The sequence below is a fragment of the Streptomyces sp. NBC_00569 genome, assembly GCF_036345255.1.
Classification (GTDB): Bacteria; Actinomycetota; Actinomycetes; order Streptomycetales; family Streptomycetaceae; genus Streptomyces.
This window is the reverse complement of the sequence record NZ_CP107783.1, coordinates 6697677-6754590: the sequence shown is the minus strand read 5'-3', so window position 1 is coordinate 6754590 and position 56914 is coordinate 6697677. Positions and strand designations below refer to the sequence as shown.

The window sequence follows — 56914 nt, the reverse complement described above, 5'->3', positions numbered from 1 at the left end:
GACCTGGACCCGGCCGAGATCGTGCACGTGAACGCGCACGCGACCTCGACTCCGGCCGGTGACGTGGCCGAGCTCAAGGCGCTGCGCAAGGTCTTCGGCGACGACACCGACCACATGGCGGTCTCCGCCACCAAGTCGATGACGGGCCACCTCCTCGGCGGCGCCGGCGGTATCGAGTCGGTCGCGTCGGTGCTCGCGCTGTACCACCGGGTGGCTCCGCCGACGATCAACGTCGAGAACCTCGACCCGGAGGCGGAGGCCGCCGCCGACATCGTCCGCGGTGAGGCTCGCAAGCTGCCCGTCGAGGGCCGCATCGCCGCGCTGAACGACTCGTTCGGCTTCGGCGGACACAACGTCGTGCTGGCGTTCCGCTCGGTCTGACCCCCGCGTACACGTAGTGGCCGAAGGGGCCCCCACCATCACGGTGGGGGCCCCTTCGGCCACTACGAGAACCACTACATCCGAACGCCTCACACCACCTGGTGCAGCCACCGCACCGGGGCGCCCTCGCCCGCGTAGCGGAAGGATTCCAGTTCGTCGTCCCAGGGCTTGCCGAGGAGTTTGGCGAGTTCGGCCTCCAGGTCCGTCTCACCGCCCTTGGAGCGGGCGAGCGCGGCGCGCAGCCGGTCCTCGGGGATGAGGATGTCGCCGTGGATGCCGGTGACGGCGTGGAAGATGCCCAGTTCGGGGGTGGCGCTGTAGCGCTCGCCCTCGGCCGTCGCGCAGGGTTCGGCCGTCACCTCGAAGCGCAGGAGCTGCCAGCCGCGCAGCGCGGACGCCAGTTTGGAGGCGGTGCCCGCCTCACCGCGCCAGGAGAACTCGGATCTCCACGTTCCCGGCGCCGCCGGCTGGCGGATCCAGTCGAGGCTGATGCGCGCGCCGAGCACGCCCGCGACTGCCCATTCGACGTGCGGGCACAGCGCGCGCGGTGCGGAGTGCACGTACAGAACTCCACGTGTCGTCACCGGGACCTCCAGTGTGGGACGAGGTTCGCCTTCCCCGGCGGCCTCGCGCCCGTGCCGAGCAGTTTTCCCCAAAGACCAGTTGAACCAGGGGAACCAGGAAAAAAGGGACAGATGTGACGTGATGTAATTTAGCGGAAGCTGCACTGCGGGGTATCACCGGGGCGGCCGACCGCCCTGTCTCTGCCGTGACAACAGTGGCCGGGGCGCCACGGGGCGAGGCTACCGTGTGGCGGCGCAAGGAGTGTGACGTACCGTCGGTCCCGGTGCCCTCAAACGCCGACGTTTCACCCGCGGGGACTCAACCGCGGCGAGGTGCACGGCGTCACGTTCGACGACAGAGGCGCCGGCAGCGGCCAGAAGCGGTGAGAGGACAACGGGATGCGGATCCGAAGCCACCGGTCAGCTGCCGTCCAGGCCGCCGTCGCCGGTGTGACGGCGGTTCTGCTCGGTGCCGCGGGCCTCGCCGCGTGCGACGCGATCGGCGGTAACTCCCCGGGGCCGAGGGGCAGTACGGCCGGTACGAAGCCGTCCCCGAAGCCCACCCCCGCGTGGGACACGAGCCCGCGCTCCATTGCCGCCGTGGGCGACTCCATCACGCGGGGCTTCGACGCCTGCTCGGTCCTCACGGACTGCCCGGAGGTGTCGTGGGCGACCGGTTCCGATGCCGGAGTGCGCAGTCTCGCGGTCCGGCTCCTCGGAAAGGACCGAGCGGCCACGCACAGTTGGAACTACGCGCGCACAGGCGCCCGGATGGCTGACCTTCCCGCGCAGATGGAGCAGGCGGCCGCGGTGTCGCCGGGCCTGGTGACGGTGATGGCGGGGGCCAACGACGCGTGCCGGCCGACACCCGCCTCGATGACCCCGGTCGACGCGTTCCGCGCCGACTTCGAGGACGCGATGCGCACGCTGCGGCGCGAGGTGCCCAAGGCACAGGTGTATGTGTCGAGCGTGCCGGACCTCAAGCGCCTGTGGTCGGCGGGCCGGACGAACCCGCTGGGCAAGCAGGTGTGGAAGCTCGGCATCTGCTCGTCGATGCTGGCCGACCCGGACGACCTCGCCGCGGCGGCGACACGGCGCCGGGCGTCGGTGCAGGACCGGGTGGTGGCGTACAACGAGGTGCTCCAGGAGGTGTGCGCGAAGGACCGGCGGTGCCGGTACGACGGCGGGGCGGTCTTCGACTACAGGTTCGACGGGCGGCAGCTGAGTCACTGGGACTGGTTCCACCCCAGCAAGGACGGCCAGTCCCGGCTCGCGGCGATGGCGTACCGCCGGGTGACGGCGAAGGAGCCGATCACCTGAGCCGGGTGCTCCCGGGCGTAGGGTCTCGATCATGCGCAGCGAACTCTTCGGCACGCTCCCCGACGGCATGCCCGTCCACCGCTGGACCCTCGAACGCGACGGGATGCGGGTGCGCATCCTGACGTACGGCGGGATCGTCCAGTCGGCCGAGGTTCCCGACCGGGCCGGTGCCACGGCGGATGTGGCTCTCGGGTTTCCCTCACTGGACGAGTATCTCGCCCATCCGGGCCCTTTCCTCGGCGCGCTGGTCGGCCGGTACGCGAACCGGATCGCGGGCGGCCGCTTCCCGCTCGACGGCCGGATCTACCACCTGGCGCAGAACAACGGGACGAACGCCCTGCACGGCGGCGAGCGCGGCTTCGACAAGCGCGTGTGGGACGCGGACCCGCTGGAGCACGGTGTGCGCCTGCACCGGGTGAGCCCGCACGGCGAGGAGGGCTTCCCGGGGCGCATGGAGGTCTCGGCGACGTACACGCTCGACGAGGGCGGGGCGCTGCGGATCGCGTACGAGGCGGTGGCCGATGCGCCGACCGTCGTGAACCTGACGAACCACTCGTACTGGAATCTGGGCGGCGCGGACTCGGGTGACGCGGCGGGCGGGCACGAGGTGCGGATCGCGGCCTCTCGGTTCACCGCGGCGGACGGGGATCTGATCCCGACCGGGGAGTTCACCGAGGTCGCGGGGACGGCCTTCGACTTCCGGGAGCCGCGGAAGCCGGGGCTCGGCCACGACCGCAACTACGTGCTCGACAAGGGGGTCACCGAGGCGCCGGTGGAGGTCGCCGAGCTGCACGACCCGGCGTCGGGGCGGACGCTGTCCGTCGCGACGACCGAGCCGGGGCTCCAGCTGTACACAGCCGACCACTTCGACGAGACCCTGCCGTTCGCGCCCGGCGCCGGGATCGCCCTGGAGACCCAGCACTTCCCGGACTCCCCCAACCGGCCCCGGTTCCCGTCGACGGAACTGAGGCCGGGTCAGGTGTTCCGTTCGGAGACGGTGTACGGGTTCGGCACCCGCGCCTGAACCGCCGGAGCCGGAGCCGGAGCCGGAAGCGAAACCAACACCGGCAGTGAAAGTGCGCCAGGACTTCCGACGGCCCGCGGAACGCCGGCAAGACGGGGTCGGGATCCGGGGCCGTCAGGGCGGGAGCGCCCGCCCCGCCCACGGCGAGATGGTCGTGTCAGGTGCGCCCGCGCGCCATCGCGTCCCGCGCGCTCACCGCCCGCAGCGTCGGCGGCCGGAACCCGTACCCCCACCAGCCCTGGCACCTGCACCTGCACCAGCACCTGCACCAGCACCAGCACCAGCACCAGCACCAGCACCAGCACCAGCCTCGCCCCACCCTGCCCCGCCCCGCCCCGGCGAGTCCGCTCAGATCTTGATCATCGCGCTCACGCGGCGGTCCGCGACCGAGCGGCCCGCCTCGACCTCGTACGCACCCGGCTGGTGGACCCACGCGCCGGCGTTCTCGTCCCAGATCTCGAAGGCGCGGCGCGCCAGCGGGACGGTGACCTCGACGCTCTCGCCGGGTGCCGCCTCGACGCCCGCGAAGCCGGCCAGCCAGCGGGCCGGACGGGCGGGGTCGGCCTGTTCGGGCGCCAGATAGACCTGGACCACCTCGCGACCGGGCCGCTCTCCGGAGTTGCGCACGCGGACCACGGCCGTCGCGCCCCCGTCCCGTACCTCGATCGCCTCGTACGTCCAGTCGGTGTAGCCGAGGCCGTGGCCGAAGGCGTACGACGGTGTGGCGCCCGACCGCTCCCAGGCGCGGTAGCCGATGAACACGCCCTCGGTGTAGGCCAGCCGGCCGTCGGTGGGGGCGACCTCGGTGACGGGTGCGTCATCGAACGTGCCCCAGGTGGTGGGCAGCCGGCCGCCGGGCTCCTCGGCTCCGGTGAGGACGTCGGCGAGGGCGTCGCCGCCCTCCTGGCCGGGGAACCAGCTCAGGAGCACGGCCGCGACGTCCTCGCGCCACGGGAGTTCCACCGGGGAGCCGGAGTTCACGACCACGACGGTGTTCGGGTTGGCGGCGGCGACGGCGCGCACGAGGTCGTCCTGGCGGCCCGGCAGGCGCAGGTCCTTGCGGTCGAAGCCCTCGGACTCGACGCGTTCGGTGGTGGCCACCACGACGACCGCGGTGTCGGCGGAGCGCGCGGCCTCGACGGCCTCGGCGATCAGCTCGTCGGGGTCGCGCTGCGGCTCGCGGTGGACCAGCGAGAACGCGATGGCCTGGAGCGGGGCGTCCTCGGGCTTGAAGACGACGTAGCGCAGGGACACGTCGACGGGTTCGCCGGAGACGAGGTCGACCTCCCCACGGCCGACGGGGCTGCCGAAGAACGCCGCGAACGGGTCGGCGGCGGAGGCGAGCGGCTGCTCCCCGTCGAAGAGGACCTGTCCGGCGACGGTTAGGGTGAAGCCGCCGATGCCCTGGGTGCCGAAGGTGTGCGGCCCGGAGGCGCGCGGAGTGAAGGTGCCGGTGAACTCGACGGTGTGCAGGGTGTCGTGGGTGACTCCGTCGGGCAGGTCGGCGCCGATCCACTGGATGCGGCCGCCGGGCACGGAGGCGGTGCCGATGAGGTCGCCGGCGGCGTCCAGGCAGCGGGCGCGCAGCTCGAACCCGGCGTCCGCGGCGGCGAGTTCCTCGTTCGGGTCGGCGCCGATCGCGTAGGTGACCGTGCCCTCGGGGAGCGCTGCGGTCAGTCCGTCGAGCGGGGAGACGACGTGGGCGGGGAAGACGGTGGCGGAGCCGCCGCCGAGGACGCGGGCGTCGCGTGCGGCGGCGCCGATGAGGGCGACGCTGCCGCCCGGACGCAGCGGTAGCGCACCGGAGTTGCGTACGAGGACGAAGGCGCGGCGCGCGATCTCGCGGGCGAGTGCCTCGCCGTCGATCTCGGCGGGGGTCTCGGTGACCACGGGCTCGGCGCCTTCGAGGATGCCGACGCGGGCGGCGAGGCGCAGCACGTTGCGCACGGCCTCGTCGACGGTGGACTCCTCGACCTCTCCGGCACGGACGGCGGCGGCGAGCGCGGGCCCGTACACCGTCTCCGGGCCGGGCATGGCCACGTCGAGGCCGCCGTCGATGTCGCCGGTGGTGGAGCGGGCGGCCATCCAGTCGGAGACGTTGAAGCCGTCGAAGCCCCATTCGCCGCGGAGCACCTCGTTCACGAGGTAGCGGTGTTCGGTCATCGTCGTGCCGTTGACCGTGTTGTAGGCGGTCATGATGCCCCACGGGTGCGCGTTCTCGACGATCGCCTCGAAGGGGGCGAGGTAGAGCTCGCGCAGGGCGCGGGCGCTGACCACGTTGTCCACGGTGAAGCGGTCGGTCTCGGCGTCGTTGGCGACGAAGTGCTTGACGGTGGTGCCGACTCCGCCGGACTGCACGCCGCGCACGTAGCCGGTGCCGATCGCGCCGGTCAGGTACGGGTCCTCGCTGTACGCCTCGAAGTGCCGGCCTCCGACGGGCGTGCGGTGCAGGTTGACGGTCGGGGCGAGCAGCACGTGCACGCCCTTGCGCCGGGCCTCCTGAGCGAGCAACCGCCCTGCCCTGCAGGCGAGTTCGGGGTCCCAGGCGGCGGCGAGCGCGGTCGGTGACGGAAGGGCGATCGAGGGGTCGTCCGCGGTCCAGCGGATACCGCGGACGCCGATCGGGCCGTCCGACATCACGAGGGACGCGAGGCCGATGCCGGGCACAGCGGGCAGGGACCACATGTCCTGCCCGGCGAGGAGGCCCGCCTTGGTGTCGAGGTCGAGCTTGCCGAGTGCGGCCTCGACGACCGCCTCTCGTGCCTGGTCCTGCTGGGTGTCCGCCATGACGGCGCCTCCTCGTTGAAGTCCGGCCCTTGCCCGTCATCCTGCACCCGTTACCTGTAGATCGGTAGGTTTCGTTATCTCGCCGTTATGAACGATGTCGTACGGTGACGGCATGGGTACGAGAACCGCCAGGAGCGAGGAACGGCGCGCGGAGATCCTCCGTGCCGCCCTGGAGGTGATCGCCGAGCGCGGGTACCGCGGCGCGACACTGGGGGCGGTGGCCGAGCGCGTCGGGCTCACGCAGCAGGGGCTGCTGCACTACTTCCGCACCAAGGAAGCACTGCTCGTCGCGGTCCTCGAGGAGCGCGACCAGTGGGATGCGGTGCCGGACAGCCGGTGGCGCCTCGACCTGCTCGCCTCGCTGGTCGAGTACAACGCGATGCGTCCCGGCATCGTGCAGACGTTCTCCGCGCTGCTCGGCGAGAGCGTCACGGAGGACCACCCGGCACGGCCCTACTTCACACAGCGGTACGGGAACGTGCGGGAGAGCATGGCCGCGGTGCTGCGCACCGAGTACGGGGAGCGGCTGCCCGGCGGCCTCACACCCGAGCGGGCGGCGCCGCTGCTCGTGGCGGTGATGGACGGGCTGCAGTACCAGTGGCTGCTGGACCCCGAGTCGGTGGACATGGCGGGCGCGTTCCGCGACTTCCTGGCGCTCGTCGAAGGCGACCCGGGTGACAAGGGCGACGCGGACCCCGGGTGAACTCCCTTGTGCGCGGCGGCTACTGCTGCCAGACCACCGCGAGCGTCTTGCTCACCGCGCACACCAGGACGTAGGCGATGGCCCAGCCGACGGCCCCTGCCAGCAGGAGCGCGGCCGCGCCCGCCCCGAACCACACCAGCTCGAAGGCGACCCGGCCCGCGCCCCGCGTCTTGTACGACGCCTTCTGGGACCCGAACAGCGCCCACAGCGTGATCATCACGGCGATGACCCCGAGGCCGAGCAGCCAGGCGAGCGGGGCCGAGACGTCACGGGTGAACCCCCAGCGCCCGACGGCCCCGAGGGCGGCCAGTTCGATCAGGAAGAGCACACCCAGGTTCGCCGTCTTCATGGACGCAGTATGACCCGGCCTACCGCTCGCGGATACGGGTGACGGCTCGCGCGATGTCCTCGTGGGCGAGCGACGGGTCCGCGGCCGCCTCCTTGAAGTGACCCAACACGGCTTCCATCGCGGGGAGTTCGGTGGTCTCGGTGGCCAGGGCGATGTCCTTGACGGCGAGGTCCGAGCCGAAGTGCACGCCCTGGGCGAAGGCGCGGGCGACGGCTCCGCCGAGGGGACCCGCGGCGAGGGCGCCCTTCGCCACGTCCTCGGGCAGGCCGAGCGCGTCCGCGAGCGCCATGGCCTCGGCGACCAGGCCGACGCCGCCGATGACGGCGGTGTTGACGACGAGTTTGAGTGCGGCGCCGGAGCCGGGCGCGCCGGTGCGGGTGACCGTACCGAGGTGGGCGAGTACGCCTTCGATCCGGTCCGCGTCGCCGCCCGCGAGGATGCCGAGCTCGCCCGACTCGGCCTTGTCGGTGCTGCCCATGACCGGGGCGTCGACGAGGGTCACCCCGTCACCGAGGCGCGCCGCCAGCTGTCGTACGGCCTCGGGCCCGATGGTCGACATCTCCGCCCAGCAGGTGCCGGGCCGCAGCTCGGGCACGATGGCGTCGGCGACCTCGGACACGGCGTCCGGGGTGGCGAGCATCGTGATGACCACATCCGCGTCGCGCACGGCGTCGGCGGGGCTGTCGGCGAGCACGGCGCCACGTTCGACGAGTGGTGCGGCTTTCGCCGGGGTGCGGTTCCAGACGGTCAGCGGGTGTCCTGCGTCGAGGAGATGGCGGGCCATGGGCGCGCCCATGTGACCGAGGCCGAGGAAGGCGATCTTTTCCATGCTCCGACGCTAGCCCGTGTCCGCGGCTCCCGGCGTCAGTGCGTGGCCGGTTCCCCGGGCTCGTGTGCCGGTTCCGGGGTCGACTCGCCGAGCAGGTCCCGGGCCATCAGGGTCGCGCCCGCCACCGCTCCCGGCATCAGGAACACCGCGACGACCGGCACCAGGAACGCGACCGCGAGCGGCGTGCCGAAGCCCCAGGCGAGGCCCTTGCGGGAGCGCAACAGGGCGAGCCGCTCGCGGAGTTCGACGCTGCGGCGCTGGAGCGCGACCGCGGCGAGTTCCTCCGTGAGGAAGAAGCCGGTGACGAAGAAGCCGATCACCGGGACGACGGTCTGGCCGACGAACGGGACGAACCCGAGGGCGAAGAGCAGGATGCCCCAGAGCGCGGCGCGCACGAGGACCCGCAGGCTGTCACGGGCGGAGACCCACAGTTCACGCCAGAGCGGGAGGCCCGACTCGGGGGCGTGGCCGCCCTCGGCGAGGTCGACCTTCTCCGACAGGGACTCGTAGAAGGGCTGACCGATCAGGAGGGTGACGGCGGTGAAGGCGATGACGGCCAGCAGCAGGACGAGGGCGAAGAGCACGGCGGTCAGGAAGCCGCGGAACAAGCCGGCCCACGGCGACGTCCAGTCGTCGGCGAAGGGGGTCGCCCAGGTGACGAAGTCGTCGCCCCACAGGGCCAGGCCGATCAGCGCGGCCGCGTACAGGACGAGGGTGATCAGGCCGGGCAGGAGCCCCATGCCGAACTGCTTGCCGTGCTGGGAGACCCAGCGCTGGCCCTTCATCAAGTAGCCGAAGCCCGCACCGAGATCACGCATGGACACCACCCTAGGGGACCGGCCCGCACCCCTTGCGCGGGGTACGGGCCGGGACCGGGTCGCATCGGTCACACGGAGAGCGTGACCGTGATGTTGCCGCGGGTGGCCTTGGAGTACGGGCACACCTGGTGGGCCTTCTCGATCAGGGACTTGGCGGTGGCCTCGTCCACGTTCGGGATCTTGGCGGCGATCTCGACGATGAGGCCGAAGCCCTCGTCGTTCTTGCCGATGCCCACGTGCGCGGTGACGGTCGAGCCGGAGATGTCGGCGTTCTCCTGGCGGGCGACCACGGCGAGCGCGCCCTGGAAGCAGGCGCTGTAGCCGGCGGCGAACAGCTGCTCCGGGTTGGTGCCGGCGCCGCTGCCGCCCTGCTCCTTGGGCGGGTTCACGACGACGTCGAGCTTGCCGTCGTCCGTGGAGACGCGGCCGTCACGGCCGTTCTCCGCGGTGGCCACGGCGGTGTAGACGACGTCCGACTGCTGGATGGGCATCCCGTACTCCCTCATTCGATCCGGTAGGCGGAAAGAGATTATCGAATCCCGGAAGAAACGAGGGTGACCGGGGTCACTCACCCAGCTTGACGACCATCTTTCCGATGTTGTCGCCACGCAGAACCCCGAGGAACGCCTCCAGGTTGTTCTCGATGCCCTCGACGACGGTCTCGCGGTACTTGAGCTCGCCGGAGCGGATCCAGGCGCCGACCTGCTGCACGAACTGCGGCTGGAGGTCGTAGTGGTCGCCGACGAGGAAGCCCTCGATGCGGCCACGGGTCTGGATCAGACGGGCCAGGTTGCGCGGGCCGGGGGCGGCCTCGGTGTTGTTGTAGACCGAGATCGCGCCGCAGATCGCGATGCGCCCGTCCCGGTTGAGCTGGCCGATCGCCGCTTCGAGGTGGTCGCCGCCGACGTTGTCGAAGTAGACGTCGATGCCGTCGGGGGCCGCCTGCTTGAGCTGCTCGAAGACGGAGCCGTCCTTGTAGTTGAACGCCGCGTCGAAGCCGTACTCCTCGATGAGCAGCTTGACCTTCTCGGCCGAGCCGGCCGAACCGACGACGCGGCCGGCGCCGAGGAGCTTGGCGATCTGGCCGACCTGGCTGCCGACGGCACCGGCCGCGCCGGAGACGAAGACCGTGTCGCCCTCCTTGAAGGAGAGGGTGCGCAGAAGACCCGCGTACGCGGTCAGGCCCGTCATACCGAGGACACCGAGGTACGCCGACAGGGGCGCGGCCTCCGGGTCGACCTTCACGGCCTGCTTGGCGTCGAACGTGGCGTACTCGCGCCAGCCGTTGAAGTGCAGCACGTGGTCACCGACGGCCACACCCTCGTCGTTCGAGGCGACGACCACGCCGACCGCGCCGCCCTGCATCGCCTTGCCGAGCTCGTACGGGGCGACGTACGACTTGGCGGCGCTCATGCGGCCGCGCATGTACGGGTCCACGGACACATACAGGTTCTTGACGAGCACCTGGCCGGGGCCGGGCTGGGGGACCTCCACCTCGGCGAGCTGGAAGTCCTCGGGCTTGGGCCAGCCGACCGGGCGGCTGGTCAGGTGCCACTCGCGGCTGGTGGCGGGGATCTGGGGGGTGTCGACAGACATGGCGGGGCGCCTCCTGATTGCTTCACTTACTGAAACAACCATGCTCCTCGATATTTCATAGTGTCAAGTAAATGGGTACTCTGGAGTACATGGCCGCAAGCAGCTCCGCCCCGAAACCCGTGACAACCGATCCCGCAACAGCCGACCCGGTGACCGCCGACCTGGTCGACCTGATCGGCACGCTGGTCTCACGTCACTACAAGGAGTACGAGCAGGCCGCCGGGGGCCAGGGGCTCACCACGGCGCAGGCGCGGGTCCTCGACCTGCTCTCCCGCGAGCCGATGCCCATGCGGCGCATAGCCCAGCAGGTGAACTGCGAGCCGTCGAACATCACCGGGCTCGTCGACCGCCTGGAAGCGCGCGGCCTCGTCGAGCGCCGCCCCGACCCGGCCGACCGGCGCGTGAAACTGGCCGCGCCGACGGAAGAGGGCGTACGGATGGCGCGCGGTGTGCAGGGGAACCTGGGCTTCGCTCGCGGCGCCATCGCCTCGCTGACCGGCGAGGAGCGGGACGCGCTGCGCAGGCTCCTCGCCAAGATGATGGACGGCGACACCACGGCCTGACGCCGGCCGTGGCTCACGGCGACAAACCGTGGCATCCGTCAGGAGAACGGCGGCGGTCGCAAGGCACGACCCTCAGGTGCACCACCACAGGAAGCGGTCGCACGTCTTCGTCGGGGCGGGCTGCGGCGGGGGCGGTGTCGTGGAGGGTCCGGGCGCGGGCGTGCCGGGGCCGGCCGGGGTGTCCGGGGTCGGGGTGGCGGCGGGCACCGAGGTGGCGCGCCCTCCGGTCCCCTCCTCCGTCTCCCCCGCCTTCTTGTCCTTGTCGCCCTTCGCGTCCTTGGACTCCGACGCGGACGGGGAGGGGGACGCCGAGGCGTTCGACGCCTGCGGGTCCGCCTCGGCCGTGGCGGCGCCGGTCGGGGTGGCGGCCGCCGAGGACGCCGCGGCCTCCGCCTCCTGGTCGGCGGCCTCCTCGGCCGACGTGGACGAGCCCCGCCCGTCGCCGTCCGCCGACGACTCGGTGCCGAGTTCCGCGAAGCTGAGGCCGCCCGCGGCGAGGGCGAGCCCCGCGGCGGCGATCACGATCTTGTTGCGCCGGCGCCGGTGGGCCCTGCGGGCGCCGCGCCCACGGCGTTCCCTGCGGGAGCGGCGGGTGTGCGTGGGTTCGTCGGCGTAGGAGGCGTCGGCGTTCTCGGCCGACTCCTGCGCCGCGAGCGCCTCCGCGTGCTCGCGGCAGGCTTCGGCGGGCGTGCCGCACCCAGGGCAGGCGAGGGCGCCGTTGAGGTGCCTTCGGCACGGGTGGCAGTAATCCATGACGCATGGAGGCTAGGCGCCGCGCCGGTAACGGAAAAAGCCGGTGCTGTGAATGTTCTGTGCACAACCGCGTGTTCCAAAGAATTGACCCTCCATACGGCTTCTGTGCACGGCGCACCGGGCGATCCGGTGCGCGAACCATTGACACCCCGCGCGCGCCTCCTTACTGTCACGCCAAGATTTCGAACGCATGACGAAATATCGAACGTCGCAGGGGGCAACTGCCGTGCGCATCACGGGAATCAGCACACACGTGGTCGGGACGCCTTGGCGCAACCTGACCTACGTCCAGGTGCACACCGACGAGGGGATCACCGGGGTCGGCGAGACCCGGATGCTGGGCCACACCGACGCGCTCGTCGGCTATCTGAAGGAGGCTCAGGCCAACCACATCGTCGGCTCCGACCCGTTCGCGGCCGAGGACCTCGTACGGCGCATGAAGTACGGGGACTACGGACGGGCCGGAGAGATCGTGATGTCCGGCATCGCGGTCGTCGAGATGGCCTGCTGGGACATCAAGGGCAAGGCACTGGGCGTGCCGGTGTGGCAGCTGCTCGGCGGCAAGGTGACGGACCGGGTCAAGGCGTACGCGAACGGCTGGTACACCACCGAGCGCACCCCGGAGGCGTACCACAAGGCGGCGCAGGCCGTGATGGAGCGCGGCTACCGGGCACTGAAGATCGACCCGTTCGGGACGGGGCACTACGAGCTGGACCACGAACAGAGTCTGTACGCCGTGTCGCTGATCGAGGCGGTGCGCGACGCGATCGGGCCCGACGCCGAGCTGATGCTGGAGATGCACGGCCGGTTCTCGCCCTCCACCGCCATCCGGCTGGCGCGCGATCTCGCTCCCTTCAAGCCCGCGTGGCTGGAGGAGCCGGTGCCGCCGGAGAACCTCAAGGCGCTGGAGAAGGTGGCCGCGAAGGTGGACATCCCGGTCGCCACGGGTGAGCGGATCCACGACCGGATCGAGTTCCGCGAGCTGTTCGAGAGCCAGGCCGCGGACATCATCCAGCCGGACGTCGGCCACATCGGCGGCATCTGGGAGACGCGGAAGCTGGCGGCGACGGCGGAGTCCCACTACGTACTGGTCGCGCCGCACAACGTGGGCGGTCCCGTGCTCACCGCCGCCTCGCTCCAAGTCGGCTTCACCACACCGAACTTCAAGGTTCTTGAGCACTTCAACGACTTCGCGGACGCGGACATCAAGAAGGTGGTGAAGGGCGCGCCGCAGGTCGATCCGGAGACCGGGTGCTTCGAGCTGTCGCACGCGCCGGGGCTCGGGGTCGAGCTGGACGTGGACGCGGCGGCCGAGTTCCCGCAGCAGCAGGCGCGGTTCGACCTGTGGGCGGAGGGCTGGGAGCAGCGCCGGCCGGAGGGAACCCGGTGAGCGTCGCGGTCGTCGTCGAGGCGCCGGGCGCGTACCGGATCGTTCCTCACGAGCCGACGCCGCCGGGCGCCGGCGAGGCGCTGGTCCGCGTGCACGCCGTGGGCATCTGCGGCAGCGACCGCGAGGTGTACCGGGGCAACCGGCCCGAGGGGTACGTGCGGTACCCGCTCACTCCGGGCCACGAGTGGTCCGGCACCGTCGAGGCCGTCGGGCCGGGCGCCCCCCAGTCGCTCGTCGGCAGGAAGGTCGTCGGCGAGGGTTTCCGTAACTGCCAGGTCTGCGCCCGGTGCCATGCCGGCGAGACCACGCTGTGCACGGCCGGGTACGAGGAGACCGGGTTCACGCAACCCGGCGCCATGGCCGCCACGCTGACCCTGCCCGCCCGTCTCCTGCACGTCCTGCCGGACGACGCCGACCTGACGGCGGCCGCGCTGCTCGAACCCGCGGCCTGCGTCGCCGCGGCCACGCTCAAGGCGGACGCGCGGCCCGGCGAACGGGTCGCCGTCGTCGGCGCGGGCACCCTCGGCATGCTCGCCGTGCAGTTCCTCGCGGCGAACTCCCCCGCCGTGCTCCTCACCGTCGACACCCGGCCCGAACGGGCCGCCCTGGCGAGCGAGTTCGGCGGGACGGACTTCCGTACGCCCGGCCAGGAGCTGCCCGGCGACTTCGATGTGGTGATCGAGACCGCCGGGTCCGCGGACTCGGCCCGTACCGCGGCGTCGCTGCTGCGGCGCGGGGGGCGGCTCGTCCTCACCGGGCTCCCGTCGTCCGGCGCGGCGGGGCTCGATCCGACCGGACTCGTCGTGGGCCAGCTGGAGGTGCGGACCGTGTTCGGGGCGCCGCCGGCCGCCTGGGCGCACGCCGTGCGGGTCTTCGGCGCGGGGCTCCTGGATCCGCTGCCGCTGGTGACGCACGAGCTGCCGCTGGATCAGTTCCCTGACGCCATCGAGCTGGTGGGATCCGGTGGCCCCAAGGTGGGCAAGGTCCTGCTGCTCCCCTAGCTCCTGCCGCCCGGCACGTTCCGGGCCTGCCCGCACCCACCGATCCGAACCTCGTTCGAAATATCGAACAACACCGAACGTGAAGGACTGCCCGTGACCGACTCCTCCTCTCCCCGCCGCCCCGGCGAACCCGCCCTCGCGGCCCTGGGCCTGTCCGCCCCCCGTACCGACGACAGCGACACCTCCCCGCACGCCTTCCCCGACGGCGGCACCTGGCGCACCGAGATCCCCTCGGTCGAGGGCCCCGAGGCGCTGGCCGTCGTCCTCAAGGAGGCCTCGCGCCTCGACGTGCCGGTCCACCGGATCAGCCAGGGCAGCGGCGTGTGGATGCTCACCGACGCCGAGATCACCGAGATGGTCGAGTCGGCCGCCGAGCGGGACATCGAGCTCTGCCTGTTCACCGGCCCGCGCGGCACCTGGGACACCGGCGCCTCCGTGCGCACCGACTCGCACGGCGCCGGCCTGCGCGCCCGCGGCCACGACGCCGTCGCCGGTTGCGTGGAAGACGCCGTCCGGGCCACGGAGCTGGGCGTGAAATGCCTGCTCGTCGCCGACGAGGGCGTGCTGTGGACGCTGCACCGGGCGCGCGAGCAAGGGGTGATCCCCGGTGACACCACGCTCAAGGTGTCCGCGCTCATCGGCCCGGTCAACCCGGCCTCCTACGCCGTCTTCGAGCGGCTCGGCGCCGACTCGCTCAATGTGCCGAGCGACCTGACACCGGCTCATCTCACCGAGATCCGCCGGGTCTCCGCCGCACCCATGGACCTGTACGTCGAGGCGCCGGACGACCTCGGCGGCTATGTACGGATGTACGAGATCGCGGAGCTGATCCGCCGCGGGGCGCCGCTGTACCTGAAGTTCGGGCTCGCGAAAGCCCCCGCCATCTACCCGTACGGCGCCCACCTGCGCGACGTCACTCTCGACACCGCCCGTGAGCGCGTGCGCCGCGGCCGGCTCGCTCTCGACCTGCTGGCCCGGCACGGCGCGGACGGCGGCATGTCGCCGCTGGGCTCGCGGCTGCCGGGCACTCTCGACCGTTTCCCGCTGACCGCTTCCCACTGACCCATCCCGCTGACGTCTCCGCTCCCACGACGCGACCGACAAGGACTGATGACCATGCGCAACCGCAGAAGTGCCGTTTCCGCCGTGGCGGGAGCCGCCGCTCTCGCCCTCGCCCTGACCGCCTGCGGGCAGAGCAGTGAGGGCGGCAGCAAGGAATCGAAGGACAAGAAGGAGATGACCGTCGGCATCGCCATGCCGACCAAGTCGTCCGAGCGCTGGATAGCCGACGGCAAGAACATGGTCACCACGCTGCACAAGGCCGGCTACAAGACGACCCTCCAGTACGGCGAGGACGACGTCGACCAGCAGGTCCAGCAGCTCGAAGGCATGATCACGCAGGGCGTGGACGCCCTGGTCATCGCCGCGATCAACGGCGACGCGCTCTCCAACGTCCTCAAGGAGGCCCATGACGCGCACATCCCCGTCATCTCCTACGACCGCCTCCTGCTCAACTCCCCCTACGTCGACTACTACGCCTCCTTCGACAACGAGAAGGTCGGCCGGCTCCAGGGCACGTACATCACCGAGAAGCTGGGTCTGAAGGACGGCTCCAAGAAGGGGCCCTTCAACATCGAGCTGTTCGCCGGCTCGAACGACGACAACAACACCAAGTACTTCTTCAACGGCGCGATGAAGGTGCTCCAGCCCTACATCGACAAGAAGCAGCTCGTGGTCCGGTCCGGCCAGACGGCGCTCAACAAGGTCACGACGCTGCGCTGGGACGGCGGCACCGCGCAGAAGCGCATGGACGACCTGCTCACCTCGTCGTACTCCTCGGCCAAGGTGGACGCCGTCCTCTCCCCGTACGACGGCATCTCGATCGGCATCCTGTCGGCGCTCAAGTCCGACGACTACGGCTCGGCGAGCAAGCCGTTGCCCGTCGTCACCGGGCAGGACGCCGAGGTCGCCTCGGTGAAGTCGATCGTCGCGGGCCAGCAGACCCAGACCGTCTACAAGGACACCCGGCAGTTGGCCAAGGTCGCCTCCAGCATGGTCGACGCGGTGCTGAAGGGGAAGAAGCCGCAGGTCAACGACACCACGTCGTACAACAACGGCAAGAAGGTCGTGCCGTCCTATCTGCTCCAGCCGGTGAGCGTCGACAAGAGCAACTACCAGAAGGAGCTCATCGACACCGGCTACATCAAGGCGAGCGACCTCAAGTAGCCCGCCCACACCACCGGTTCACACGGAGCAGAAAGGCACGACCATGGCGGGACCCGTCCTGGAAATGCGCTCGATCGTCAAGACCTTTCCCGGCGTCAAGGCGCTCGCGGACGTCTCTCTGAGCGTGCGCGCGGGCGAGGTCCACGCCGTCTGCGGGGAGAACGGCGCAGGGAAGTCGACGCTGATGAAGGTCCTCAGCGGCGTTCACCCGCACGGCAGTTACGAGGGGGAGATCCTCTTCGAGGGCGAGCCGTGCCGGTTCAAGGACATCGGGGCGAGCGAGAAGCGCGGCATCGTGATCATCCACCAGGAACTCGCCCTGGTGCCGTACCTCTCGCTCGCCGAGAACATCTTCCTCGGCAACGAGCACGCCACGCGGGGCGTGATCAGCTGGGGCGAGACCCTCAAGCACGCCACGGACCTGCTGCGGCGGGTCGGTCTGAACGAGCACCCGCAGACCCGCGTCGCCGACATCGGCGTCGGGAAGCAGCAACTGGTCGAGATCGCCAAGGCCCTGTCGAAGGAGGTGAAGCTGCTCATCCTCGACGAGCCGACGGCCGCGCTCAACGACGAGGACAGCGGCAAACTCCTCGATCTGATCCTGGAGTTGAAGGGCCAGGGCATCACCTCGATCATCATCTCGCACAAGCTCAACGAGATCGCCCGGGTCGCGGACTCCGTGACGGTCATCCGCGACGGGCACTCGATCGAGACGCTCGACGTGAAGGCCGCGGAGACGACCGAGGAGCGGATCATCCGCGCCATGGTCGGCCGCGACCTCGACCACCGCTTCCCGGAGCGCACCCCGCACCCGCAGGACCGCACCGCGGCGCCGGCCCTCGAGATCCGCGACTGGACCGTCTTCCACCCCATCGACCAGCAGCGCAAGGTCGTCGACTCGGTGTCCCTGAACGTGCGCCGCGGGGAGATCGTCGGCATCGCGGGGCTGATGGGCGCGGGCCGCACGGAGCTCGCGATGAGCGTGTTCGGGCGGGCCTACGGGAAGTACGCGGGCGGCAGTGTCCTCAAGGACGGCACCGAGATCCGCACCCGCACCGTCCCCGAGGCGGTCGGTCACGGCATCGCGTACGTCACCGAGGACCGCAAGCACTACGGCCTCAATCTCATCGACTCCATCAACCGCAACATCTCGCTGAGCGCGCTGCGCAAGGTCGCCCGGCGCGGGGTCGTCGACGAGCACGAGGAGCGGAAGGTCTCCGAGGGCTTCCGCACGTCCATGAACATCAAGGCGCCCAACGTCTCCGAACCCGTGGGCCGGCTCTCCGGCGGCAACCAGCAGAAGGTCGTCCTCAGCAAGTGGATCTTCGCGGGGCCCGATGTGCTGATCCTCGACGAGCCGACCCGCGGCATCGACGTGGGTGCGAAGTACGAGATCTACACGGTGATCGACCAACTGGCCGCCGAGGGCAAGGCCGTTGTCTTCATCTCCTCCGAACTGCCCGAGCTGCTCGGCATGTGCGACCGGATCTACACGATGTCGGCCGGACGGCTCACCGGTGAGGTCCCGCGAGCGGAGGCCACCCAGGAAGTGCTGATGCGGCACATGACCAAGGACAAGAGGTAGGACGGATGAGCACGAACCTGAAGGCCGGGTCACCGGCCGGCGCCGCGGGCCCGAGGGAATCCGGAGACACCGGGCACGCGGCCGGCCTCGGCCGGCTGATCATCGACGGCATGCGCCGCAACATGCGGCAGTACGGGATGCTCTTCGCCCTCGGCCTGATCGTGATCCTTTTCGAGGTCTGGACGGGCGGCGACCTGCTGCTGCCGCGCAACGTCTCGAACCTGGTGCTGCAGAACAGCTACATCCTGATCCTGGCGATCGGCATGATGATCGTCATCATCGCGGGCCACATCGACCTGTCGGTCGGCTCCATCACCGCGTTCACGGGGGCGCTCGCCGCGGTGCTCATGGTCACGCACCACTGGTCGTGGCCGGTGGCCGCGCTCGTGGTCCTCGCCGTCGGCGCGGTCGCGGGGGCCATGCAGGGCTTCTTCATCGCCTACCTCGGCATACCGTCGTTCATCGTGACCCTGGCCGGCATGCTGCTCTTCCGCGGTCTGACGGAGATCTTCCTCAAGGGGCAGACGCTCGGCCCGTTCCCCGACGGGCTGCAGAAGGTCGCCAACGGCTTCCTGCCCGAGGTCGGCCCCGACACCAACTACCACAACCTCACCCTGCTCCTCGGCCTGGGACTCATCGCCCTCGTCGTGTGGCAGGAGGTGCGCGACCGCAAGCGCCAGCAGGAGTACGCACTCGACGTGCTGCCCGCGAAGCTCTTCGCGCTGAAGCTCACCGCGCTGGTCGCCGCCGTCCTCGTCTTCACCCTGCTGCTCGCCAGCTACAAGGGCGCGCCCGTGGTCCTGATCGTCCTGGCCGTGCTCCTAGTCGCCTTCGGCTACGTGATGCGCAACGCGGTGATCGGCCGCCATGTGTACGCGATCGGCGGCAACCTGCCGGCGGCGAAGCTCTCCGGCGTCCGGGACAAGAAGGTCACCTTCGCGGTCTTCCTCAACATGGGGATGCTGGCGGCGCTCGCGGGCCTGGTCTTCGCGGCCCGCTTCAACGCCGCATCGCCGAAGGCGGGCGTCAACTTCGAACTCGAGGCGATCGCCGCCTCGTTCATCGGCGGCGCGTCGATGAGTGGCGGCGTCGGCACGGTGCTCGGCGCGATCATCGGCGGCACCGTGCTCGGCGTCCTGAACAACGGCATGAACCTCGTCGGCGTCGGCACCGACTGGCAGCAGGTCATCAAGGGCCTGGTCCTGCTCGCGGCGGTCGGCTTCGACGTGTGGAACAAGCGCAAGGTCGGTTCGTAAGTCAGCTCGGCCCCGTCGGCCCAAGCCCGGCGAGGCCCACCCTTTGAGGGAGCCGCACATGGAACTGAGCAGACGTACTCTCCTCGCATCGGCCGCCGCCGGTTCGGCAGCCACCGCTCTGGGCGGAACAGCCCACGCCTCAGCCTCCGCCTCGGGAAACAGGAGGCCCGTGAAGGAGCCCTTCGGACAGCTCGCCGACGGCACGAGAATCTACCGCTGGTCCCTGGAGAACGGCGGCACCCGCCTGAAGGTCCTCTCCTACGGCGGCATCATCCAGTCCCTGGAGATACCGGACCGTCACGGCCGGTACGTGAACGTCTCCCTCGGCTATGACACCATCGAGGGCTACGTCACCGGCACCACGTTCTTCGGTTCCACGATCGGCCGCTACGGCAACCGCATCGCGAACGGCCGGTTCACCCTCGACGGCACGACGTACCAGCTCTCCGTGAACGACGGGGTCAACTCCCTGCACGGCGGGGCGAAGGGCTTCAACACGCGGGTGTGGGACGCGGAGGACTTCACCTCCGGCTCCGACGTCGGCCTGAAGCTGCACTACACGTCGGTCGACGGCGAGATGGGCTACCCGGGCACGCTCAAGGTGACAGTCACCTACACCCTCGGGGCGAGCGGCGACTGGCGCATCGACTACGAGGCGACGACGAACAAGGCGACCGTCGTGAACCTGACGAACCACACGTACTACAACCTCGCGGGCGAGGGCAGCGGCGGCATCTACGACCACGAACTCACCCTCGCCGCCTCCCGTTACACGCCCACCGACTCGGGACTCATCCCGACCGGTGAGCGGGCGAAGGTCGCGGGAACCCCGTTCGACTTCCGCTCCGCGAAGCCGATCGGCCGCGACATCCGCACCGCGCACCCACAGCTGATCACGGCCAAGGGCTTCGACCACAACTGGGTCCTCGACAAGGGGATCACGGCGCGGCCCGTGCACTTCGCGACGCTGCGCGACCCGTCCTCCGGCCGCACTCTGAAGATCGCCACGGATCAGCCGGGCGTCCAGTTCTACTCGGGCAACTTCCTCGACGGCACGCTCACCGGCCCCTCCGGGCGCACCTACCGGCAGGGCGACGGCCTGTGCCTGGAGACGCAGCACTTCCCGGACTCGCCGAACCGTCCGGCGTTCCCGTCGACGGTTCTGCGCCCGGGCGAGACGTACCGGACGACGACGGTGCACTCGTTCAGCGCCTGACCGACCCTCACTCACATCCCCCGGCCCCGCCCGTGACCACCACGGGCGAGGCCGGTGTCTTTCCTCCACCCCTTCGCACGTACCTCACCGAGCCCTATGGAGACGTCAGTTGCAACTCAGCAGGCGTACGTTCACCTCGCTCGCCGCCACGGCCGCGGCGAGCCTCTCCCTGCCGCTGTCGACGGCGGGCGCGGCCACCCCCGACGATGCGACCACCCCCGTACCCGAGGCCGACGGGCGGACGCACACCGTCGCCTTCGACAAGTACTCGCTGCTCGTGGACGGCAGCCGGGTCGTCCTGTGGTCGGGCGAGGTGCACCCGTTCCGGCTGCCGAGCCCGTCGCTCTGGCGTGACGTGCTGCAGAAGCTGCGCGCGCACGGCTACAACGCCGTCAGCATCTACGTCGCGTGGAATTTCCACTCCCCATCCCCCGGCGTCTACGACTTCACGGGCGTGCGCGACCTCGGCCGCTTCCTGGAGACAGCCGCCGAGGAGGGTCTCTACGTCATCGCGCGCCCCGGCCCTTACATCAACGCGGAGGTCGACGCGGGCGGATTCCCCGGCTGGCTGACGGCCACCAAGGGCACGGCCCGTACCTCCGATCCCGACTATCTGGCTCACGTGGACGAGTACTTGACGGCCGTGAACGAGATCATCGCCCGGTACCAGTACACGCGCGGCAAGGGCACGGTCGTCCTCTACGAGCTGGAGAACGAGTACGCCTCGAACGTGACCAGCCCCGCCGGCAAGGACTACATGGCGCACCTGTACGCGAAGGTCCGCGCCGACGGCATCGACGTCCCGCTGTTCCACAACGACAAGGGCCGCAACGGCTACTGGGCTCCGGGCTCGTTCAGCACGGGTGACGAGTCCGGCCGCTACCTCTACGGATTCGACGGCTACCCGTCGCCGTCGGGCAACCCGCCGGACTGGGGCTACTTCGGTGTGGGCGGCGCCAAGGGTGGGTCGACGGCGAGCCCCGACACCCCTGGCCTGATGGCCGAGTTCGGGGGCGGCTGGTTCGACCCGTGGGGCGGCGCCGTGTTCGCCGGCAAGGGATACGAGGAGTCGCGGCGCACCCGCGACGCGGCGTACGAGCGGCGCTTCTACCTCACCAACCTCGCCAACGGCATCAAGATCCACAACGTCTACATGACGTTCGGCGGCACCAGCTGGGGCTGGCTCCCCGCGCCGGTCGTCTATACGTCGTACGACTACGGGGCGGCCCTCGACGAGGCGCGCAATGTCACGTCCAAGCTGACGCCCATGCACCAGATCGGCCAACTGCTCCGTTCCGTGCCGGACCTGGCGAAGCTGGACCGGGCGCAGGACACGGCGGCCGCCGACCCGTCCCTGAAGGTCTACCACCTGACGAATCCCGACACGGGCGCGCACGTCTACGTCCTGCGCAACGACACGTCGGCGTCGATCACATCGACGCTGCCGGTGGGCTCGGCGAGCGCGGAGGTCACGGTCGGCGCGAAGGACGCGAAGCTCGTCCTGGCGGAGGCCGCTCTGGGGAAGCGGGAGCTGGCGTACTCGACGGTCCAGCCGATGATCCAGCTGAGCGCGGGGCGCCGGGACGTCGCGGTGTTCGCGGGCCGGTCGGGAGAGCCGGCCGAGGTGGCCTTCGCGTACGAGGACGAGCCGGAGGTCACGGTCCTCGACGGGCCGGCCACCACGGCGTACGAGGACGGAATCCTGCGCATCTCCACCCACCTGGGCGGCTTGGTGCGGGTGTTGGTGGGCGGCACGCTCCTCGTCATGTTCGCGGACGACGAGACGTCCGCCCGGCTGTGGCGCTACGACACACCTTCGGGCCCGGTCCTCGTCCGCGGTCCCGCGCTGCTGCGCCGGGCCGAACTCCACGGCGCCACGCTCCACTTGACGGGCGACACGATCGAGGAAGCCGACCTGGAGGTGTGGGCGCCGCGTGGCGTGCAGCTGATCACCTGGAACCACGGCCCGGTCCATGCGCGCACCACTCTTTCCGGAAGCTTCGCCGCCGGGCGGGCGCTCCCGGGCGTCCCGGAGGTACAGCTGCCCGCGCTCACCGGCTGGCGGCAGCATGCCGAAAACCCGGAGTCGGAGCAGGACTTCGACGACACGGACTGGACCGTCGCCGACAAGGCGACGTCGTACTCGACGACGCCCGTGCCCGCGGGCCGGCCCGTCCTGTTCGCCGACGACTACGGCTTCCACTACGGCGACGTCTGGTACCGGGGTTCGTTCGACGACGCGAGTGGCGCCGAGTCGGTCAACCTGGCGTACTCCACCGGCACCCAGGGCCTGCTGATGGCGTGGCTCGACGGCCGCCCTCTCGGCACGCACCGGATGCCGGTGCCGACGTCGGCCCAGTCCACCCAGGGCACGTGGACGGCGACGGCGGCCTTCGCCCTGCCCGCCGACCTGCGCACCGCCGACGGCGGCCATGTCCTCTCGGTCCTCGTCCGCCGCATGCAGCACGACGAGGACGGCGGCGCCCGGGACTCGCACAAGTTGGCGCGCGGCCTGACCGGGGTGGCGTTCACGGGCGCGGATCCGGCCGTGACCTGGCGCATCCAGGGCGCTTCGGGCACGGACCCGGTGCGCGGCCCGCTCAACACGGGCGGTCTGTACGGGGAGCGGCACGGCTGGCACCTGCCGGGGCTCGATCTCGACACGGACGGCGGCTGGGAGCGGGCCGCGTTCCCGGTCGACGGCCCGGTGCGCCAGGGGGTCTCCTGGTACCGCACCACGTTCCGGCTGGCCGTCGACCACGACGTGGACGCCTCGATCGGCCTCACGTTCACGGACGACGCGGCCCACGCCTACCGTGTCCAGCTCTACGTCAACGGCTGGAACATGGGCCAGTACATCAACGACGTGGGCCCCCAGCACACGTTCGCCGTCCCGAACGGCATCCTGCGCACCCGCGGCTCCAACACCCTCGCCCTGGCCGTCCTCGCCGACGGCACGACCCCGGCGGGCCCGGGAGACGTGCAGCTGAAGCTCCTCGGGAGCGCGGCGGGCGGGGTGGAGGTGCGGGGGGTTCCGTCGCCGGGCGTGTAACCACCCCCTGAGTGGCACGGAGTGGCCGGAGGGCGCTGTCCCCTCCGGCCACTCCGTGGCCGACGCCGTGGATCACCCGAGCCGGATCACATTCCACGACAGCGGCTCAAGGGTCGCCTTGAGCGTGCTGTCCTCAAGGGTCGCGCCCGAACCCGCGTGCGGCGCGACGCGCTCCGGCTCCGTGAGGGTGTTGCGGGCGTCCGGGTCGGCGTCGGCGAGCACCGAGTGTTCGACGACCTCACCCAACTCCATCCCGTGTAGGGCCACTTGGAGCGGCAGGGACTCCGTCTGACTGCGGTTGACCGCGAAGACGGTGACCGTGCCGTCCTCCGCGCGGACCGCCGTGGCGTGCAGCAGGTCCGCGGTGCCGTGGCGCTTCGTGTCGTACGTCGGTCCTGACACGCGTACGTCGAGGACCTCGCCGCGCCCGAACCGCGACGCCGCCGCGAACGGGAAGAACGTCGTCTGGCGCCAGGCCGGGCCACCGGGCTCGGTCATGATCGGGGCGATGACGTTGACGAGTTGGGCCAGGCAGGCCACCGTGACGCGGTCCGCGTGGCGGAGCAGGGCGATCAGGAGCGAACCGAGGACGACCGCGTCGGTGACCGAGTAGACGTCCTCCAGGAGACGGGGGGCCTCCGGCCAGTCGAGGGCGGAGACCTCGGCGTCCGTGCGCGACATGTACCAGACGTTCCACTCGTCGAAGGAGAGGTTGATCTTCTTCTTCGACTTGAGGCGCGCGCCCACGTGATCGCACGTCGCGACGACGTTCTCGATGAACGACTCCATGTCCACCGCCGACGCGAGGAAGGAGTCCCGGTCGCCGTCGTGCTCCTCGTAGTACGCGTGGAGCGAGATGTGGTCGACCAGGTCGTAGGTCTCCTGCAGGACCGTCGCCTCCCACTCGGCGAACGTGTCCATGCCCTGGCCCGAACTGCCGCAGGCGACCAGCTCGACGTCCTTGTCGATCTGGCGCATCGCACGCGCCGTCTCGGCGGCGAGCCGCCCGTACTCCTCGGCCGTCTTGTGGCCGGTCTGCCACGGCCCGTCCATCTCATTGCCCAGGCACCAGAGCCTGATGCCGAAGGGGTCCTTGTCGCCATGGGCGATACGGCGGTCCGACAGCTCCGTGCCCGCCGGGTGATTGGCGTACTCCTGGAGTTCGATGGCCTCCGCGACGCCGCGCGTGCCGAGGTTCACCGCCATCATCGGCTCGGCCTGCGGGCCGACCTTCTTCAGGAACGCGATGTACTCGGACAGACCGAAGCGGTTCGACTCCGTCGTGCGCCAGGCCAGGTCGAGGCGGCGCGGGCGCTCATCGGCAGGGCCGACCGAGTCCTCCCACTTGTAGCCGGAGACGAAGTTCCCACCGGGATAGCGGATGACGGTGACGCCGAGCTCACGGACCAGTTCCAGAACGTCCTGACGCAGGCCCGCCTCGTCGGCGGTGGGGTGGTCCGGCTCGAAGATGCCGGTGTAGACACAGCGGCCCAGGTGCTCCACGAAGGAGCCGAAGAGCCGGGGGTCGACCGTGCCGACCGTGAAGGCGGGGTCGAGGGCGAAGCGTGCGGTGCGGGTCATGTCTCCCTCAGGGTTCGGGATTACGTACGTTGATCGAGCCGGCGGACGGTCGGCCGGCCGTCCTTGCCCCAGCTCAGCTCGTTGAGGCCGAGCTTGGGGGTACCGGAGTCGCCGGCGTCGTAGTAGTGGTACGCGAGTACGTCGCGCCCCTTGTCGCGGAAGACGGACTCGCCCCCCGTGCCGACGAACCGGCCGTGCCCGGCGAGGAGCAGCGTGCCGCCACCCTCCAGGAGCGGGGTGCCGTCCTCGTCCACGTACGGGCCGCGAGGCGTCTGCCCACTGTGCGCGCGCTCACTGTCCCGCCAGCCCCGTGTGGGCCACGCCCGCCACGATCTGGCGCTGGAAGAAGACGAAGACGACGATCAGGGGCAGACCCGCCATCAGGCCGCCGGCCATCAGCTGGGCCCACTGGATCCCGTAGGAGTTCATGACGGTCGCGATGCCGTTCGGCATGGTCATCAGGTCGGGGTTGTTGGTGACCATGTACGGCCACAGGAAGTTGTTCCACGACGCGATGAAGGTGAAGATGCCCACCGCCGCGAGAGAAGGGCGGGCGAGCGGCACGACGATGGTGAAGAAGACCCGCCAGCGTCCGGCTCCGTCGATGAAAGCGGCCTCCTCCAGCTCCTTGGGGACGCCCTGGAAGAACTTGTAGAGGATGTAGACCATCGCGGCCGGAGCGCACTGCGGCAGGATCATGCCCCAGTAGGTGTCGACCATCCCCATCTGCTGGACGGTGGTGAACAGGGGGACGCCGAGGACGGCGGGCGAGACCATCAGGCCCGCCATGACCACGCCCATCAGGACGGACTTGCCCCTGAACTCGGTTCGGGCGAAGCCGTATCCGGCGAGCCCGCTCACCAGCAGCACCACGGCGGTCACGCACACGGACACGACGAGCGAGTTCACGAACCAGTCGGTGATGTTGCCGGTCTCGAAGAGGGCCTTCCACGCCTGGCCCGTCCACTGCTTCGGCAGCCAGTGTGTCGGCACCTCGACGGCCTCGGTCTCCGACTTCAGCGAGGTGAGCACGGCCCAGGCCAACGGCGCCAGGAAGACCGCGGAGACGGCCACGCCGAGCAGCGTGAGCACGATCTGGCTGGGCGTCCAGGGCTTGCGGGTACGGAACTTGATGCGTATCTGCGCGGCGTCGGTGGTCATCGCGCGCCCTCCTCACGGTTGCGCAGCAGCCACATCCGCGCGAGGGCGACGGCCGCGATGATCACGAAGAAGATGATGGAGATGGCGGAGGCGTAGCCCACGCGGTAGCTGGTGAAGCCCTCTTCGAGCGTGTACTGCACGAAGGTCCGGGTCGAGTTCTCCGGCCCCGGACCGAAGTCCTGCATCACGACGGCCTGGTCGAAGACCTGGAGCGAGGCGAGGATCTGCAGGGCGATGACGAGGCCCGTGATGTTGCGCAGCATCGGCAGGGTGATGTGGACCATGCGGTGCCAGGCGTTCGCGCCGTCCAGTTTCGCGGCCTCGTAGAGGTGCGCGGGGACGCCCTGGAGGGCGGCGAGATAGAGCAGGAAGCTGAATCCGGCCGTCCACCACAGCGTGGTGATGACGACGGCGAGCATCGCGTACGACTTGTCGGTCAGCCACGGGGTCTCGATGCCGAAGACGTAATTGACCATGCCCGTACCGGGGTTCAACAGCCACTGCCACAGGTTGCCCGCGACGGTCGACGGCAGCAGGAACGGCATGAAGAAGCACAGCCGCCACAGCCACTTTCCGCGTTCTATGTGGTGGGCGAGCATCGCGAGGAGGAAGGCGAGGACCGTGATGCACGGCACGACCAGCAGCGTGAAGTAGGCGCTGTGGCCGAGCGAGTCCCACATCAGGGGGTCGTGCAGGGCCTCGCGGTAGTTGTCGAGGCCGACGAAGCCCGCGCCGTCGCCGGAGATGTTGGCGTCCGTGAAGCTGAGGTAGACGCCGCGCAACAGCGGCCAGATCACGAACAGGGCGAACAGGGCCAGGAACGGGGCGACGAACCAGCCCCCGTGCTGGAAGCCCTGCTTGCGGCGGACCGCGGCGCTGCCGGCGGTGGTGCGCGCCCGGACGGGCGCGACGACGGTCTGTGGGCTGGTCGTCGTCATGCGACCGCACCTCCCTGCGCGGCGGTTCTGCCGTCCATGGGGTTCTTCATGGCGAGGAGCTGGGCGAGTGTGCTCTTCATGCGGCGGGCGGCGGCCTCCGGCTTGGCGGACCCCAGCATCGAGGACGCGGCGATCGGGCCGACGCGCTGGGCGAGGATGCCGGTGGAGCCCGCGAACCACACCTTCGGCTCGGTGGCCTGGTGGTTCATCGCGGAGACGTACTCGTTCTGCGGTTCGAGCTTCTTGTACGCGGCCGTGGACAAGGTCGGCGTGTAGGCGGGGATGTGTCCGCCGGCCGCCCACTGCCGGGCGTGCCTGACGACGTACGCGGCGAGCTGGTGGGCGCCCTCGTTGGCGGCGCCGCCGCGGTCGGCCTGGTGCGGCAGGACGAAGGAGTGCGATTCGGCGTGCGTGGCCCGCTTGCCGAAGACGGGCGGCAGCGGGGTGGCGCCGTACTCGACCTTGGCCCCGGAGAACACGGGTACGGACCAGTTGCCCTCCCAGCAGAAGGGAGAGCCGTTGATGAACTGTTCGGCGCCGGCGGCTCCCGCGAAGTTCGGGTTGGAGTACCCGTCGGTGATGTGCCGGCGCATGAACTCCAGCACCTGGGTGGCCTTGTCGGTGTCGAAGGTGACCTCAGAGTTGGTGGCGTCGAACCAGGTGCCGCCGAGCTGGGTGTAGAAGGCGACGAAGAACCACCACTGGAAGTTCTGGTCGTTGGCCCACATGCCGATGGTCTGCAGGCCCTTCTTCGTGGCCTTCTTTGCCTTCTTGAGCACGTCGAACCACTCGTCGGTGGACGTGACCGGCACGATCCGCCCGTCGTCGCCGAGCAGTCCCGCCTTCTTCAGTACGTCCTTGCGGTAGAAGCAGAGCTGGACGTGGATGTCGAGCGGGAGGGCGTAGAGCTTGCCGTCGATGACGGCGCGCTTCCACAGCGCGGGGTTGAAGTCGGCTTCCTTCACCCCGTACTTGGCGAGCAGGCCGACGTCCCAGGGGTCCAGGAGGCGGCCCGGCGAGAACCCGGTGACGCGGCCGAGGTGCATGACGCCGAGGTCGGGTGCGCGGTTGCCCGCCGCGGCCATGGCGAGCTTGGTGTAGAAGGGGCTGCCCCACTGGAGGGTGGAGTCCTTCACGTCGATGCCGGGGTGCTCCTCACGGAAGCTGTTCAGCATCGCGATCATGTTGTAGCCGTCGCCGCCGCTGAAGAGGTTCCAGTAGCGCACGCGGGTGCCGGCGCTGGAGGCGAGCGCATCGGCGCCCGTACCCAGCGCCGCGAAGCCGAAGCTGCCCGCCACCGTCAACCCGCCGAGTCCGGCGAGGAGTTGCCTGCGGTTCAGGCCAGGTCGTCCCATTCCCTGCCCTTACTGTTCGATATACCGAATGGTGCTCGTAACTTCGAACGGGACCGTAGGTTCGGGACGCGGCGACGTCAATGGGTTGCGCAGCACAAAGGTGCGGGACCCCCACCGGCGTGGGGGTCCCGCACCTTCCGGACGCTCGCTCCGTACTCAGCCCTCGAACGCGGGTTGCGCCAGCCCATGGCCCATGTCGCGCAGCACGAGCAGCGAACCGGCGTACGGGGACGGGGCGTCGAGGCCGACACGGGCCGACGTGACGTACAGGTCGGTGAGGTCCGCGCCGCCGAAGGCGCACGCGGTCGGGCGCTTCACGGGCAGCTCCACGACGCGGTCGAGCACGCCGGACGGGGTGTAGCGGCGCAGCGCCGAGCCGTCCCAGAGGGCGACCCACACACAGCCGTCCGCGTCGACGGTCAGCCCGTCGGGATGGCCCGCACATTCCTCGACGACCGCGAACTCACGTCGCTGCAGCACCTGTTGGCCATCGACGTCAAAGACGTCGATGCGCCGCGTCGGGGTGTCGACGTAGTACATGAGCGTGCCGTCGGGGCTCCAGCCGGTGCCGTTGCTGACCGTGACGTCGCCGAGGATCTCCGTCGCGGTCCCGTCGGCGGCGATCCGCACGAGGTTGCCGCCTCCCGGCCTCTCGTCGTACGCCATACTGCCCGCCCAGAGCGAGCCGTCCGGGGCGATCGCCGCGTCGTTGCCGCGCCGCCCGGGCACGGGGTCGCGGTGCAGCCACCGGAAGTCGCTGCCGCCGCGGCCGTACAGGCCGATGCCGTCACGGAGGTTGACGACGAGTCCCGCGCCGCCTGCCCGGGGCTTGGCCGCGCCGACGTGCTGCTCGGTGGCCATGACCGTGCGGCGTCCGGTCGCGGGGTCGTAGGTGTGGACCCGGCTGCCGAGGATGTCGACCCAGATCAGCCGGCCGGCCTCCGCGTCCCAGGTGGGGCCCTCCCCGAGCGTGGCCTCCGCACGGACGGCCACCTCCGGCCTCATCGGCCGGCCCCCCGGTACCCGAGCCGCTCCGACAGGTCGGCGGCGCCCTTCACGGCGAGCCGCGCCAGCTCGTCCTCGCGGGTCGCGCTCCAGCGGATCATCGGCACCGACACGGAGAGCGCGGCGACGACCCGTCCGGAACGGTCGCGCACGGGGGCGGCGACGCAGCTGACGTCCGGGTTGGACTCGCGGCTCTCGACGGCGACGCCGCGCTCCCGGATGCCGGCGAGGGCCTCGCGCAGGAGGGCGGGGTCGGTGATGCTGTTCTCCGTCATCGCCGCCAGCTCGGCGTCGTCGGGGACGCGGGCCGCCAGTTCGGGCTGCGGCAGTGAGGCGAGGAGCATCTTGCCGACGGACGTGCAGTGCGCCGGCAGCCGGCGCCCCGCGGCGGAGACCATCCGCACGGCGTGGGTGCTGTCGACCTTCGCGATGTAGATGACGTCGGTGTCCTCGAGGATCGCCACGTGCACGGTCTCGTCGCAGGTCTCGGCGACCTCACGGGCGACCTGCTGGCCCTCGGCGGCGAGGTCGAGCTGCTCCGCGTACCGGCTGCCCAGCTGATAGGGGCGCACCCCCAGGCGGTAGCGGCCGGGCTCACCCGGGACGGTCACGAGGTAGGAGCGGGCGGTCAGCGTCGTCACCAGCTCGTGCACGGTGGTGCGCGGCAGCTGGAGCTTGCGGACGATGTCCGGGGCGGACAGCGTGCCGTCCCCGTCCAGGAACAGCTCGAGTATGTCGAGAGCCCGGGTCACGGCGGGTACGAGTCGCCCCATGGCCGGCCCCCTCTCTGATGTTCGAAATTTCAACAGTCGGTCGGTATCACGAACATAGGCTACTCACAGCCGTGTTGAGCGGGCAATGGGCCCGCAGGTGCCTCCGCGAACCGGGTCACGACCTTGTGACGGCGCTCACACCCCCCGTACGCGTGTCACAGCCGAGGGGGCCTGATCGTCTTAGGGGCATGACGAACACGGAGCAGACCTCGGTACTCATCACCGGCGCCAACAAGGGACTTGGCCTGGAGACGGCCCGGCGGCTCGGGGAACTGGGCTGGACGGTCTTTCTCGGCTCGCGCGACGAGGGCCGCGGGCGGGCGGCCGCCGACAAGCTGGCCGCCGGTGGCGCGAACGTGGTGACGGTCCCGCTGGACGTGACCTCGGACGAGTCGGTGGCCGCGGCCGTACGACTCGTCCGCGAGCACACCGAACGGCTGGACGTACTCGTCAACAACGCCGGAGCGCCGGGCAAGGGGACCGCGCCCGCCGACGCGACGGCCGACGACATCCACTCCGTCTACGACACCAATGTGTACGGCCCGATCAGGGTCACGCAGGCGTTCCTCCCCCTGCTTCGGGCGGCGGAGAACCCGCGGGTGGTGATGGTGTCGAGCGCCGGCGGTTCCTTCGCGACCGTGACCGACCCGGAGCAGCCCTTCTCGAAGATCCACGAGCTCGGTTACAGCTCGTCGAAGGCGGCACTGAACATGCTCACCGTGCGGTACGCGCAGGCGCTCCCGGGGATCAAGTTCAACGCCGTCACTCCCGGCGAGGTCGCCAACCGCACGTTCGCCGCCACCGACATGAACGGTCACACCGGCGCGCTGACCGTGACCGAGGGCACCGACTCGATCGTCCGGCTCGCACTGCTCGACGTCGACGGGCCGACCGGAACGTTCAGCGACCGCCTCGGTCCCGTCGCATGGTGATGTTCTGCGCGTGCGGGCTTTCCACCACCGGGGCCAGGGAGGAACTTGCGTGAGACGGGTCGAGGAGTTCGAGGAGTTCGAGGAGCTGCGGCCGCTGCTGTTCTCGATCGCCTACCGCATCCTGGGCAGCGTGAGCGAGGCCGAGGACGCGGTCCAGGAGACGTGGCTGCGCTTCGCGGCGTCCACGACACAGCCCAGGTCGGCCAAGGCGTTCCTGTCGGCCACGGTCACCCGGATCTCGATCGACGTGCTGGGCTCGGCCCGCGTGCGGCGGGAGGCCTACGTCGGACCGTGGTTCCCCGAGCCGCTCCTGTCCGACCCCTATGAGGATCCGGCGCGCTCGGCGGAGCTGGCCGACTCGGTGTCCATGGCGGCGCTGCTGCTCCTGGAGCGGCTCAGCCCGCTGGAGCGGGCGGTCTTCGTGCTGCGGGAGGTGTTCGCGTTCGGCTTCCCCGAGATCGCCTCGGCCGTGGACCGCTCGGAGGCCGCGTGCCGCCAGCTCGCGGTGCGGGCGCGGCGCCACATGGACGCGGGCCGGCCCCGGTTCGAGGCCGACCGCCAGGAGCGGGAGCAACTGGCGGCGCGGTTCTTCGACGCGCTGCGGGAGGGCGACGTCGACGGCCTGCAAGAGCTCCTCGCCGCCGATGTGTCCCTGGTCGGCGACGGCGGCGGCAACGCCCCGCAGCTCGCCAGGCCCGTCGCGGGCGCGAGCAACGTGGCCCGGCTGCTGGCTTCGGTCTTCCCCGTGATGTTCCGGATCGACGTGACGTCCGAGCCGCACGAGATGAACGGTCAGCCGGGCGCGATCCTGCGCGACCGGGACGGCAGGGTCCTCAACACCGTCATCCTCGACGTGCTCGACGGGCAGATCCAGACGATCCGCCTGGTGATCAACCCCGACAAGCTCGGGCACCTGGGCCCGGTGTCGGACCCGTGGGCGGTCGACCGCGAGGTGCGTCAGGCCCGCCGGCGGCGGAAGGACTGACGGGCCGGTCACGGCCCGCCGCTCAGATCCCTCAACCGCCGTGCCCGCAGCACCAGTTCCAGCTCGAAGCGGCGGTCCGGGTCGTCGATCTCGTCGCCCCACAGCTCGCGAATCTGGCGCAGCCGGTAGCGGACGGTCTGCGGGTGGACGCCGAGACGGGCGGCCACCTCGGGTGCGCCGCCGCGCGTCTCCAGCCAGGCGAGGAGGGTGTCGGCCATGCGGCGGGCGTGGGTCGGGCCGCAGTGGGCGAGGGGCGCGAGCGCGCGGCGCGACAGGTCGTCGATGAGTTCCTCGGGCTGGAGCAGCACGAGGGCCTGGGTGTGTTCGGTGCAGTGGAGCACCTCGCCCGCCGGGAGCAGCCCGCGCTCCACGAGCCGGACCGCGGCTTCGGCCCAGCGCAGGGACTTCGCCGCGTCGGGCAGCGGCACGGGCGGGCCGATCGCGCCGGACCAGCCGGCCATGGCGCGGCGCAGGAGTTCGGGGCGGCCCGCCGCGTCGGGGTCGGGCACGACCATGCGGGGCTGCTCGGTCTCCATGTCGAGGAGCACGCCCTGTCCGACGGCGGGCGCGACGGCTTCGCGCGCGGGGCGCAGGAGGACTCCGACGGAGACCCGGCCGGGCAGGGGCCAGCCGATCCGCGCGGCCCGTTCGGCGAGGGCCCGCGCGGGGTCGGGCGGAGCGGCGGCGCCGCGTGCGGGGTGGTCGGCGTGCCCGGTCTGCTCGGTGAGCAGCAGGTCGATGAGTTTGCGCTGGAGACGCAGGCGTTCGCCGGCCTGCCGGGCGGCGGCCTCTGCGTAGCCGCGTACGGACTGGTCGACGAGGCCGTCGAGGTACTCGAAGCCCGCCTCGGCGAGTTCGTACATGGCGGGCGGCGGGATGAGGGCCCGCTGGCCGAGCTCGGCGAGGCGGCGCCAGGCCAGGCGTACGCCGAGCCGGTACATGGCCTGGAGGGAGTCGAGGCTGCGGCCGTGCAGGCTCTGGCCGCGGCCGAACTCCTGGAAGACGGCCGGGTGGGAGCGCGGCCGGTCCTCCGCGTCGGCGAGCTGGAACTGCACGAAGCCCTCGATGGCTCTGCGGATGCCGACGAGCGCCATGGGCTCGCCGGACTCGTCGAGCACGAGGGGTAAGTGGGGGTATTCGTGGCGGATCTCCCGAAGGATGTCCTCCGCGAGGGCGGGCGCCTCGGCCATCGCGAGCCCGGCGAACCGTTTCACCTGGAGCCGGGGCACATCGCGCCAGGCCGAGCGCTCGGGCCGCACGGCACTGTGCGCGGCAGGGCCGCCGGACGGAACGGGGGGCACTCCTCAGCGCTCCCGGCCGGCCGTCTCGTACGTCACGAGTGGCACGTTCGGCTGGTCCGGGGTGGCGTTCAGGAGGGCGACGACGCCCAGGGAGGCGCCGAGGGCGAGCACGGCACCTGCCGCGACGGTCAGGGCGGCGGCGAGCAGTCGGTTCATCGCAGGGTCAGCCTCTCGTTCTGGAGGTCGAATCCCCACCCGTGCGCAGCGCGTACCGGGCCCCGTTCCGGCAAGTGCCCAGTCTCTGCAATGCATTGACACTCCGTCAAGGGTGCGCCTACGGTTCCCGGCCCAAAGCCGCGTTGCGCCCGCACCAGACCTCCCTCCCCCACCCCCAGGAGTGCCGGATGCGTCGAACCGTCTCACCTTTCTCCCTGCTCACCCTGGGTCTCGGCGCGTTCCTGCTCGCCCTGGCCCCGCTGCTCGCGTGGTACGTCGAGCCACGCGCCGAACGCACCCCCGTCGACGTCGACACGACGACCGTGTTCACCGGAACCGGAAGCTACTTCGACACCGGCGCGGTGAAGACCGTGCACGACCGGCGGATCACCGTCACGCGCCAGGTGCGCGGCGACGTGGCCGCGTCCGAGAAGAGCGGCCGGGCGGTGTGGGACGTGTCCACGTCCGTCGACACCGACGCGTCGCTGCCCGCGGCGGACCCGCACGACGCGCTCCAGTGGACCCTGGAGCGCTGGGTCACCGACCGCAGGACCAACGCGCCGGTGCACTGCTGCGGTGAGCAGCCGTCCTTCGAGGGCGAGGCCTACCTCAAGTTCCCCTTCGACGTGCACAAGCGCGCCTACCGCTGGTGGGACAACACGCTCGGCGCGACGGTCACGCTCTCCTACCGGGGCACGAAGAGGATCCAGGGCTACGAGGGCTACCGCTTCACCGGCACCGTCCCCGCCACGAGGACCGGGTCACGCCTGGTGCCCGGGACGATCGTGGGACAGCCGAAGCGGAATCAGGTCCTTGCCGAGGAGTGGTACGCGAACCACGGCATCGAGCTGGTCGCCGATCCGAGGACGGGCCGGATCGTCTACGCCGCGATCGGCCCGCGCAAGACGCTGCGCGCCCCCGGTGCGGCGAAGGACGCGGTGGTGCTCCTGGACAGCGAGCGCATCGCGTTCACCCCGGCCACGCAGCGGCAGCAGGTAGCTCTCGCCGGCGACGACAGCGGCCGGCTCCGCCTTCTCGGCACGACGCTCCCGCTCGGGGCCGGCGCGGCCGGCCTGGTGCTCGCGGCACTGGGTGCCGTGTTCGTCGTACGGAGCAGGGGCGGACGGGGCGGTACGGACGGGAGCGAACCGTCGAATCCCGATTCGTCCCCAACAGTGCTGGAACCCTCCACGATGTGATGAGACGTCAGCTCTGGAAAGCTGAGAATTTGTCACCTCGGTGAGTAGCCGCATCGAACAGCTCGGCGAAAACTGTCCCACCCCACCCCCCGCACAGTTCACGCACGGCCCCCGCACAGCCCCGGCACAGCTCCTTCGTAACCGCCGCCCCGGCACCCCGTTCCGCAGCCTGAGCCAGTCCCCGCAACGGCGTCCGCAAAGGCGTCGTCCCCGAATGCTCCGCGCGAGTCCCCCCACACAGTTCCGCACCCCGAGACGAGTTGGAGCACCCATGCCCCAGCACGTGCCCACCCCCCTGCGCACGCCCCACCCGGGCGACGCACGTCCCCACCCGGCGCTTCCCCCGCCGCCGCGCCGGATCGTCTTCCTCGCCCACCGCGACCTCGGCAACCCGGCCGCGGGCGGCTCCGAACTCCTCGTCGACCGGCTGGCCGACGGGCTGACCCGCCTGGGCCACGAGGTGACGCTGCTGTGCGGCGGGCCCGCCGCGTTCCGTGACTACCGCGTCGTGTCGGCCGGCGGCGACCTCGGCCACTACCTGCGGGCGCGCTCCGCGTTCGCCCGCCAGGTCGGCGACTGCGACCTGCTCGTGGAGGTGTGCAACGGCATGCCGTATCTGGCGCCGCTGTGGCACCGCGGCCCGACGCTGCGCCTGGTCAACCACGTCCACACCGATCTGTGGCGCATGCGCTTCGGCGGGCCGCTCGCGCCGGCCGCGCGGCTCGGGCGACGTCTGGAGCACTGGGCGCTGTCCGGCGCCGAGCGCCGCGGTCTGCTGGTGGCCGTCTCGCCGTCGACGGCCACCGCGCTGCGGGCACTCGGCGTCGAACGCGAACGCATCCGCGTCGTCCACAACGGCGTCGAGGAGCCGGGCCCGCGCGCGGACCGCTCCCGTGAGCCGCTCTTCCTCGCGATGGGCCGGCTCGTCGAGTACAAGCGGATCGATCTGCTGCTGCGCCTGTGGGAGCGGGTGCGGCCGGTCACCGGCGGCCGGCTCCTCATCGTCGGCGACGGACCCGAGCGGGACCGGCTCGAACAACTCGCCGGCCCCGGCGTCGAGTTCATGGGTCATGTCTCCGAGGCCGAGAAGAACCGGCTGCTGTGCGAGGCATGGCTGCTGCTGCACCCCTCCGCCGTGGAGGGGTGGGGCCTGGTCGTCACGGAGGCCGCCGCGCGCGGGACCCCGGCGATCGGTTTCGACGTGCCGGGGCTGCGCGACTCCGTCGAGGACGGCGTCACGGGGCTTCTCGCACGCGGCGAGTCGTCGTTCGCGGCGGCCTGGTGCGCGCTGGCCCTGTCCGGCCAGCGGCGCCGGCTGATGGGCAAGGCCGCCGAGGAGCGCGCCGCGGCCTTCCGCTGGGCGCACACGGTGCGGCAGTTCAGAGCCGTGGCCGCCGAGGCGGTGAGGAGCCCCGCGCCATGACGCACTCGACACGCACGTCCCCGCCCGACCCGTCGCTCCGCCGCTCGCTCGCCCTGTTCCGCGCGTTCCTGCGCGAACAGCGGGACCCCGAGACCTGCTACTCCCTGCTGGCCCGCGACGCCGCCGACCAGGTCGAGGCGGTCTGCGGGGGTGTCGCGGGGAAGATCGTCGTCGATGTGGGCGGCGGGTCCGGCTACTTCACCCGGGAGTTCAGGCGGCGCGGCGCGCACGGCTTCCTCTTCGAGCCCGACGCGCGGGAGCTGGGCGCGCGGCCGGCCGCGCCCGCTGTCGTGGCGGACGGCTATCTGCTGCCGCTCGCGGAGGGCGCGGCCGATGTCACGTTCTCCTCGAACGTCCTGGAGCACGTGGACGACCCACAGACGTTCCTCAGCGAGCTGGTCCGGGTGACGCGGCCCGGCGGGATCGTCTATCTCTCGTTCACCAACTGGCTCTCCCCGTGGGGCGGTCACGAATGGGCACCCTGGCACTACCTGGGCGCCGACCGGGCCCGCGCCCGCTACCAGCGGCGTACGGGCAGGCCGCCCAAGCACACGCTCGGCGAGAACCTCTTCGCGCATCACATCGGTCCGACGCTGCGCCAGGTCAGGGCCCGTGACGACATCACCGTCGTCTCCGCGCGCTCCCGCTACTGGCCGTTCCTCGCGGCGACCGTCGCGAAGGTGCCGGGCGTGCGCGAGTTCGCCACCTGGAACCTCCTCCTCATCCTCCGGCGGTGTTCTCCATGACGAGCACGGTCCAGGCGCCGCCCCCGGCGGCGGCCCGCCCCGCCCCCTCCCGTCCAGGACACGGGCGGGGGCCGCGCTCGCGGCGCTGGCTGCTGGCCTTCTGGGCGACGCTGTTCGCGCTGTTCGTGGCGGTGTCGCCCGGGCGCATGACGTTCGACACGAAGCTGGGTGTCGCGCTCGACCCGTGGAAGTTCCTCACGGACCTGGGCGACCTGTGGCACGACCGGGCGGGCTTCGGCGGGATCTTCGACCAGTACGTCGGCTACTCGTTCCCGATGCTGCCCTACTACGGGCTCGCGCGGCTGACGCATCTGCCGGTGTGGCTGGCCGAGCGCCTGTGGCTGTCGATCATCGTGACGGTGGCGTTCTGGGGTGCCCTGCGTCTCGCGGAGCGCCTGAGGATCGGCAGCCCCCGGACCCGGCTGCTCGGCGCGGTGGCCTACGCGCTGTGGCCGGCGTTCACGATCGTCGTCGGCTCGACGTCGGCGGCCGCCCTGCCGGGCGCGTTCCTGCCGTGGGTGCTGCTGCCGCTCACGAACGACCGCACGAGCGCGCGCGTCGCGGCGACGCGCTCGGCGCTCCTCGTCCCGTTCATGGGCGGGGTGAACGCGGCGGCCACTCTCGCCTCCCTCCTCCCGGTGGGTCTCTATCTCCTCTCCCGCCCGGCGGGCCCGCGCCGCCGCAAGCTGATCGCGTGGTGGACCCCGTCGGTGATCCTCGCGACGGCCTGGTGGATCCTGCCGCTGCTCCTCCTGGGCGTGTACGGCGAGAACTTCCTTCCGTACGTGGAGACTTCGCAGACCACGACGGGCACCATGTCGGCCGCCGAGTCCCTGCGCGGCGCCGGGAACTGGGTGGCGTACCTGCACTTCGGCGAGGCCTGGCTGCCCGCGGGCTGGACGGTCGCGACGGCGGCCGTGACCGTCGTCGGGTCGGCGCTCGCGGCGGCCTTCGGGCTCGCGGGGCTCGCCCGCCGCGATCTGCCCGAACGCCGCTGGCTCGTCCTGACGGTCCTCACGGTCGCGCTGATCACCCTCGCGGGGTACGGGGGCGCGCTCGGCGCACCCTTCCACTCCACGGTGCAGTCCTGGCTGAACGGCGGCCTGGTCCCGTTCCGCAACATCTACAAGTTCCAGACCGGCCTCGGGCTCGCCCTCGCCTTCGGGCTGATGCACGTGACGGCGGTCGCGGCCGAGCCGCGCGGCGCCCGCCCCCTGCGCCACCGCCGGTACGCGCCCCTCCTGGCGGCGGTCCTGATCCTGCCGGGTCTCGCCTGGCCGTACCTCAACGGCTCGATCCTGCAACCGGGTTCGTTCCGCTCCCTGCCCGCGTACTGGGACACGACGGCGCACTGGCTGAAGGAGCGCTCGCCCGACTCGCGCGCCCTCGTCGTGCCCGCCACCGCGCACGGCATCTACACCTGGGGCTCCCCCATCGACCAGCCCCTCGACGTCCTCGCCGACTCGCGCTGGGCGCAGCGCGACTACGTCCCGTTCGGCACACCCGGCAACCGCCGCGCCCTCGACGCCGTCGAGCAGGCCCTGACCACCGGCGGTGAAGTCCCCGGCCTCCAGGACTACTTGAGCCGGGCGGGACTGCACTTCGTCGTCGTACGCAACGACCTCGACCCCGACCAGCTGGGCTACGTACCGACCGCGACCGTCAAGCGCACCCTGGAGGAGTCCGGGTACCGGCGCGTCACCGGGTTCGGGCCCGTCACGACCGGCGGCCGCATCGCCGACGGCACCCCGCTCCAGGTCGAGGGGCTCTATCCGCGCCAGCGAGCGGTGGAGATCTACGCGCCCGGCTCCGCGCGGCGTCCCGGGCAGGCCGCCCTGCTGCCGGTCTCCGGCACCGCGGAGGTCAGCGGCGGCCCCGAGTCGCTCCTGCCGCTGTCCGCCGACCCGGCGATGCGCGGCAGGCCCACCGTCCTCACCGGCGACAACCACCCGGGCATCGGTACGCCCGCGCTGCGCACGGCCGGTGACGGCCTTCGCCGCGCCGACACCCGCTTCGGCCTGGTCGGATCCAACACCTCGTACACGTACACGCCGACCGAGCGGAACTCCCCGGGCAGCACGCAGGACCCGGGGGCGAAGCCACGGCAGATCCTGCCGGGCGACGGGGTCCGCCATCAGACGACCGCCGTGCTGCGCGGCGCGGCGCAGGTCACGGCGTCGTCGAGCGGGAACTGGCTGTTCCACCTGCCGCAGTACGACCCGGTGAACGCGTTCGACGGGAACCCCGACACGGCGTGGGCGGAGGGCACACCGGGCACGCCCGACGGGCAGTGGCTGCGGATCGCGTTCTCCTCGAAGACACCCGTGCCCGGCACGCTCCAGGTGACTCCCCTGCCGCAGGAGGGAGTCAGGGCCGCGCCGACCCGGATCCGCGTACAGACGGAAACGGGCTCGGCCACCTCGGCCCTTCAGCCGAACGGCGAGCGTCAGACCGTCAAGGCGCCTGCGGGCGACAGCAGTTGGCTGCGGATCACGATCCTGGGCGCGCAGGCGGGGCACACAGGTCTCGCGGGCGCGGGCTTCTTGGCCGTCGACATCCCGGGCGTCCAGGTGACCCGGCTGCTCCGGCTGCCCCAGGACTCCACGGACGCGCAGCAGTTCAGCTTCCACGTGACCACCGCGGAGCCGAACCTCGGGCGCTTGTTCACGACCGCCGAAGGCGGCACGTACACCCTCGGGGCGAGCGCGCGGCCCGCTCCGGGCGACGCGTTCGACAAGCTCCTCTACGAGGTGGCGCCCGAGCAGCGCCATCGCGTCACGGCCACCGCGGACTCCACGTCCGCGCTCGGCGGCGACCTGTCGGCCCGCAATCTCACGGACGGCGACCTGACCACGGCGTGGATCGCGGGCGACCGGCCCACCATCCATCTGCGCTGGCCGGACAAGCAGCCGGTGGGAGAAGTCGTACTCGCCGCCGCCGGCGGCCTCTCCACCCGCCCAGAGAAGATCGAGATCAGTTCGCCGGACGGGGCGGCCGTGGCGGGCGTCGACGAGAACGGCGTGGCCCGCTTCGACCCGATCACCACGGACCGCCTGGACATCACCGTCACCGCGACGGCCCCCCTCACCGTCCACAACCCGGTGGCGGACGCCGATCTGCAACTGCCGGTCGGCCTGACGGAGGCGTACCTCCCGGCGCTCGACCAGTACCGCACCCCGCAGCCGTCCCCCACCCGCACGTTCAGCCTGCCGTGCGGCAAGGGCCCGGACGTCACGGTCGACGGCACACGTCACCGGACCGGCGCGAAGGGAACGGTCAGGGACCTCGTGGAACGCCGCCCCATCGCCGTCACCCTGTGCGGGCGGGCCCCCACGTCGCTGCCTCTCCCCGCCGGCACGCACACCCTGGAGGCACCACAGGACAAGGGCCCCCTCCGCCTGACCGACGCCACCCTCACCCGCACCGACGCACCCACCACCACCCCGCCCGCCGGCCGCGCCCTGCGCATCCGCGACTGGCTCGGCGACCGCAAGGAGGTGACCATCGGCTCCGGCCCCGCCACCTATCTGACGACGTACGAGAACGCCAACGACGGCTGGAAGGCGACCCTCGACGGCAAGGAGTTGACCCCGCTGCGCCTGGACGGCTGGCAGCAGGGCTTCCTCGTCCCCCAGGGCGCGGGCGGCACCGTGCAGCTGAGCTACGAACCGGCGCGGACGTACGAGGCGGGGCTGTTCGGCGGGGCCGCGGGCGTGCTCGCGCTGGCCGGGATCGCCCTCTTCCGGCGGCGCGCCGCAAACACCGACGCGACGCCGCCCGCCCCGCCGCCCGGGCTGCTGCTCGGCACGGTGGCACTCACCCTGGTCGGCGCGGTGATCGCGGGTCCGCTCGCGCTGCTCGTCCCGGCGCTCGCGCTCGTGGCGTGGCGGCGGCACGCGCTCCTCGTCCCGATCGCGTTCCTGGCGATGGCGGGTGCGGGCATCGCCGCCGCGGTGGGAGCCGGCGAGCCGTCCCGGTCGTCCGCGGGCGCCTTCGGCCCGGCGGCCCAACTCCTCGCGCTGGTGGCCCTGTTCGCCGCTCTGACGACCACTCGCGGGCCGGCGAGGACCCCGGCCGATCCGCCGCGGCCGCCCGGCGGCCCCTCACAGGAAGGATCGGCATGAGCGTGCCGGCCCCCGTCGCGCCGCGGCGCGTCCCGTTTCCCGTGGTCGACGAGGTCGCCCGGCACTGTCTCCAGGACGAGGAGCCGGAGACCGTCCACATCGAGGTCCACCTGCCGGGCGCCCCGGACCCCGCCAGGCTGACGGCCGCCTTCGCCGAGGCGCTGCGCCGCCATCCGCGCATCCTGATGCGGGAGGCGGCGGGCCCCTGGTACCGGCGGCGCTACGAGTGGGAGCTGACCCGCGGCCCCGATGTGGACGTGGTCACCTTCCCGCCGCCGGGACCGGACGCGCTCAAGAGGGCCAGGACGCGCGCGCTGACGCACGCCCCGCCGCTGACCGCGTCGCCGCCGATCCGTCTGGAGGTGTTGCGGGAGCGGGAGGACGGTGCCGCGGTCCTGTTCCTCACGATCAACCACACCGCTCTGGACGGCCCGGCCTGTCTGCGCGTCCTCGCGACGGCGGCCGAGATCTACGGGGACCACGACGACGCCCCCGGCGCGCCGGCGCCCCACCGGGCGCCGCCCGGGGCGCCGGGGCCCGCCCTGCGCGGGCCCTCGCCGTGGACCCCGCCCGCCCGCGTCGCGCCCGGCACCCCCGACACCTCACCCGCCCTCTCGCCCGGTAACGGCCTCCTGGTCGCGGACCTGCCCGTGCCGCACCGGCCCGCCGGCGCCCCGTACACCGTCAACGACCAGCTCATGGCCGCCACCGCCCTGATGATCACGCACTGGAACAGGGAGCACGGCGCGCGCCCGCGTCCCCTGCGCATCACGATGCCGGTGGACGACCGGCCCCGGGGCGCGGACATGCCCATCGGCAACGGCACCCGGCTCGTCGAAGTCACCTTCGAACCGGCGGAGTTGACGGCCACCGGCATTCCGCTCCTGCTGCACCGCACCTCGGTCCGCACCAGGGCGCTCAAGGCCCTCGACCGGCCCCAGCTCGGTCACGGCGCCGCCCTCCTCACCGCCCCGCTCGCCCCGGTCGCCTGGCGCGCCGCGGTCACCCGCGGGCTGCGCAGGGCCGCCGCACCCTGGACGTCGACCACGCTGCTCAGCAACATCGGCCGCGTCCCCTACCCGCTCGACTTCGGTGACGCGGGCCGCGCCCACGCCGTCTGGTTCTCGGCCCCCGCGCGCATGCCGCGCGGCCTGACCGTGACGACCGCGTCCACGGCCGGCCGGCTGCACCTCGCCCTGCGCTGGTCACGCACCCTGCTCGGGCCGGGTGACGGCGACCGGCTGCGGGACCTGTTCGAGCACTACCTGCACGCGACGCAGGAGGCGACGCCATGACGACCACGTCCGCCCCGCCCGGACTGCGGGACTTCTACGAGGACCCGGCCACCCCGGTCGCCTCCGGCGAACAGCGCTCCCACCGCCAGGCCCGCGCGCTGGCCGCCGCGCTCGGCCGGCCCGCGCCCTTCCCCGCCACGGTCGTCGACATCGGCTGCGGCGACGGACAGGCCGCGGCCACCGCGGCGCCGCTCCTCGCGGGCCACCGCATCGTCGGCGTCGACTGGTCGCAGGACGCCCTCAAGCGGGCCAGGGCCCGCATCCCGGACGTGGTGCGCGGTGAACTCACCGCGAGCGGGCTGCCGTTCGCGGCGGGATCCGCCGACGCCGTCCTGTTCAGCGAGGTGATCGAGCACCTCGTCGACCCGGATGCCGCGCTCGACGAGATCCGCCGGATCCTGCGCCCCGGCGGCCATCTCATGCTGTCCACGCCGAACCTCGCCGCCTGGTACAACCGGGCGCTGCTGCTCGCCGGGGTGCAGCCCGTCTTCTCCGAGGTCAGCCTGCGCGGGGTGCACGGCCGCCCGGGCACCGAGGTCGTGGGCCATCTGCGGCTGTACACGGCCCGCGCGCTGCGCTCGTTCGTGGCGGCCGCGGGCTTCGACGTCGTACGGGTCACGGGCGCGCCCTTCCACGGGGTGCCGCGCCCGCTGCGCCCCCTGGACCGGCTCGCCTGCGCGGCGCCGTCCCTCTCCTCGATCCTCCTGCTGCACGCCAGGAAGACGTGAGCGGGATGACCGCCATGTGGTGGGGTGTCGGCGCGGCGCTGCTCGCGAACGTCCTCTACAGCACCGGGTTCGTCCTGGAGAAGCGGGCACTCGCCGCGCTGCCTCAGGTCAGTGTGCGCCGCCCGGCCCATCTGGTGCGCCTCGTCGCCGGCAGCCCCCTGTGGCTCGGCGGCTCCCTGGCCCTGGCCGCCGGATTCGGGGCACAGCTCGCGGTCTACAGAACACTTCCCATCGCCGCCGCGCAGGCCATCTTCGTCTCCGGCCTCGTCCTCCTGCTGCTCCTGTCCTCGGCCCTCCTCGGGGAACGCACGACGGGCCGGGAGCGGTACGCGATCGGCGCGATCCTCGCCGCGCTCCTCATGGTCGTACTGTCCCTGCGCCAGGGAAGCGACACCGTCAGCAAGGGCGCACCCGCCGCGCTGATCCTCGGAGTGTGCGTGCCGACGCTCGCGGCGGGGCTCCTCCTGTACGGCCTCGCCGAGCGCAGAACGCGCCGCCGGCACCGCCTCCCGACGGCCGGCGTCGAGTACGGGGTCGCGGTGGGCCTGCTCTACGGCGTGAGCTCGCTGGCCATCAAGGGGGTGGCCGGATATCTGACCACGGACCGGCTCGGCGCGGCCGCGCTGCACCTGCTGACCTCGCCCTACCCCTATCTACTGCTGTGCACGGGCGGGTTCGGGCTCGTCATGTCGCAGGCGGCGCTCCAGCGGTGCCGCGCCTCCCTCATCGTGCCGGTGTGCTCGACGGTGACGTGCCTGTTCACGGCCGTGCTCGGCACACTCGCGTTCGGCGAGCCACTGCCGCGCGAGCCGGTGCCCCTGGCGCTGCGCCTGACCGGCACGGTCCTCGCCGTGTCCGTCCTGCTCCTCATGCCGAAGCACGACGACCAGCCGCCCCCACCACCCTCGCCCGCCAAGGAGTTGACCCACCGTGAAGCCCGATGACCCGCTGCTCAGGATCCTGGCCTGTCCGCTCGACAAGGGCCCGCTGCACCTCCTCCCGCCCGGGGAGGACGCCCTCCTGTCGGGCGAGGCGCTCTACAACCCCCGGCTGCGGCGCCGCTACCCGATCGTCGACGGCATCCCCCAGCTCCTGCCCTCGTCGGGCGAGCAGGTCCCGGAGGACGAGCACGAGCGGCTGCTCGATCGGATGTCGCCCTGACGGCGCGGCCGCCGTGCGCGACCATGGACCGTATGTCAGCGCGACGCAGGCCCGCCCCCACCGGTGAGCCCTTCACGGTCACCGACTTCCAGCTGGTCCTGCTGCGCCGCATGGCGGACCACAACCCGGAGCTGGTGGAGGACGCGCGCCGGGAACTCGGCGCGTCGGTGGCGCAGATGCGGGAGGCGAACCGCCGCTACCAGGCCAGGCGCCATGTGAGGGGCCCGCTCACCACGCGGTCCCTGTACCGCTCACTCCTCGGCGCCCCCGAACAGACCGTCACCCGGCAGATCGGGGACCTGACCTGCGAGGCCCTCCAGTGGCGAGTGCCGCTCTGGCCCGGTCTGCTCTTCGAGGCGCTGGCCGGCCCGAACGGCGCGGTGTGGAACGAGTGGCTGGTCCGGGCCCCCGGTACGCCCGCGCCCACGCTCCGCACCCTCGACGACCTCGTCCCCTGGTCCTGCACCGTGGACGAGGTGTCCGAGGCGTTTCCGCCGGCCCGCCCGCTGGAGGGCTCGGCCCCCACGCGCTGGGGCCTCGCCTTCGCGGCGCCGGACGCGGAGGGGACGCTTCGGGACGTCAGGGCGGAGTTCACCTACGGGCTGCTCCAGCGCTGGACGCTCACCGGCTGACGCCGGCCGCCACCTCGATGATCGCGTCGGCCACGACGGGCAGGGAACCGGGGTGGACCGTTCCGAGGAACAGGTTGGGTTCGACAAGCTCCAGCTCCATGACGCACGGCTTCCCGTCGTTCCCGTCGACCAGGTCGACGCGCGCGTAGAGCAGCTCGGGGGCGCCCGGCACGGCGGCCAGCGCCCGCTTCGCCACGTCGAGTTCGGCGGCCGTGGGCTCCCAGGGCTCCAGCGCCGGGTGGGGCGTCTTGTGCGCGTCGTAGGCGACGCCCTCGGCGAGGACGGCGCCCTTGCGGACGGCGTGCAGGAAGCGTCCGCCGCAGAAGACGACGGCACGCTCGCCGGTGACGTCGATGTCCGTGACGTAGGGCTGGATCATCGCGGTGAGGCCCGCGTCGTGCATGCGTGCCAGCTGGCGCAGCGCGGTGTCGCTCTCGGCGGGCCGGTAACGCGCGGCGAACCGGGCGCCCGCGCCCGCGGTCGGCTTGATCACGAACTCACGGTCGGCGGGCAGCTCGGGGGTGTCGCCCGGCGCGAAGTAGCGGGTGGGGACGACGGGCACCTCGCGGCCGGCCAGTTCACCCAGGTACCGCTTGTCGGTGTTCCAGCGCACGACGTCCACCGGGTTGGCGAGCCGGGTGAGCGCCGAGCACCGCTCGGCCCACGCGACGAACTCGGCGGTGCGCCAGCTGTAGTCCCAGGTGGAGCGGATGACGGCGAGGTCGAACGAGGCCCAGTCGACCTCGGGGTCGTCCCAGAACACGGTCTCGGCCTCGGCGCCCCGCTCGCTCAGCGCCTTCACGAGCAGCGGCAGGTCCCCGTCGATCTCGATGCCGGGCCGGCTGGTGACCAGGGCGATCCGGTTCGTGCTGCCGTAGGGGGCGTCTGCCACGGGAACTCCATGCGTCGGTAGGGTCGTACGAAGAGCGCTCCGCAGGCTAACAACCCCCCTGGCAGGCAGCGGCTACTCGCCCTCGTCCGGGTCCCAGTCCAGGAGCCGTACCTTCGCCACGGTCCGTACATGCCGGCGCATCGCCGTCGCGGCCTGGGCGGGGCGGCCCGTCTCGATCGCTTCGAGGATCGCCCGGTGCTGGGCGAGGGAGCGGGCGGGGCGGCGCGGCTGGCGCAGGGACTCGGTGCGGGACTCGGTGACCTGGTCGGCGATGGACCGCATGAACTCCGCGAGGAGCGCGCTGTGGGCGGCCGCGGTGACGGCCGCGTGGAAGAGCCGGTCGCCCTCCACGCCGTGGCCGCCGTCCTCGATGTCGGCCGCCATGCGGTCGAGCGCCTTGTGGAGTGCGGTGAGGTCCTCGTCGGTGCGGCGTTCTGCGGCCAGCTCGGCGAGCTTGGTCTCCATCGCCTCGCGGGCCTCCAGGACATCGGGCAGCCGGCGCCTGCGCTCCACCATGCGCTCGACGGGCTCCGCGTCGAGGCTGTCGCGCATGAGGTACGTGCCGCCGCCGTGCCGGGCCTCCACCAGTCCCTGGACCTCCAGGACGACGATGGCCTGCTTCACGGAGGCGCGGCTCACTCCGAGGCGGGCGGCCAGGTCGCGCTCGGGCGGGAGGCGGTCACCGGCGCGCAGGCCGCCCTCGGCGACGTAGGCGCGCAGCCGGTCGAGGACCTGCTCGTACAGGCGCGGCCTGGCCGTCATCGGCCGCAGTGCGTCGGTCATGGGGCCCTCCTCCCTGGGCTTCTGCAGCGTAACAGCGGACCGGAGAAATGGCCCAGTGGCTGAACCAATATTCGGGCGCATCCTTGACGTACGGGCGACGGCACCCCCACATTGGTTCAGCCACTTGTCCACTGCCGTCACGTCGACCGCCGCTAGGAGCGCCACCCGTGTCCCTGCTCTTCCCCGCCCTGGCCCACGACCCCGACCGCCCCGCCCTGCGCTTCGGCGACCGCTCCCTCACCTACGGGGAGCTGGCCTCGGCGGCCGGAGCCCTGGCCGCACGCCTCGAGGGCGCGAGCCGGGCCGCCGTGTGGGCGACGCCCACCCTGGAGACCGCCGTCGGCGTCGTCGCGGCGCTGCTCGCGGGCGTGCTCGCCGTCCCGCTCAACCCGAAGTCCGGCAGCGGCGAGCTGGCGCACATCGTGGCCGACAGCGCCCCGGACGTCGTGCTCGCCGCGCCCGGGACCGAACTCCCCGACGCGCTGGGCGGCTTGACGTTCGTCGGCACGGACATCGACACGGCTGCCGCGTCGGGCCCGGCCCGCGAGTGGCCCGAGCCGGACGCGTCGGCGCCCGCGTTCGTCGTCTACACCTCCGGCACGACGGGCCCGCCCAAGGGCGCGGTCCTGCCGCGCCGCGCGGTCACCTCGACCCTGGACGCGCTCCAGGACGCCTGGGAGTGGACCGGCGACGACGTCCTGGTGCACGGCCTGCCGCTGTTCCACGTGCACGGCCTGATCCTGGGCATCCTCGGCCCGCTGCGCCGCGGCGGATCGGTGCGCCACCTGGGCCGGTTCAGCACGGAGGGCGTGGCGCGCGAACTGGGCAGCGGCGCGACCATGCTGTTCGGGGTGCCGACGATGTACCACCGCATCGCCGAGGCGCTGCCCGCCGAGCCGGAGCTGGCGAAGGCCCTGTCCGGGGCGCGGCTCCTGGTGTCCGGATCCGCGGCACTGCCCGTGCACGACCACGAGCGGATCGCCGCCGCGACGGGCCGCCGCGTCATCGAGCGGTACGGGATGACGGAGACCCTGATGAACACGAGCGTGCGGGCGGACGGCGAGGCGCGGGCGGGAACGGTCGGCGTGCCGCTGCCCGGCGTCTCGGTGCGGCTCGTGGAGGAGGACGGCGTCACGGAGATCCCGGCCGGTGACCCGGAGGCGGTCGGCGAGATCCAGGTCAGGGGCCCGAACCTCTTCACCGAGTATCTGAACCGGCCCGAGGCGACGGCCGGCGCGTTCGCCGAGGGCGGCTGGTTCCGCACCGGCGACATGGCGGTCCGCGACCCGGACGGCTACGTCCGCATCGTGGGCCGCAAGGCCACCGACCTCATCAAGAGCGGCGGCTACAAGATCGGCGCGGGTGAGATCGAGAACGCGCTCCTGGAGCACCCCGGGGTGAGCGAGGCCGCTGTCACCGGTGAGCCCGACGACGACCTCGGCGAGCGCATCGTGGCCTGGATCGTCCCGGCCGACGCCGAGCACCCCCCGGCGGCGGACGAACTGGCCTCGCATGTCGCCGACCGTCTCGCCCCGCACAAGCGCCCGCGCGTGGTGCGCTGTCTGGACGCGCTGCCCCGCAACGACATGGGCAAGATCATGAAGCGGGCGCTCCCCCGTGGCTGACACCGTGCGGCTCTCCGCCCGCGAGGCCCTCGCCGCCGTCACCGACCCCGGCACCTTCACCGAACTGCCCGCCCCCCAGGGCACGTACGCGCCCGACGGGCCGCTCTCCTGGGACGGCTACGACGCGGCGCGGGCACGGGCCACCGCCCGCACCGGCGAGGCCGAGTCCGTGGTGTGCGGGACGGCGTCGGTCGGCGGGACCAGGGCCGTACTGGTCTCCTTCGAGTTCGGCTTCCTCGGCGGCTCGCTCGGCGAGCGCACCGGCGACCGCATAGAGGCCGCGTACACGTTCGCCCGCGCACACCGGCTCCCCGTCGTGCCCCTGGTCGCGACGGGCGGCAGCCGGATGCAGGAGGGCATGCGGGCGCTGGCCCAACTCCAGCGCGTGGCACGGCAGTCGGCGCTCACTCGGGAGGCCGGCCTGGCCCAGGTGGCGGTCCTGCGCGACCCGACGACGGGCGGCGGCTGGGCGACGCTCGGCGCGGGCGCCGACGTGATCCTGGCGCTCGATGCGGCGCAGGTGGGCTTCGCGGGCTCGCGCGTGAGGCCCGCGGACGCGGACCCGGCGGCGTACTCGGCGCATGGCCAGTTCGTGGCCGGCGCGGTCGACGCAGTGGTGCGCCATGACGACCTGGCGGGGACCCTCGCCGCATGGCTGCGGCTGCTCACACGCCCGTCCGACGAACCCGCCCCGGTCCCGTACGCGCTCGGCCGCGGCGATCTGCCCGCCACGGGCCGCGACGCCGTCCGCCGCGCCCGTGCGACTGAACGACCGCGCGCGGACGCCTACTTGGACTCCTACTTCACGTCCCGGGTCACGGTCGGCGGCGACCGCTGCGGCGGCACCGACGACGGTGTGCTGTGCGGCTTCGGGGAGAGCGCGCGGGACGGCAGGACGGTCGCGTACGCCGCACAGCTCGGCACGGCGACCCGGCCGGCCGGCTACCGGACGGCGGCGCGCCTGGTACGGCTCGCCGGGCGGCTCGGTGTGCCCGTGCTGACACTGGTGGACACGCCGGGCGCGGCCAACGACGCGGAGGCGGAGCGGTCCGGGGCGGGCGCCGCCATCGCGGACCTGTTCACGGCGCTCGCCGCGTCGCCGGTCCCCGTCACCACGCTGGTCGTGGGCGAGGGCGGCTCGGGCGGGGCGCTCGCACTGGCCGCACCGGAGAACACCTGGGCGACGCCGGACAGCTACTTCTCCGTCATCGCGCCCGAACTCGCCGCCGCGATCCTCAAGCGCGACCCGGACGAGACGGACGTGACGGCCGACCAACTCCATCTCAGGCCACAGGACTTGGTGGATCTGGGCGTGGTGCGCGGCATCGCGGGGACGGCGCCGTGAGTAACTCCGCGCGGCCCGAAGGGGCATCACGAGGTCTCGCAAATACGAACAGGGGAGCAGTTGTTCCCTGGAACAGGTGATCGTGTCGCCAGGAATTGCATGAGGCGTCGGTGACCAACGATGCTTACGGTGCGCAAGCAACGGGCTGCAGACCGTAATTGCCGATCCGGTCCATGTCCCATACGTGGCCGGGGAGTTGGTCCCACACATGCAACACCGCTAGGAGAACGCGCCACCATGAACCTGATCACCGACATCCTCGCCGGCCTCGCCCACTTCGTCGGCTGGCTCGTCTGACGCCGGACCGCGCAGGTCACGCGGAGTCAACCGCGGCGGCGCCGTCTCCCCCGGTCCCACGGGGAGGCGGCGCCGCCGCCGCGCGTCACGCCCCGCACACCGCGGCCGCGTCCGTGAGGGCACGCAGCCGCGGAAGGATCTCGCCGGCGACGCGGGCCGGCTCGCCGGGACCCGTACAGCCGTGGAGGACGAACTCGTCGATGCCGAGCTCCCGGTAGGCGAACAGCCGCCGTGCCACCTCGTCGTACGTACCGACGACCGCGTCCCCCGCCGATCCGCTCCTGTGGTCGTCCAGGATCCGGTCAGCCGCGTCCCATGCCTCGGACGCCTCGGCGCGGCCCACCAGACGCAGGCGGAGCCCGTACCGCAGCCGCGGATTGCGGTCCCGCGCGCGGGCCACGCGCTCCGCCACGACGGCCGGCGGCGCGCTCCTCACCAGCCGCACATCGGCCCGCCGGGCCGCGATGCCGTCGGCGGCCGGGGATTCGCCCCCGAAGTAGAGCGGCACCGGATGCTCGACGGCCGGGTCGCTCAACTGGGCGCCCTCGACCTGCACATGCTCGCCCTGGAAGTCGATACGCCTGCCGTCGAGCAGGTCGCGCACGACGGCCATCACCTCGTCGGTGCGCCCATAGCGCTGGTCGTGGGCCAGCCCGGCGCCGTGCGCGCCGACGTCGAGCCTGAGGCGGCCACCCGCGAACCGGCGGAACGCGTCGGCCTGTTGGGCGATGACGGTGGGGCCCGCGCCGCCGGCGGGCAGCGCGACGAGGAAGCCGATCCTTTCGGTGCGTCGACAGAGCCCGGACGCGAGCGCCCACGGGTCGGGGCCGCCGGCCGGCATCGAGAGCGAGTCGAACCCGGCGCGCTCCGCGGCCAGGGCCGTGGGGGCCAGCGAGTCGATGTCGGCCGGCCGCCGGGCCGGCAGACACCAGTGCAGCAGAGGGTGGTTCTCGGGCATGAAGACACCTCGGGAATCGCGCGGGGCGTGGACTACTGCGGGAACGGACGCGGGGCCGCCGGAGCGGCTCGAAGGACACGGGCGGGGCGGGAGGAAGCCTCCCCGGAGCGCCTCAGGAAAGGGCGTCGGTGCCGGAAGCGGCCGGACAGAGCATCGTCGACACACGCAGAAGATCCACGTGGCGGCGCGAGACGAGCACGCGCGAGACGGGTACCGGAGCCATGCAGGCATCCTGTCCGCGGCCACAGCACCCCCACAAGGGCGTTCCCGTATGGCGGACAGGGGCGTATCACTAGGTGGACGTCCAGGGTGCCGAGACGCACGCGAAGGCCCGGCGCAGCTGGTTGCCGCGCCGGGCCTTCGGTCAGACATCCGTACAGGGCCGGTGCACCCGTACAGGTCAGAACATCCCTACCGGATGGGCTACTTGACCCCCACCGCCCGGATGATCTCCTGGGTGACCTTGCCACCCCGGTCGTCGCTCGCCGAGGCGCGCAGCGACACGTACTCCGCGTCGCCCGGCACCTTCAGCGTGCCCTTCCACGACGCGCCGTGCCCGTCGAGCGCGACCTTCGTCCAGGTCTTGCCGTCGTCGTACGAGACCTCGAGGGTGCCGCCACCGATCTTCCCGGTGTCCGGGGCGCCCTTGACGTACTCGGAGCTGATCCCGACGGGGATCCGGTGTCCGCCGCGCACATTGCCCGCAAGGTCGGTGTCGACGTCGAAGCCGAGGTTGAGCAGCGGCAGGAACGTCCACCGGTCGTCGGGGGTCTCGGCGGACTTGAACGTCCACTCGGAGTGGCCCTTCGTGGAGAGCTTCCAGCGCGCGGGGTCGAGCGTCGTGTCGGTGACGACCTTGTAGGTGTGCTCGGCCGGGTCGGCGTCCCACACGTACACGCCGGAGCTCTTCTTGCGGTCCTTGAGCACCCCGTCGACGTACACCTCGGAGTTCTGCGTCTGGGAGGTGTCGCTCCACACGTCACCGAAGCCGGTGTGGTCGGGGCCGGAGTCGCCCCAGCCAGGCACATTGAATTGGAGGGTGTTGCCGGAGCGCTGCTGGCCCCAGCCGAGACCGGTGCCCAGCCACGGGTGCCAGACCGGCTTGAACCAGTCGAGCTCCTTGTGGGTGCCGCCCTTGTACGTGATGAGGCCGCTGCGCTGCTCCAGGTCGGTCGGGCCCGTCTGGACGGACTCGTGCCACTTCTGGCCGGTGCCGGTGGAGACGTAGTCGGTGCGCTCGGCCGGGTAGTCGATCTTCTGCAGGAAGCCGATGCCGATGGGGAAGGTGTCGGTGATCGAGTAGCGGAACTCGCCGCCCTCCTGGGGCTTCACGGCGTGGAACTTGGCGTCCAGGACCGCGAGTTCGGACTTGCCCGGCCGGTAGGTCAGGTCGCCGCCCGGGACCGCGCCCTTGTGCTCGTCGGTGAGGTCGTACACCCACGGTGTGTTGCGGGTGCCCGTCATCGTGACGCTGCGGCCCGCCTTGGCGTCCGCCGCGAGCTTCGCGCCGTCCGCGGCGTCGACCGTGGCGATCTGGAACGGCCTGTCGGTGTAGTCGTCCGTGCCGAACCATGCGTTGAGCCGGCCCGCGGCTCCGTCGGTGACGAACAGCGCCTTGGCGCCCGCGTCCTGCGCGGCCTGGGCGAGTTCGACCGGGGTGAGCGCGTCGGTGCGCCGCACGAGGACGGCCTTGCCGCGCACGTTCTTGCCCACGTAGTCGGCGGGTGCGCCGGCGCCGGCGTCCACGACCGCGAGCCTGCTGCGGCCCTCGGCCAGGGTCGCGCCGGGCTGGACGACGGCCTCACGGAGGCCGTCCACCTGAAGCATGGGCTTCCCGAGGCGCCACACGGTGCGGTACTCGAAGGACCCGTCGGTGACCTTGGGGGTGGGCGCCGCGAAGATGCTGTCGTACTTGATGGGCAGCTGGACCGCGCTCATGTAGTCGGCGCCGCCCGCCTTCCGGTCGGCCTCCATGAGGAGGTGGCGGGTCTCGGTGGTCCGGCCGACGTCGGCCTTGACCTCCTTCAACTGCCGTCCGTCGAGGGTGATCTCGCGGTCACGGTCGAGCTTGATCGAGGGGTCGGCGAGGTAGCCGAGTCCGAGGGAGTCCTTGCCGTGGCTGCCGCGCACGTCGAGGTAGGACTCGACGTAGTACGAGCCCGGCTTCAGACGCAGCTGGAGGGTGCCGGAGTCACCGACCGTGGCGGGGAACGGGTCGGTGTTCGCGGCGAACTGCTGCACGCCGAGGTACGCGGCCGTCGCGGCGCCGTCCCGGTCCTTCACATGGACGGTGAGCGTGTACCGCTCCTCCTCCTTGACCATGCCGAACGCGGTGTGCGCGACGGGCTTCCCGGCCACGGACGCGACGATCCGTCCACTGGTGTTGCCGACGGCGGCCTTGGCGCCGTCACCGGTCACGGTCGTGGAGGCGGTGCCGTGCGCGGGCACGGTCAGCTTGCTGTCGGCGAGCGAGACGACGCCGTCCGGCGCGCCCTCCGCCGCCAGCGTCAGCTCCACGGCGCTGTCGGAGGAGTTGCTGTAGGTGACCGTCTTCGTGACCGGCTTGTTGCTCTCGTACGGCCACTTGTAGAAGCCGAGATCCGCGCTGCCGGTCGCGGTGACGTCCGCGGTCACGGCGTCGGGCACGCTGACGCGCCCCGAGCCCAGGTCGTAGGCGGAGTCGGCGAGCTCCTCGGACGTCGACATCAGCCCGTCCTTGAGCTGCGCGCCCGTCCAGTCGGGGTGCTTCTGCGCGAGCAGGGCCGCGACGCCGGCGACGTGCGGCGTCGCCATCGACGTACCGCTCATGGTGGTGTACGGGCCGCTGCCGGAGACCAGCGAGGAGCGGGCGGCGAGGATGTCGACGCCGGGCGCGGACAGGTCGGGCTTGAGTCCGTTGTCCCCGGAGCGGGGGCCCTTGCTGGTGAAGTAGGCGGCCTGGTCGGAGGAGTCGACGGCGCCGATGGTGAGGGCGGAGTCGGCGGCGCCGGGCGAGCCGATGGAGCCGGGGGCGCCGGCGTTGCCCGCGGCGATGACGAAGAGGGCGCCGGTCTCCTTGGACAGCGAGTTCACGGCGGCGGCCATCGGGTCGGTGCCGTCGCTGGCCTCGGACGAACCGAGGCTCATCGAGACGACCTTGGCGTGGATGTCCTTGGCGGCCCACTCCATACCGGCGATGATCTGCGACTCGCTGCCCGAGCCCTCGTTGCTGAGGACCTTGCCGACGGCGAGGGTCGCGTCGGGGGCGACGCCCTTCTCCTTGCCGTCGGAGGCGGCGCCGCTGCCGCCCACGGTCGAGGTGACGTGGGTGCCGTGGCCGTTGCGGTCCGCGACCTCCTGGCCCTCGATGAAGGACTTGGACTCGGTGACGCGGGACGCGAGGTCGGGGTGCGTGGCGTCGTAGCCGGTGTCGAGGACGGCGACCTTGACGCCCTTGCCGGTGAGCCCGGCCTCCCAGGCCTTCGGGGTGCCGATCTGCTCGTTGCTCTCGGCCATGTCGGCCTTGACGCGGCCGTCGAGCCAGATCTTGCCGATGCCGTCGGCGAAGTCCTTGCCCTCGGGGGCGGTCACGGCGTTCCAGAACGTGCGGCCCTTGCCGGCGTCCACGGCGGCGCCGCCGATGCTGGCGAGCGAGCGGGTCCGGTCGGCGCCCTTCGGGGTGCGCGCCGCGGAGCGGGCACTCTTCCCGCTGTACGACACGATGAGCGGGGTCGCGTCGGCCTTGGTGTCGGACAGGCCCTGACGTATCAGCTCACTCACGTCGAAGAGCCGCGCGTCCAGCGTTCCGGCCGCGAGGTAGGGGCGCGCCTCGTCGGGGACGACGGTGATCTTCCCGTCACTCACCTGGGTCCTGACGGCGCCGGTCGCGCCCTTCGCGCGGTCGACGGTGACGGCCTTCTTGTCGCCGCCGAGGTCGGTGACGGTCACCTTGTCGCCGGTCACCAGGGTCACTGTGTGAGCGGCGCGGGCGGCGGGCGTGGTGGCGTGGTCCGCCGGGGTGGTGGTGTCACCGGCGACGGCCTGCCCGCCCGGAAGCAGCGCTAGCGCGAGCCCGGCCGACAGCAGGGCCGCGCCCCGTCTCGCTGGTCCTCTGGTCATCGTTGCCTCTCTTCTCGAGCCTCGGGTCGGGGTGTTACCCGAGCACTGCGAAGAGTGTGAAGTGCCCACTGTTACGGCGACATTGACGGGACCTGGCGGGAAGCTGCCCTGGCGCCTTCCCGCCAGGGAGCGGTCCGGTCCCGATCCTGACGCGATCCGGACGCCGTGCCGGTGCCGGCCTCCGGGTGCGGCTGACAGCCCCAACTCCCCTCGGCTGCATTGACGTCAGGCGTGTGCCACACGTTTCGACCGGTTTCGCGGGGGCGGCATGGACGGTCGGGTGGGGTACGAGACCGAGGACGGCGCGCCCGTCGCCTTCGAGGCGTCCGACGAGACAGGGTCCGGGGTACGGCTCGTCTCGCGCGGGGGCCTTCCCACGGCGCAGGCGGTCGGCAGGTTCGAGTCGGCGCTCGAGGGGGCGCGCTCGGCAGCCGAGTCGGCGCTGCGGGTCTTTCGCGAGGGGCCGCTCGAGCCGGACGGCGTGGAGATCGAGTTCGGCGTGAAGATGTCCGCCGAGGCGGGCGCGGTGATCGCCAAGGGCACGGCCGAGGGCCATCCGGTGGTGAAGCTCAACTGGTCGGCGACCGACCGCGCGACCACGGACAGCACGTGAACAGCGCGCGCCGGCACGCCAGGATCGAGTGCGGCCGCCAGATCGGGGCCGGCTTCCTGGTGACCGGGCGCAAGGTCAGGACCTGCGCCCATGTGATCGCGGACAGCGGCGCCACGCCCGTCACGGTCGCGTGCCCGGCGCCCGCCACCTGGTCCGCAACCTGACAGACCTCCTCGACGCCCTGCACCGCTGACGCCCCTCAGGCCACGGGAGGCTCCACGCAGGGGACTCCGAGGGCCCTCACGCCGTCGGCTTCCGGGCGTCGTAGTTCAGGAACTTGCGCCATTTCAGAGCGAGGAGCAGGACCGCCACCACGCACGCCGTGCCGCCGCCCGTGATCGCGACCGTGGGGGACGTGAGGTCGGCCGTCGAGCCCGCGACGAAGTCGCCGAGGCGAGGGCCGCCCGCCACGACCACGATGAAGACGCCCTGGAGGCGGCCGCGCATCTCGTCGGGGGCCGCGACCTGGAGCATCGTGCCGCGGAAGACCATCGAGACCGTGTCCGCGCAGCCGGCGAGCGCGAGGAAGAAGAGGCCGAGCCAGAGGTCTCTGGTCAGGCCGAAGACGGCGATGGCGAGGCCCCACCCGCACACGGCGATCACGATCGCCAGGCCGTGCCGGTGCACGCGGCCGAGCCAGCCGGAGAACACCCCGCCCAGCAGCGCGCCCACCGCGGGAGCGGCGACGAGCAGGCCGGTGGTCCGCGCGTCGCCGCCGTACCAGAGCAGCGCGACGGCCGGGTACAACGCCCGCGGATACGCGAGGACCATCGCGCACATGTCCGAGAAGAAGGTCATCCGGAGGTTGGGCCGCCCGGCCAGGAACCGCAGGCCGTCCACCACGGAGGCCCGCTTGCGCCGCTCCCCCTCCGGCCCGTCCGGCAGCATCGCCGGCAGCCGCCACATCGCGTACAGAGCCGCCGAGAAGGCGACCGCGTCGATCAGGTACGCCGTCTGGTAGCCCCACAGGCCGACCACGACGCCGCCCAGCATGGGGCCGATGAGGGTGCCGGCCGTGGTCGTCATGGAGCCGAGCGCGTTCGCCGCCGGCAGGTGTTCCGGCGGCAGCAGGCGCGGGATCATCGACGTGCGCGCCGGGGAGTTGAGCGCCCCGCACACCGCCTGGAGGGACACGACCGCGTAGAGCAGCCACACCCGGTGATAGCCGGCGAGCGCCGCGACGGCCAGTGCCACGGACAGCGCGCACGAGCCGGACGCGCTGTACAGGCCGAGCTTGCGCCGGTCCATCGTGTCCGCGATGGCACCCCCGTAGAGGCCGAAGACGACCAGCGGGACCAGCGAGAACAGGCCGACGAGGCCCACGGAGAAGCTGGAGCGCGTGATGTCGTACACCTGGAGGGACACCGCGAGCGCCGTCATCGCCTGGCCCGTCCAG

The 56914-nt window shown here is 71.8% G+C and carries 50 protein-coding genes and 1 pseudogene (2 of these 51 only partly in view); 29 read left to right on the top strand and 22 right to left on the bottom strand.

Annotated features, from left to right (window positions below):
- A protein-coding gene (locus tag OHO83_RS30325; RefSeq protein ID WP_116502272.1) for a beta-ketoacyl-[acyl-carrier-protein] synthase family protein crosses the window boundary here: on the top strand, positions 1-381 show its end. Its footprint begins 891 nt before the window's first position; only the last 381 of its 1272 coding nucleotides appear in the window; its start codon lies off the left edge, out of view; its stop codon occupies positions 379-381.
- Between the two features lie 89 nt (positions 382-470).
- Here OHO83_RS30325 and OHO83_RS30320 read toward each other — a convergent pair whose 3' ends face one another.
- Positions 471-965 carry a DUF3145 domain-containing protein gene (locus OHO83_RS30320; protein WP_266670204.1) on the bottom strand — a complete coding sequence of 165 codons (495 nt, stop codon included), beginning with the start codon at positions 963-965 and terminating at the stop codon, positions 471-473.
- A gap of 378 nt (positions 966-1343) precedes the next feature.
- Between OHO83_RS30320 and OHO83_RS30315 the strand changes: the two genes are divergently transcribed.
- From OHO83_RS30315 to OHO83_RS30305, 3 genes are all read left to right on the top strand, one after another.
- Complete coding sequence (locus OHO83_RS30315) at positions 1344-2264, top strand: SGNH/GDSL hydrolase family protein (RefSeq protein ID WP_266670205.1); 921 nt, start codon at positions 1344-1346, stop codon at positions 2262-2264.
- 31 nt (positions 2265-2295) lie between these two features.
- Positions 2296-3288 carry an aldose epimerase family protein gene (locus OHO83_RS30310; RefSeq protein ID WP_330280017.1) on the top strand — a complete coding sequence of 331 codons (993 nt, stop codon included), beginning with the start codon at positions 2296-2298 and terminating at the stop codon, positions 3286-3288.
- Between the two features lie 161 nt (positions 3289-3449).
- Entirely contained in the window at positions 3450-3647 is a 198-nt protein-coding gene (locus OHO83_RS30305) for a hypothetical protein (RefSeq protein WP_330280016.1), read from the top strand.
- On the opposite strand, the gene OHO83_RS30300 is transcribed toward OHO83_RS30305, so the two are convergent.
- Positions 3637-6075: a glycoside hydrolase family 3 protein gene (locus OHO83_RS30300; protein WP_330280015.1), complete on the bottom strand. Its 2439-nt coding sequence runs from the start codon at positions 6073-6075 to the stop codon at positions 3637-3639. The genes OHO83_RS30305 and OHO83_RS30300 overlap by 11 nt on opposite strands.
- 94 nt (positions 6076-6169) lie before the next feature.
- Between OHO83_RS30300 and OHO83_RS30295 the strand changes: the two genes are divergently transcribed.
- A complete protein-coding gene (locus tag OHO83_RS30295; protein WP_330280014.1) occupies positions 6170-6778 on the top strand; it encodes a TetR/AcrR family transcriptional regulator in 609 nt (202 codons plus the stop codon).
- Between the two features lie 19 nt (positions 6779-6797).
- Here the strand turns inward: OHO83_RS30295 and OHO83_RS30290 are convergent, their stop codons facing one another.
- The 5 genes from OHO83_RS30290 to OHO83_RS30270 form a co-directional block, all read right to left on the bottom strand.
- Positions 6798-7127, bottom strand: a complete 330-nt coding sequence (locus tag OHO83_RS30290; RefSeq protein ID WP_266670210.1) for a YrdB family protein — start codon at positions 7125-7127, stop codon at positions 6798-6800.
- A gap of 19 nt (positions 7128-7146) precedes the next feature.
- Positions 7147-7956, bottom strand: coding sequence for an NAD(P)-dependent oxidoreductase (locus OHO83_RS30285; protein WP_266670212.1), 810 nt, complete (start codon positions 7954-7956; stop codon positions 7147-7149).
- Positions 7957-7991: 35 nt separating this feature from the next.
- Positions 7992-8774, bottom strand: a complete 783-nt coding sequence (locus tag OHO83_RS30280) for an EI24 domain-containing protein (protein ID WP_330280013.1) — start codon at positions 8772-8774, stop codon at positions 7992-7994.
- A gap of 68 nt (positions 8775-8842) precedes the next feature.
- Positions 8843-9265: an organic hydroperoxide resistance protein gene (locus tag OHO83_RS30275; RefSeq protein ID WP_266670216.1), complete on the bottom strand. Its 423-nt coding sequence runs from the start codon at positions 9263-9265 to the stop codon at positions 8843-8845.
- A 73-nt stretch (positions 9266-9338) separates the two neighbouring features.
- Complete coding sequence (locus tag OHO83_RS30270; RefSeq protein WP_266670218.1) at positions 9339-10370, bottom strand: NADP-dependent oxidoreductase; 1032 nt, start codon at positions 10368-10370, stop codon at positions 9339-9341.
- A gap of 89 nt (positions 10371-10459) precedes the next feature.
- Here OHO83_RS30270 and OHO83_RS30265 point away from each other — a divergent pair, with 89 nt between their 5' ends.
- Positions 10460-10933, top strand: a complete 474-nt coding sequence (locus OHO83_RS30265) for a MarR family winged helix-turn-helix transcriptional regulator (RefSeq protein ID WP_330280012.1) — start codon at positions 10460-10462, stop codon at positions 10931-10933.
- A 72-nt stretch (positions 10934-11005) separates the two neighbouring features.
- Here the strand turns inward: OHO83_RS30265 and OHO83_RS30260 are convergent, their stop codons facing one another.
- A complete protein-coding gene (locus tag OHO83_RS30260; RefSeq protein WP_330280011.1) occupies positions 11006-11686 on the bottom strand; it encodes an SCO2400 family protein in 681 nt (226 codons plus the stop codon).
- A gap of 226 nt (positions 11687-11912) precedes the next feature.
- On the opposite strand from OHO83_RS30260, the gene OHO83_RS30255 reads away from it, so the two are divergent.
- From OHO83_RS30255 to OHO83_RS30220, 8 genes are all read left to right on the top strand, one after another.
- A complete protein-coding gene (locus OHO83_RS30255) occupies positions 11913-13076 on the top strand; it encodes a mandelate racemase/muconate lactonizing enzyme family protein (protein WP_266670224.1) in 1164 nt (387 codons plus the stop codon).
- Positions 13073-14077: a zinc-dependent alcohol dehydrogenase gene (locus tag OHO83_RS30250; RefSeq protein ID WP_266670225.1), complete on the top strand. Its 1005-nt coding sequence runs from the start codon at positions 13073-13075 to the stop codon at positions 14075-14077. Before OHO83_RS30255 ends, OHO83_RS30250 begins: the two co-directional genes overlap by 4 nt.
- A 93-nt stretch (positions 14078-14170) precedes the next feature.
- The gene (locus OHO83_RS30245; protein ID WP_266670227.1) at positions 14171-15139 is read left to right on the top strand and encodes a hypothetical protein; all 969 of its coding nucleotides are present in this window, start codon (positions 14171-14173) and stop codon (positions 15137-15139) included.
- A 54-nt stretch (positions 15140-15193) separates the two neighbouring features.
- A complete protein-coding gene (chvE, locus tag OHO83_RS30240) occupies positions 15194-16303 on the top strand; it encodes a multiple monosaccharide ABC transporter substrate-binding protein (RefSeq protein ID WP_266670229.1) in 1110 nt (369 codons plus the stop codon).
- Between the two features lie 58 nt (positions 16304-16361).
- Entirely contained in the window at positions 16362-17888 is a 1527-nt protein-coding gene (gene mmsA, locus OHO83_RS30235; RefSeq protein WP_405603709.1) for a multiple monosaccharide ABC transporter ATP-binding protein, read from the top strand.
- A 5-nt stretch (positions 17889-17893) separates the two neighbouring features.
- Entirely contained in the window at positions 17894-19144 is a 1251-nt protein-coding gene (gene mmsB / locus OHO83_RS30230; protein ID WP_266670231.1) for a multiple monosaccharide ABC transporter permease, read from the top strand.
- A gap of 58 nt (positions 19145-19202) precedes the next feature.
- The gene (locus OHO83_RS30225; RefSeq protein ID WP_330280010.1) at positions 19203-20360 is read left to right on the top strand and encodes an aldose epimerase family protein; all 1158 of its coding nucleotides are present in this window, start codon (positions 19203-19205) and stop codon (positions 20358-20360) included.
- 109 nt (positions 20361-20469) lie between these two features.
- The gene (locus OHO83_RS30220; protein ID WP_330280009.1) at positions 20470-23412 is read left to right on the top strand and encodes a beta-galactosidase; all 2943 of its coding nucleotides are present in this window, start codon (positions 20470-20472) and stop codon (positions 23410-23412) included.
- Positions 23413-23484: 72 nt separating this feature from the next.
- Here OHO83_RS30220 and arfA read toward each other — a convergent pair whose 3' ends face one another.
- The 7 genes and pseudogenes from arfA to OHO83_RS30185 form a co-directional block, all read right to left on the bottom strand.
- Positions 23485-24993 carry an arabinosylfuranosidase ArfA gene (gene arfA / locus OHO83_RS30215; protein WP_266670237.1) on the bottom strand — a complete coding sequence of 503 codons (1509 nt, stop codon included), beginning with the start codon at positions 24991-24993 and terminating at the stop codon, positions 23485-23487.
- Between the two features lie 20 nt (positions 24994-25013).
- Positions 25014-25256 (bottom strand): annotated as a pseudogene (locus OHO83_RS30210) (arabinan endo-1,5-alpha-L-arabinosidase); the annotation flags it as partial.
- Positions 25257-25284: 28 nt separating this feature from the next.
- Complete coding sequence (locus OHO83_RS30205; protein ID WP_330280008.1) at positions 25285-26154, bottom strand: carbohydrate ABC transporter permease; 870 nt, start codon at positions 26152-26154, stop codon at positions 25285-25287.
- The gene (locus OHO83_RS30200) at positions 26151-27092 is read right to left on the bottom strand and encodes a carbohydrate ABC transporter permease (RefSeq protein ID WP_266670241.1); all 942 of its coding nucleotides are present in this window, start codon (positions 27090-27092) and stop codon (positions 26151-26153) included. The genes OHO83_RS30205 and OHO83_RS30200 overlap by 4 nt, the downstream gene beginning before the upstream one ends.
- Positions 27089-28447, bottom strand: coding sequence for an extracellular solute-binding protein (locus OHO83_RS30195; RefSeq protein ID WP_266670243.1), 1359 nt, complete (start codon positions 28445-28447; stop codon positions 27089-27091). The genes OHO83_RS30200 and OHO83_RS30195 overlap by 4 nt, the downstream gene beginning before the upstream one ends.
- 156 nt (positions 28448-28603) lie before the next feature.
- Complete coding sequence (locus tag OHO83_RS30190) at positions 28604-29452, bottom strand: SMP-30/gluconolactonase/LRE family protein (RefSeq protein WP_330280007.1); 849 nt, start codon at positions 29450-29452, stop codon at positions 28604-28606.
- Positions 29449-30225, bottom strand: a complete 777-nt coding sequence (locus OHO83_RS30185) for an IclR family transcriptional regulator (RefSeq protein ID WP_266670247.1) — start codon at positions 30223-30225, stop codon at positions 29449-29451. Before OHO83_RS30185 ends, OHO83_RS30190 begins: the two co-directional genes overlap by 4 nt.
- A gap of 188 nt (positions 30226-30413) precedes the next feature.
- On the opposite strand from OHO83_RS30185, the gene OHO83_RS30180 reads away from it, so the two are divergent.
- Together OHO83_RS30180 and OHO83_RS30175 are read left to right on the top strand one after the other, a co-directional pair.
- Positions 30414-31157, top strand: coding sequence for an SDR family oxidoreductase (locus tag OHO83_RS30180; protein WP_266670249.1), 744 nt, complete (start codon positions 30414-30416; stop codon positions 31155-31157).
- Between the two features lie 49 nt (positions 31158-31206).
- Positions 31207-32142: an RNA polymerase sigma-70 factor gene (locus tag OHO83_RS30175; RefSeq protein ID WP_266670251.1), complete on the top strand. Its 936-nt coding sequence runs from the start codon at positions 31207-31209 to the stop codon at positions 32140-32142.
- Between the two features lie 8 nt (positions 32143-32150).
- Here the strand turns inward: OHO83_RS30175 and OHO83_RS30170 are convergent, their stop codons facing one another.
- Positions 32151-33443, bottom strand: coding sequence for a helix-turn-helix domain-containing protein (locus tag OHO83_RS30170; RefSeq protein WP_266670253.1), 1293 nt, complete (start codon positions 33441-33443; stop codon positions 32151-32153).
- A gap of 3 nt (positions 33444-33446) precedes the next feature.
- The gene (locus OHO83_RS30165; protein WP_165914430.1) at positions 33447-33599 is read right to left on the bottom strand and encodes a hypothetical protein; all 153 of its coding nucleotides are present in this window, start codon (positions 33597-33599) and stop codon (positions 33447-33449) included.
- A gap of 188 nt (positions 33600-33787) precedes the next feature.
- On the opposite strand from OHO83_RS30165, the gene OHO83_RS30160 reads away from it, so the two are divergent.
- The 9 genes from OHO83_RS30160 to OHO83_RS30120 all read left to right on the top strand — a co-directional run bounded on the left by OHO83_RS30160 (position 33788) and on the right by OHO83_RS30120 (position 44907).
- A complete protein-coding gene (locus tag OHO83_RS30160; protein ID WP_330280006.1) occupies positions 33788-34798 on the top strand; it encodes a DUF3068 domain-containing protein in 1011 nt (336 codons plus the stop codon).
- 271 nt (positions 34799-35069) lie between these two features.
- Positions 35070-36221, top strand: coding sequence for a glycosyltransferase family 4 protein (locus OHO83_RS30155; protein WP_266670258.1), 1152 nt, complete (start codon positions 35070-35072; stop codon positions 36219-36221).
- On the top strand, positions 36218-36967 hold the full coding sequence (locus tag OHO83_RS30150; protein WP_266670260.1) for a class I SAM-dependent methyltransferase: 750 nt from the start codon (positions 36218-36220) through the stop codon (positions 36965-36967). The genes OHO83_RS30155 and OHO83_RS30150 overlap by 4 nt, the downstream gene beginning before the upstream one ends.
- Entirely contained in the window at positions 36964-41091 is a 4128-nt protein-coding gene (locus OHO83_RS30145) for an alpha-(1->3)-arabinofuranosyltransferase (RefSeq protein ID WP_330280005.1), read from the top strand. The genes OHO83_RS30150 and OHO83_RS30145 overlap by 4 nt, the downstream gene beginning before the upstream one ends.
- Positions 41088-42386: a condensation protein gene (locus OHO83_RS30140; RefSeq protein WP_266670264.1), complete on the top strand. Its 1299-nt coding sequence runs from the start codon at positions 41088-41090 to the stop codon at positions 42384-42386. The genes OHO83_RS30145 and OHO83_RS30140 overlap by 4 nt, the downstream gene beginning before the upstream one ends.
- Positions 42383-43114, top strand: a complete 732-nt coding sequence (locus OHO83_RS30135; protein ID WP_266670266.1) for a class I SAM-dependent methyltransferase — start codon at positions 42383-42385, stop codon at positions 43112-43114. Before OHO83_RS30140 ends, OHO83_RS30135 begins: the two co-directional genes overlap by 4 nt.
- 14 nt (positions 43115-43128) lie before the next feature.
- Positions 43129-44058 carry a hypothetical protein gene (locus tag OHO83_RS30130; RefSeq protein ID WP_330280810.1) on the top strand — a complete coding sequence of 310 codons (930 nt, stop codon included), beginning with the start codon at positions 43129-43131 and terminating at the stop codon, positions 44056-44058.
- Positions 44045-44275 (top strand): Trm112 family protein, encoded by a 231-nt coding sequence (locus tag OHO83_RS30125; protein WP_266670268.1) that lies wholly within the window; start codon positions 44045-44047, stop codon positions 44273-44275. The genes OHO83_RS30130 and OHO83_RS30125 overlap by 14 nt, the downstream gene beginning before the upstream one ends.
- Positions 44276-44298: 23 nt before the next feature.
- Positions 44299-44907: a hypothetical protein gene (locus tag OHO83_RS30120; RefSeq protein WP_330280004.1), complete on the top strand. Its 609-nt coding sequence runs from the start codon at positions 44299-44301 to the stop codon at positions 44905-44907.
- Here OHO83_RS30120 and OHO83_RS30115 read toward each other — a convergent pair.
- A complete protein-coding gene (locus OHO83_RS30115; RefSeq protein ID WP_330280003.1) occupies positions 44897-45799 on the bottom strand; it encodes an ATP-grasp domain-containing protein in 903 nt (300 codons plus the stop codon). The two genes, OHO83_RS30120 and OHO83_RS30115, sit on opposite strands and share 11 nt — an antisense overlap.
- 72 nt (positions 45800-45871) lie before the next feature.
- A complete protein-coding gene (locus tag OHO83_RS30110; RefSeq protein ID WP_266670274.1) occupies positions 45872-46582 on the bottom strand; it encodes a FadR/GntR family transcriptional regulator in 711 nt (236 codons plus the stop codon).
- 167 nt (positions 46583-46749) lie between these two features.
- On the opposite strand from OHO83_RS30110, the gene OHO83_RS30105 reads away from it, so the two are divergent.
- Together OHO83_RS30105 and OHO83_RS30100 are read left to right on the top strand one after the other, a co-directional pair.
- Positions 46750-48207: an acyl-CoA synthetase gene (locus OHO83_RS30105; protein ID WP_330280002.1), complete on the top strand. Its 1458-nt coding sequence runs from the start codon at positions 46750-46752 to the stop codon at positions 48205-48207.
- A complete protein-coding gene (locus OHO83_RS30100; RefSeq protein WP_330280001.1) occupies positions 48200-49552 on the top strand; it encodes a carboxyl transferase domain-containing protein in 1353 nt (450 codons plus the stop codon). Before OHO83_RS30105 ends, OHO83_RS30100 begins: the two co-directional genes overlap by 8 nt.
- Positions 49553-49934: 382 nt before the next feature.
- Here OHO83_RS30100 and OHO83_RS30095 read toward each other — a convergent pair whose 3' ends face one another.
- A complete protein-coding gene (locus tag OHO83_RS30095; RefSeq protein WP_330280000.1) occupies positions 49935-50807 on the bottom strand; it encodes an LLM class flavin-dependent oxidoreductase in 873 nt (290 codons plus the stop codon).
- Between the two features lie 423 nt (positions 50808-51230).
- Positions 51231-54905, bottom strand: coding sequence for a S8 family serine peptidase (locus OHO83_RS30090; RefSeq protein WP_330279999.1), 3675 nt, complete (start codon positions 54903-54905; stop codon positions 51231-51233).
- Positions 54906-55185: 280 nt separating this feature from the next.
- Between OHO83_RS30090 and OHO83_RS30085 the strand changes: the two genes are divergently transcribed.
- Both OHO83_RS30085 and OHO83_RS30080 read left to right on the top strand, forming a co-directional pair.
- Entirely contained in the window at positions 55186-55518 is a 333-nt protein-coding gene (locus OHO83_RS30085) for a CU044_2847 family protein (RefSeq protein ID WP_323186869.1), read from the top strand.
- On the top strand, positions 55515-55682 hold the full coding sequence (locus OHO83_RS30080) for a hypothetical protein (RefSeq protein WP_266670280.1): 168 nt from the start codon (positions 55515-55517) through the stop codon (positions 55680-55682). Before OHO83_RS30085 ends, OHO83_RS30080 begins: the two co-directional genes overlap by 4 nt.
- A gap of 76 nt (positions 55683-55758) precedes the next feature.
- On the opposite strand, the gene OHO83_RS30075 is transcribed toward OHO83_RS30080, so the two are convergent.
- Positions 55759-56914, bottom strand: partial view of an MFS transporter gene (locus OHO83_RS30075; protein WP_266676321.1) — the 3' portion only. Its footprint extends 122 nt past the window's final position; only the last 1156 of its 1278 coding nucleotides appear in the window; its start codon lies beyond the right edge, outside the window; its stop codon occupies positions 55759-55761.

Excerpts from the sequence above, each read along its gene's own strand:
- OHO83_RS30120 (WP_330280004.1), top strand. The coding sequence starts at position 44,299 with ATGGACCGTATGTCAGCGCGACGCAGGCCCGCCCCCACCGGTGAGCCC.
- OHO83_RS30130 (WP_330280810.1), top strand. The coding sequence starts at position 43,129 with ATGTGGTGGGGTGTCGGCGCGGCGCTGCTCGCGAACGTCCTCTACAGC.
- mmsB (WP_266670231.1), top strand. The coding sequence starts at position 17,894 with ATGAGCACGAACCTGAAGGCCGGGTCACCGGCCGGCGCCGCGGGCCCG.
- OHO83_RS30110 (WP_266670274.1), bottom strand. The coding sequence starts at position 46,582 with ATGACCGACGCACTGCGGCCGATGACGGCCAGGCCGCGCCTGTACGAG.
- OHO83_RS30140 (WP_266670264.1), top strand. The coding sequence starts at position 41,088 with ATGAGCGTGCCGGCCCCCGTCGCGCCGCGGCGCGTCCCGTTTCCCGTG.
- OHO83_RS30190 (WP_330280007.1), bottom strand. The coding sequence starts at position 29,452 with ATGAGGCCGGAGGTGGCCGTCCGTGCGGAGGCCACGCTCGGGGAGGGC.
- OHO83_RS30155 (WP_266670258.1), top strand. The coding sequence starts at position 35,070 with ATGCCCCAGCACGTGCCCACCCCCCTGCGCACGCCCCACCCGGGCGAC.
- chvE (WP_266670229.1), top strand. The coding sequence starts at position 15,194 with ATGCGCAACCGCAGAAGTGCCGTTTCCGCCGTGGCGGGAGCCGCCGCT.
- OHO83_RS30095 (WP_330280000.1), bottom strand. The coding sequence starts at position 50,807 with ATGCCCGAGAACCACCCTCTGCTGCACTGGTGTCTGCCGGCCCGGCGG.
- OHO83_RS30300 (WP_330280015.1), bottom strand. The coding sequence starts at position 6,075 with ATGGCGGACACCCAGCAGGACCAGGCACGAGAGGCGGTCGTCGAGGCC.
- arfA (WP_266670237.1), bottom strand. The coding sequence starts at position 24,993 with ATGACCCGCACCGCACGCTTCGCCCTCGACCCCGCCTTCACGGTCGGC.
- OHO83_RS30290 (WP_266670210.1), bottom strand. The coding sequence starts at position 7,127 with ATGAAGACGGCGAACCTGGGTGTGCTCTTCCTGATCGAACTGGCCGCC.
- OHO83_RS30225 (WP_330280010.1), top strand. The coding sequence starts at position 19,203 with ATGGAACTGAGCAGACGTACTCTCCTCGCATCGGCCGCCGCCGGTTCG.
- OHO83_RS30270 (WP_266670218.1), bottom strand. The coding sequence starts at position 10,370 with ATGTCTGTCGACACCCCCCAGATCCCCGCCACCAGCCGCGAGTGGCAC.
- OHO83_RS30195 (WP_266670243.1), bottom strand. The coding sequence starts at position 28,447 with ATGGGACGACCTGGCCTGAACCGCAGGCAACTCCTCGCCGGACTCGGC.
- OHO83_RS30260 (WP_330280011.1), bottom strand. The coding sequence starts at position 11,686 with ATGGATTACTGCCACCCGTGCCGAAGGCACCTCAACGGCGCCCTCGCC.
- OHO83_RS30275 (WP_266670216.1), bottom strand. The coding sequence starts at position 9,265 with ATGCCCATCCAGCAGTCGGACGTCGTCTACACCGCCGTGGCCACCGCG.
- OHO83_RS30200 (WP_266670241.1), bottom strand. The coding sequence starts at position 27,092 with ATGACGACGACCAGCCCACAGACCGTCGTCGCGCCCGTCCGGGCGCGC.
- OHO83_RS30205 (WP_330280008.1), bottom strand. The coding sequence starts at position 26,154 with ATGACCACCGACGCCGCGCAGATACGCATCAAGTTCCGTACCCGCAAG.
- OHO83_RS30090 (WP_330279999.1), bottom strand. The coding sequence starts at position 54,905 with ATGACCAGAGGACCAGCGAGACGGGGCGCGGCCCTGCTGTCGGCCGGG.
- OHO83_RS30135 (WP_266670266.1), top strand. The coding sequence starts at position 42,383 with ATGACGACCACGTCCGCCCCGCCCGGACTGCGGGACTTCTACGAGGAC.
- OHO83_RS30265 (WP_330280012.1), top strand. The coding sequence starts at position 10,460 with ATGGCCGCAAGCAGCTCCGCCCCGAAACCCGTGACAACCGATCCCGCA.
- OHO83_RS30295 (WP_330280014.1), top strand. The coding sequence starts at position 6,170 with ATGTCGTACGGTGACGGCATGGGTACGAGAACCGCCAGGAGCGAGGAA.
- OHO83_RS30310 (WP_330280017.1), top strand. The coding sequence starts at position 2,296 with ATGCGCAGCGAACTCTTCGGCACGCTCCCCGACGGCATGCCCGTCCAC.
- OHO83_RS30160 (WP_330280006.1), top strand. The coding sequence starts at position 33,788 with ATGCGTCGAACCGTCTCACCTTTCTCCCTGCTCACCCTGGGTCTCGGC.
- OHO83_RS30180 (WP_266670249.1), top strand. The coding sequence starts at position 30,414 with ATGACGAACACGGAGCAGACCTCGGTACTCATCACCGGCGCCAACAAG.
- OHO83_RS30165 (WP_165914430.1), bottom strand. The coding sequence starts at position 33,599 with ATGAACCGACTGCTCGCCGCCGCCCTGACCGTCGCGGCAGGTGCCGTG.
- OHO83_RS30150 (WP_266670260.1), top strand. The coding sequence starts at position 36,218 with ATGACGCACTCGACACGCACGTCCCCGCCCGACCCGTCGCTCCGCCGC.
- OHO83_RS30315 (WP_266670205.1), top strand. The coding sequence starts at position 1,344 with ATGCGGATCCGAAGCCACCGGTCAGCTGCCGTCCAGGCCGCCGTCGCC.
- OHO83_RS30145 (WP_330280005.1), top strand. The coding sequence starts at position 36,964 with ATGACGAGCACGGTCCAGGCGCCGCCCCCGGCGGCGGCCCGCCCCGCC.
- OHO83_RS30285 (WP_266670212.1), bottom strand. The coding sequence starts at position 7,956 with ATGGAAAAGATCGCCTTCCTCGGCCTCGGTCACATGGGCGCGCCCATG.
- OHO83_RS30185 (WP_266670247.1), bottom strand. The coding sequence starts at position 30,225 with ATGGGGCGACTCGTACCCGCCGTGACCCGGGCTCTCGACATACTCGAG.
- OHO83_RS30280 (WP_330280013.1), bottom strand. The coding sequence starts at position 8,774 with ATGCGTGATCTCGGTGCGGGCTTCGGCTACTTGATGAAGGGCCAGCGC.